A 53,664-nucleotide genomic window follows, 5' to 3' on the forward strand; every position below is an offset into this window, starting at 1 on the left:
TCTGGCGAAGGACACCATCGCCTACTGCCGCATCGGCGAGCGCTCCGCACTGACGTGGTTCGTGCTGCACGAGCTCCTGGGCCAGGAGAACGTCACTCGCGCCAGCCGGAGGGTGCGGGGGCGGCCTGACGCCGTCCGATCCGCATCGAGCGGAGCTTCGGCAGGTCGGTGCGGCGCCGGAGGTCGGCGGTGGCCAGGGCGATGCGCACGCCGGTCCAGTCCTCGCCGGTCCGCTGCGCGACCGAGGCGCGCAGCACCAGACGCCCGCTGCCGTCGCCCTGACGGTGGGTGAGCCGGTACGTCGGCACCCAGACGGCGCCCGGCACCCCGTACTCCAGCTCGATCTCCACTTCTCCACCCGCCTCCGCGTCACCGGTGGCGGATCCGTCCAGGGTCAGGACGGCGCAGACCGTGGTCTCCACGTGCGCCGGCGGTGCGTCGCTGGAAGCGCGGGCGAGCCGGTCGGCGGCGACCGCGAAGCCGTGCTCGGCGTCGCGCAGTGCCTCCTCCAGCTCGACGAGGCGGGCGTGCAGCCCCGTCAGCCGCTCCTCGACGAAGTCGCCGAGCTCCAGCCACGCGTCGACCGGGGTGCGGCGGTACTCGTACGGATCTCCGGGCATGCGGGCGGGTGGCACCGGCTGGAGGGCCCTGACCTCCTCGATGAGGCCCAGTTGCCGGTCCCGGCGTCCGCGCGCCGCCGCGTGCTCGTCGCCCAGCCGCTCGACCTCGCGCCGCAACGCGTCGGACGTGTCCGCGCCCAGCGGCTCGGCCTCGATCTCCACCCGGGCCCCGGTGACGCGCACCCCCGGGTCCCCCAGCACGCGGGCCCGCAGCGAGCCCGGGTCGATCGAGCGGGGCAGTCCCGTCACCCGCACCCGGCCGTCGGGCGGCACGCTGCCCCGGGCCAGGCGCCGGCACAGAGCCCCCTGCGCGTACACCACGACCGAGTCGAGGGTCGTCCCCCACCTCGGTGCCGTTCCTGCGGTCGCTGCCGTCATGTGCTCCGCCCCCCGCCGCTCCGTGCTGTGCGCAGCCTACGCCCGGGCGTGCGCGGCATCACGTGGAGGCTCCGGCCCGCGCGGGGCGCTCGCTCCGCTCGACGCGCGCCGGACGGCGCTCCGGAACGCGTTCGAGGACGCCGCCCGCGAAGACGTCGTAGAGCGGGAGCGTCTCCAGGTGGACGTAGCCGATGTGGCAGTCGCAGACCGCCAGGGGGCAGGCCCGGGGCGTCAGGGCGGCGCGGTAGGAACCGTCGTAGAGGTTGCCGAGCGCGGTGCGCACGAAGTGGCAGCGGCGGACCGTGCCCTCGCCGTCCACCGAGATGACCGACTCGCCGGTGCGGCACGGCAGTCCGGCCGAGCGGTGGGGGTGGCGGCTGTACGGGAACAGCGGGTCCAGGGCGGTCCAGTCGTCCGCCTCGGCGTCGGTGTACGTGTGGCCCTCGGCGGCGTTGGCCCAGAGGTAGACGTGCTCGGGCAGGTCCGCCCGCAGCCGGCGCGCGTGGGGCAGGTTCTCGGGCAGGCCGACGATGCCGACGCTGTGGCGGATGCCCCGGTCGGCCAGGTCCCCGACCTTCGACAGGAACCGCGCGTACGGCGTCTGCCCGGGGTGGTAGGTGCACCACAGCGCCACGGAGGCCGGATCGGCCTCCGCGAGCCAGTCCGTCCGGCAGCTGAGGTTGGTCTGGATGGCGACGCGTTCGACGTGCGGCTGGTGCGAGAGGTCCACGAGGGCGCGGCGGTACCAGGAGCGGACCAGGCCCTCGCCCCAGGGAGTGAAGAGGATCGAGAGCCGGTCGCCCTGCTGCGCCGCCGCCCATCCGGTGAAGCGGTCGAGGGCCGCGCGGTCGGCGCGCAGCTGCGCGGGGGTGTCGCGTCGCTTCGCGAAGGGGCAGTACGGGCAGGCGTAGTCGCAGGAGGCGAGCGGCCCGCGGTACAGGATCGTCAGGTCCACGGCGGCTACTTCGGATCGTAGGCGGCCATCGCGGCGCGCACGGCGGGTGAGAAGAGCACCGGGCCCAGGGCGTCGGAGTGGGCGAGCCCCTCCGCGGTCAGGCGCAGGTTCCCGGTCTCCGTCCCGGCCGTGTCGAGCCAGCCGCGGGCGGCGAACGCGGCGAGTTCGAGGGGGAAGTCCTCGGACGGGTCGGTGCCGAAGCGGTCGCGGTAGCCGGCGAGCGGCATGCCCCGGGCCTGGAGGAGGGACTGGAGGAGGTGGCGGCGCCGCGCCTCGCCGCCGTCGACGTACCGGCCGTGGACGGCGTGGCCGAAGTCCTCGGTGGCCGTGTACGCGTCGATGATGCCCCGGATCTCGCTCATGTCGACGGCGTAGTCGAAGGAGTGGTGGAGGGCTGAGGTGTAGGAGCGGGCACCGCAGCCGAGGCCGATCATGCCGTCCGTCTGGCAGGCGTGGTCGTCGGGCCCCTGCGGGGCGCTGCCGGCCTTGCGGAACATGCGCATCGACACCTGCTCGTAGCCACGGGCGAGCAGGTGGTCACGGCCCTGGCGGTAGAGGTCCAGGCGCTGGCGGTCCCACTCGGTGTCGGTGTGCGCGGTGCGCCGGGCGAGGCCGGTGAGCGGGCGGACGTACAACGGGTAGAGGTACACCTCCTCCGGCTCCCAGGCGAGGGCGGCGTCCAGGGAGGTGCGCCAGGTGGCGGGGGTCTGGCCGTCGATCCCGTAGATGAGGTCGATGTTGAGGACCGGGATGCGGGCCTCGCGGATCCGGCCGAGCGCGGCCTCGACCTCGGCGCGGCGCTGCGGGCGCACGGCGGCCCGTGCCTCCGCGTCGACGAAGCTCTGCACGCCGATGCTGAGGCGGGTGGCGCCGCGCTCGGCGAGGACGGCGAGCCGGTCGGCGGTCGCGGTGGCGGGCGAGGTCTCGACGGAGAGGGGGACGGCTCGCAGGTCCGCGCCCATGCGCCGCTCGGCGATGTCGCAGAGCCGGGTCAGCTCGTCGGCGGTGAGGAAGGTCGGTGTGCCCCCGCCGAAGGCGGCGTTGGCGAACCGGACCGGCCCCTCCTCGCCCCCTTCGCCCTGGTGGTCGAGGGCCTCGCGCACGGCGGCGGCCTGACGGTCTAGTGCGTCGAGGTAGCGCCCGGTGAGGCCGTCGGGAGCGCCGATGCGGGTGAAGAGGTTGCAGAAGCCGCAGCGGACCTCGCAGAACGGTATGTGGAGGTAGAGCGAGAGGGCGCTCTTGTCCTCACCGCGCCAGAGGTCGCGCAGGGCGGGCCGGTCGGGCAGCGGACGGTACGCGGTCTTGTGGGGGTACGCGTAGACGTAGCTCTGATAGGGGCGGGCCTGCGGGCCGGAGACCGCGTCGAGGGTGGTGATGGCTGTGCCTGTGGGCGCGGCGGTGGCGGCGGCTGTGGCGGTCATGCGGAGGGCTCCAGGAAGAAGTGGGCGTACGGCACCGTCCACACGGCCTCGTGGGCGAGGCGGTGGCCGGTGTAGCCGTCGTCGCCGTAGGTCGTGCCGTGGTCGGAGCAGACGATGGCGAAGCAGCGGCGGCGCGAGCTCATCGCGGCGAAGAGCCGGCCGATGTGGCGGTCGATGTACTCCAGGGCGGCGGCGTGGGTCGAGCGGGTGTCTCCCGCCGTCCGGGTGGCGCCGGGCAGGTGGAACCAGTTGGGCTGGTGCAGCGCGGACGCGTTGAGGAAGAGGAACAGCCGCTGCTCCTCCGGGAGGGAGCCGACGATCCGCTCGGCCGCCTCCACCTGCGCCTCGAAGGAAGTGGGGGACGCCACCCCGAACTCCGGTTCCCAGTGGCTCTCCTGGAACATTCCGGGCAGTACGTCGCCCAGCGCTCCCTGCTTGTTGAAGAAGCCGACGCCGCCCACGCAGACGGTGCGGTACCCGGCCGCGGCCAGACCGGAGACCAGGTCGGGGGTGTCGAAGACATAGGTGCGTCCGGCGGTGGTCTCGCTGCCGGCGAAGCGCGCGGCGAACAGCCGCGGGTGCGGTCCCGGCGCGGCCGGGGTGGGCAGGAATCCCGCGAACATCGCCTGGTGGGACGCGTAGGTGAAGCTGCCCGGCGCGTGCCGCCGCTCCCAGGCGCCGCCGGGCAGGTGGCGGGCCAGGTGCGGGATCCTTCCGGCGGCGGCCAATTCGACGGCGACGTCGTGGCGCAGGGTGTCCAGGGTGAGCAGGAGCAGGTCGTCACGGCCGACGACCTCGTTCATGTCCGGTGCGGTCGGGTCCGGGAGCGGGCCGGTCTCAGGCTGGTGCACGGTGGTGGTTCCTCGGGTGGCGGTGCGGGTGTGCGCGGCGCCGTGCGTACGGCGGCGCGGCGGCGACTTGGGCGGCGTACGTGTCGAGACCCTCGGCCCCGCTGCCCGGCAGGCCGGTCAGGCCGGGCAGGAGGTCGCCGAAGGCGTTGACCTCGGCGACGGCGAACCGCCGCCAGCCGACGGCGGGCAGCAGGTCGACGCCGACGCACAGGGTGCCGGGGAAGCAGGCCGCGGCCCGTTCGCAGACGTCCAGGGCGTCGGCCCAGCGGGGGCCCGCGGCCTCGACCACGGCCGACAGGTCGCCGCGGCTCCCGCCCAGGTGGAGGTTGGTCATGGGCGAGAGGCTGGTGCGGACCACGGCGTGGGTGGCCCGGCCGGCCATGACGACCACGCGCAGGTCGGCCGCGCGGCCTCCCAGCGAGGCCTTGGGCCACCACCTCTCGACGTGGAGGCCGTCCGGGGCGAGTGCGTCGACCAGCGCCGCGATCTCCCGCTCGCCGGTGAGGCGGCGTACCCGCAGGGAGTTGTGCAGCCGCCCGTCCTCGGCGGCCTCGACCGAGGTGGCGGCCCGGACGCGGCCCCGGCCCGCGGTCTCGACGGCGACGACGCCGGAAGCCGAGGAACCGTGGGCCGGCTTCACGAACACGCGGGGCATGCCGTGCGCGTCCATCAGGGCGCGCACGTCGTCCCAGCCGCGCACCGGCGCGCCGCCGCCGGAGGTCGGGGACCGCGGTACCGGCACCCCGGCGGCGTCCAGGGCGCGGTGGCAGCTCCGCTTGTCGAAGAGGACGGCCAGCTCGTCGGGATCGTCGAGGCGGATGCCGCCGGTGAGGCTCCGCACGGCGGCGGTGAACCGCGCGTACCAACGGGCGCCGCCCTCCACGCGCGTGGACTCCTCCAGGCCGCGCAGGGCCCGGTCCACCTCCGTGTTCTCCCCCGGCGAGTCGAGGCGTACGAGCTCGTCCGGGCCGAAGGCGGCACCGCCCTCGCGCAGGACGCGGGCCCAGGGCACGATGCGGGCCGCGGGCAGCCCGGCGTCGCGGACGGCCGCGGCGAACAGGGCGACGCGACGGTTCTCCGGGTTGCCGACGACCGCCCAGCGCGGGGGCGTGTGCTCGGTCATGGCCGGCGCGCTACTCGCCGACGGCGACGTAGCGCCAGACGCGGTTGTCCCACTCGTCCTCGTCGGCGTGACCCCGGTCGAGGTCCAACCGCACCCCGGCGCTCTCCAGGGTGTCCCGGAAGCGCTGCTTCAGCGGTTCGCTGAGGTAGTTGTGGTGGAGGTCGAGGGCGGCGAGATGGGTGAGGGGCTGGCCGCCGAGCAGCGCGGCGCCGCCCTGGTCGGTGAGGACGCCCATGGACAGGTCGAGGGTCTCCAGCCGGGCGACGACGGGCGCGGCGGCCAGCGCGGTGGCGATGTCGTCCTGGATGTCGCTGTTGCGCAGGCCGAGGTGACGCAGGCTCGGCAGGCGGTCCCCGCCCAGGATGGGTTCCACGTCGCTCAGCTCGCAGTCCCCGCCGTAGTTCGCCGTGCCGAGCCAGAGGTCCAGGTGGTGCAGGGCGGGCAGGTCGCTGGCGGCGACGTTGCGGACGACCAGGGCCGGTATGCCGCCGGCCTGGATGGTGAGGGAGCGCAGCCGCTGGTGGGTGAAGGGCGGGAGGACGAGGCAGCTGCCGCCGCGGACGCCGAACCATTCCAGTTCGGGAAAGCCGTCGAGGAGCGGGCCGACGTCACCTTGGTTGATCCAGGAGATCTCGCACTCCTCGGATTCCATGTCCCCCAGGAACAGGGACCGCAGGGCGGGCAGCCGGGGGCCGGCGGCGAGGAGCGCGGCGATGATCTCCTCCGGGCCGGTCTCGTAGGCATCTTCCCACGCACCGACTACGATCGCGCGGACGCGGGTCGTGTCCACGGCCGCGGTGAAGCGGGCGAACGCCTCGGACCAGATTTCCTTGGCGTCGTAGGCGTCGGAGGAGATCCGCCAGGCGACGGCGTCCGCCTCGGGCAGCCCGTCCATGCCCTTCTCGTCGTCGGGGCCGGGGAAGTCGAAGACGGGCAGCCCGTACGACTCCCGCAGATGGCTCGCGTAACTCATGATCCCTGCCGCTCCTCGCGTCCGATTCGTCTGCAAGTTGTAGCAAGCGGCACTGACAACGGCCGAGGCAGGGGCGGGTGGAGTCCGTTGTCAGACCCTCGCCCTAACTTCGAAGGACGACGCGGCGCACGGGGCGGCGCGTGGGAAGGGGACAGGTATGTACCGGCAGGGGGACGTTCTCATCGTGCCGCTCGCAGAATCGGCGGTTCCGCCGTATGCCGCGGACGCGCCTTCGGAACCGCGGGACGGGCGCGGCCGGTTCGTCCTGGCCCTCGGCGAGGTGACCGGACACGCGCACGCCGTGCTGGGGCCGGGCCGACTGGTCCGGGAACCGGGGCCGTTCGCCCCGCTGCTGCTGCACCTGCCCGACGGGGGACGTGTGGTGCACGAGGAACACGCCGCGATCGCGCTGCCGAAGGGCTGGTTCCGGGTGGTGCGGCAGCGGGAGTACGTACCGGGGTCGGTCCGGATCGTGGCGGACTGAGGGACTGAGGGACTGAGGGACTGAGGGACTGGGGGACTGAGGGCTGACGGGCGGGGGTGGCCTGATGGAGGGGACGGGCCTGGTGGAGGGGACGGGGAAGTGGACGGGACGGAGGGGACGGACATGACGCGCAGGACGCTTGTGCCAGAAGTGACGGAAGTGCTGAAAGCAGCGAAAGAGACGGAGGTGGCGGAAGTGATGGACCTGGCGGAGGCGATGGACGTGACGGAGGGGGCGGGCCGCGTGTCCGGGGTCGACGGATGGCGGGCGGTCGCGGCGGCGACCGGACCGGCGGACCGGGCGGCTGCGGAGGCGGGTGTACGCCTCGGCTACCGGACGGCGGGACTTCCCGAACCCGAGCGGATCGTGTGGGCGGATTCGCCGCGGGCCGCGATGCGTCTGCTGGCCGATCCGCAGGGTCCTTGGGGGGCGGACGCGCGGGGGCGCAGCGTCCGGGAGGAGGTGCGCAGCGCCCCGTGGGCGGCCGAGCGCGCCCGCCTCAACGCGCTGCTGGGACCCCAGGGCTGGGGCCGGCGATGGGCCCTGACCGGCGCCCGGCTGTGGGAGAACACCGAGCGGCTGGCCGGTCGCATCCGCACCGGGCTCGTCGAGGAACTGGCCGCGGATCCGGCGGGGGAGGCGGAGGCGCGGCTGCTGCTCCTCGAGGCGGTGCTGGGCCAGCACGACGCGGCCTGGCTGTGCGCGTTCGACACCGGCGAGGACACGCCGCTGGAGGGCCTCGCCGCGGCCGCCGGGGCGGCGGGCTGGTGGTGGCCGTACGAGCGGCTGGCCGTGATCTGCGAACGCCCGGTGGAACTGCACCGGGACGAGGCGGGCCGCCTGGACCGCGGTGACGGCCCCGCCCTCGCGTTTCCTGACGGCTTCGCGCTGCACGCGTGGCGCGGGATGCCCGTGCCGGCGGATTTCCTGGACGGGCTCGAGGCGTTGACACCCGAGCGCATCCGTGACGAGGAGAACGCGGAGCTGCGCCGCGTGATGCTGGAGCACTACGGCTACGACCGCTACCTCGCCGAGTCGGACGCCGAGCCGGTGCACCGCGACGACACGGGCATCCTGTGGCGGATGCCGCTGCCGGGAGACGAGGACGTCGTGATGGTGGAGGTGGTCAACTCCACGCCCGAGCCGGACGGTACGAGCCGCACGTACTGGCTGCGCGTACCGCCGGACACGCGGACCGCGAGACAGGGCGTGGCCTGGACCTTCGGCCTCGACGCGCAGGCGTACGCGCCGGTCCGGGAAACCTGACGCCCGCGGGAACGGGTGGCCGGGGGCGGCCGGGGTGGCCGGGACGGGACCGGCGGCCGGGGCCCCGACAGGGTGTGCCTCCTCAGGACGTTGACGGGGATCCCGAAGGACCGTCGTCCGCGACAGCGGCGGGCTGCTCGCGGACAACCGCTCCGCGGCGCTGCCCTCAGGGGCGGATCGCCTGACGCCAGATCGTGGCGTCGAAGGTGAGGTAGGAACTGGGAGCCTTGGGGTCGGGCAGTGCCCGGATCTCGATGAGTCCGACGTTCGACTTGTTGACGACGCAGAGCTGGGTTCCGGGGGTCAGCTCGGCGACCTCCAGCCGCCTGACGTACCGGGTGTCGGAGGTGCACACGTCCAGCGAGCCCTGCTGGCTCGGATCCAGGCGCACCACTGTGCCTCCGGTCGAGTTGATCTCGCCGTCCCCGAGGGCGAAGAAGTTGAAGTCTCCCTCCCCTTCACGGGGTGTGACGGGATCCAGGGAGAAGGACAGGTAGTACCGGATGGTCATGTGGATGTCCGTCTTGCGAAGGGGCTCGACGGTGGCCGCGGGAGATTTGCCGGCCGCCGACCCACTGCTCGAGGGCGGAGGCGTCGCGGTGACGGTGACGGTCTCCCGGACGGTCCTGGCGGTGGGCGAATTCACGAGCGTGGGCAGGCCGAAGAACCCCAGCAGCAGTCCGACGACCCCGGTCACCGCGGAGATCAACGCCGCCCATTCGGCGATGCGGCGACCTGACGGTCCGGATCGTCGAGCCTCTTCGGGCCTACCGGGATCGGAAGACGGTGTCGGGGGCCGGCCCGGCGGCGCAGGGACCACGGGAGGCACTCCAGATCCCGACGGGGTCGGGGACGCTCCGCTCATCAACTGCTCCCTCTGCCTGGTGACGAAGTGCGCTCATGACGTCAACTCACCTCACTCGTCGGCAAGTTATAGCCATACAACCCTATCTTCGCCTCGGAAGGTACGCACACCCCGGGCACGTCAGGCACCGCTCTCACGGCCTGGAAGAAGGCGGGCTTCCTCAGGGGCGGGGGCATGGGCGGGGGCGGGGGCTGGGTGCCGCCGGCCGTCGGGCGGGCGGACGCACCGGGCCGGGACCGGTGGCAGAACCACCGGTCCCGGCCCTCCAGGTGCCGGCTCGTTACATCGGGTCGGGGAAGATGTCGCCCATGCTCCAGGCGACGCTGAAGCAGGGGGGAAGGGCGTGGGACTCCGGCTCGGTGTCCAGGGCCTGGAGCGCGAGGATCTGGTTCATGGATGTTCTCCGCTTTCTTGTCGGGGTCGGGTCGGTCGTTCACTGCATACCTGGGCACGGAGTCGGTCACCGCCGTGCCCGGGCGTTCATGGGCCGCGCGCCCGGCGCCGTCAGCGGGCTGCCGGGATCCGGGGAAGCGCGGAGGGGGGCTCCGCCAGGAGCGGGCCGGCCAGCAGGCGGTGCAGGGCCAGCAGGACACCGGCCCCTCCGCTGGACAGGTCGGCGGTGAACCGCTGCGAGCCCGCTCCGAGGAAGCGGACACCGCGCCGGTACGGGACGGCGTACTTCAGCAGGCCGGTCGCGGCGCGCACGGCGTCCCCGCGGGCGGCGTCGGTGCCGTTGAGCTCGGCGTGCTCGGTCAGGAACCAGCTCAGTCCGGCCAGCCCCCGGTACAGGCCCGCCTCCTTCGTGGCGCAGGAGACCCGGATGCCGGCGACCAGCCTCGGCAGCGCCGTTGCGCAGCGCTCGTCCGGCACGGTGGCCACGAAGCGGGTGAGCGCCGCCGCGACACCGGCCGCGCCCGTGGCCAGGTACGGCATGGCACGGGTGAGCCGCGCGTCGTCGGAGACGGACAGGGCGCCGTCGTCCAGCGGGAAGGTCCGGTCCAGCTCCTGGTGGAGCAGCAGGCGGCCCGCCTCCAGCCAGCGGTCCTCGCCGGTGTCGCGGGCCAGGCGGTGGAAGAAGAGGGCGACCCCCGAGCGGCCGTGCAGCAGGCCGCGGGCGTCGTGTTCGCCGAGGGTGGCCCCCAGGTCGGGGGTGCGCAGCAGGCCCTGCCCTGCCGCGGCGGCCCGTTCCAGGTGGCTGCTCTCCCCGGTCAGCCGGTACAGGGCCAGCCAGCCGAGGCCCACCCCCGCCCGCCCGCCGGCCAGCGTGCCGCAGGAGGCGGTGAGCGGGTGGCCGTCGGCGTCCCGGAGCAGGTCGACGGCCTCGTCCAGGCGACCCAGGCCGGCCAGCACCGGGGCGATGCCGGCCGAGCCGACGAGCAGTCCGGGGGGCAGCGCGTCACGCAGCGCCAGCGTGTCGCGGCGCAGCCGTCCGAGGATCTCCTCTGGTACCGCGACACCGGCGCGGTGCAGGGCGTGCACCACCCCGGCGGTGCCGTAGGCCAGGCACACGTTGTTGGTCCGGAACGCCTCGGGCGAGGGCGGGAAGGCCCACTCCGGCCGGTCGGCGTCTGCCGTCTCCAGCAGCCCCGAGGCCACCTCCTCGGCAAGCCGGGCGAGACAGCCGCGCGGATCGGTGTCGAGCTCGGCGGGGGAGGGCAGGCGGCCGGCACCGTCCTCGTCCTGAGCCCGGCGCTCGGTGAGGTGGAAGGCTGTCGCCCGCTGCCACAGGTCCTCCGGCGGAGCCACCCCGGCCATGTCGCGGCGCAGCAGTGCGAGGTTGGCGGGCGCGTGTTCGGCGGTCTCGTTGAAAGGCGCCAGGAAGGCGAGCGCGACTGCCGCCATGCCGTACCGGTCCTGCAGCAGGGGATCGGTGCCGGCCCGGCGCAGGCCGGGGGGCGGCATGAACCCCGGGGTGCCCATCTTCGAGGGTGCCGCGGACAGGGCCGAGGCCGCCTCGAAGTCCACCAGCCGGACCCCGCCCGACGGTGTGACCAGGACATTGCCCAGGCTGAGGTCGCCGAACCGGTAGCCGGCGGCGTGCAGCCGTTCGAGCGAGGCGTCCAGCGCGGCCAGCAGGCGCCGGCACTCCTCGTAGTACGCGGCGACGGACTCGGCCGTGCGGTCGGCGCGGGCCAGCGGGGAGGACCGGCTCAGCCAGCCCGTCAACGGCTGTCCCACGACGTACTCGGTGACGAGGAAGTCGTGCTCCCACTCCGTGAAGTGGTCGAGCGGCTCCGGGCCCACCCCGGGGGCGGCCGCGTGCAGCTCGCGCAGCACGTGGTACTCGTGCCGCAGCCGCTGCTGCGCGTCGGTCCCGTCGAAGACCAGGCCGTTGTGGGCGCGGGCCTCCTTGACGAAGACGCTGCGGCCGGTCCTCCGGTCCCGGGCCCGGTAGGCGCCCCCGGCGTTGCTCAGGCGCACCGCGTGGGTCACCTCGTAGTCGCGGATCAGGATCGGGCCCGCGTGCGGCTGCTCCTCCTGCTCGACGAAAGGGTCCGTGATCCCCGCGGGCAGGTGGAAGGCGGGGAGCCGTTGGTCCACGACCTCGCGGCCGCAACCGTTGTCGACCAGCCCCTCCCGGGTGCCGTCGGCCCGCAGCCGGCTGCGGCCACCGAAGGAGCCGTAGCGGTAGTGGACCGTCCGCGAGTCGCGAAAGCGCCGGTCGGTGAGGACGTACGGCCCCTCCTCCCCGTCGAGCGCGTCGCGCAGGCGTTCCAGAAGTTGTCGGGCGGTCGCGGCGTCGGGCGGGTAGACGGCGCAGAACTTCCCCGACTGGGCCCGCGCGCCGTGCTTGTGATGGAGGAACAGGAAGAAGAGCCGCGCGCTCAGGTGCTTGAACGGCACGCCTTCGGAGAAGCAGATGCCGGCGACCGTGTCGAGCACGTGCTGCGCCCGGTCCAGCCGCGCCGACACGTGGATCTTCCAGCCCTGCTCGGCGAGCCCGGTCCGCGGGCTGCCCCAGACCGTCCAGATGCCCTGGGCGGTGCCGCGCGAGCCCGGCGGTACCTCGCCGGGAGCGAAGCGCGGCCCCGGGTCGGCCACGCTCGGCAGCGGCAGGTAGTACTCCCGGTCCGCCAGTGCTTCGCCGAAGCCTTCGAGCACGGGATCTCCTCACAGGGTGGTGGGGGCGGCCACAACGGTCGCGCCGCACGCCGGACCGGCAGGTCCGGAAACGGTTCGGCGGCGGCATGCGACCGGTATCGGCCGAGACCGCTCTCCTGACGGGACCTCGGGACCCTGGGGGCCCTCGGGGCGCCCCAGGATGCAGCCGGGCCGCTCGAGACGAGGTCGGAGAGGGGTCGAAACGTGAGGAATCCCGTGGAAAGGCGCCCCCTACCCAGGTCGGGCGGGGCGCGGAGTGGTGATTCGGGGGCGATGAGGGGGACACATGCCTGGTCCGACCGGCTGGAGCCCGACCGGCTGGACCTCTTCTCCCGTCAGACCGCCGTCGTTCTGAACCGCGTGCGGGGCGGGCCGTGCCGGCGTACGGCGCCCGGCCACATGGCGAGCTCCACGCGCAGGACCGGCGCCGCCGCCGCGGCGGTCCGGCCGGTCGGCGCGCTGTACCCGGTGGTCACGGCCGCGTGCTGGCCCCACCGAGTCTCGCGTACGGACGGACCGCGCGGCCGCGCGGCCTTCCGCTCCCGCAGCCGCGCAGCCCCCGCTCCGGCTCCCGCAGTCGAAAGTCCGCCGGCCTTCCTCAGACCACGGAGAGCAGGTCCACGACGAAGACGAGCGTGGAACCCGCCGGGATCAGCGGCGAGGGGGACTGGTTGCCGTAGCCGAGGCGCGGGGGGACGATGATCTCGCGCCGGCCGCCGACCTTCATCCCCCTGAGCCCCCGGTCCCAGCCCTTGATGACCCTGCCACCACCCACGGCGAACTTGAACGGCTGGCCACGGTCCCAGGAGGCGTCGAACTCCCTTCCGGTCTCGAAGGTGACCCCGACGTAGTGCACCCGGACCACCCGGCCCGGCTTCGCCTCGGCCCCGTCCCCGACGACGAGGTCCCGGACCGTCAGCTCCTGCGGAGCTTCACCTTCCGGAAGTTCGATCTCGGGCTTCGTCAGTTCACTCATCGCAGCCTCATTGCTCTCCGCGGAATCCTCGTACCGATCAGCCAGGCACATGATCACTCCACACGCCGATCTACTGAAGTACATCAAAGCCCACGGAGCACGGCGGCACGGCGCAGCGTGACTGGCCGTGCTCCATCTTCGGCAGGGTCACGCCAGAGGACCAGAGGACCAGAGGACCGGAGGAAGGGAGGTCGAAGGGACGTCCTAGAAGAAGCCCAGCTTCTTCGGCGAGTAGCTGACCAGCAGGTTCTTCGTCTGCTGGTGGTACGCGCGCCACGCCGGTGCTGACCTGCTGAAACAGCAGCCCTGGGGGCGTTCGGCAGGGTGTTGGTCCGTGGATGGTCCGGATTTTGGTCGACCCTGATCAACCGGACCGGCCCCTCCTCCAGGTGCGGTGCGTGTGCCGGGCTGGGCAGTGGCGTGGTTGCTGCCACCGCCCAGCCCGGAACTCAGGACGCTCCACGGGCGGGCGGAGTAGAAGGGGAGGTCGGAGTACGTCTTCGACGTCGTCTGCGGCCCCCAAGTACAGCGACGGGCACGGCCACTAGCGCCGTCGGCGCGGCGGGATCCGTAGGCGGGCAGCCGACTGGATCTGCGGGCTGCTGCTGGACGCAGTGCTCAGGCAGGGCCGGCATGCGGCCTCCCGGTCGCCGTCCCGACCGGCTGCCGGACAAATCTGACCGGCAGCCGACGGAGGGGCCGGGCCCGCCATCCTGCGGGCCGGCCCCTCCTGCACGCCCACCAGGCGTGATGAACCCGTCACTCCACGCGCCTTCCGGAAACCTGCACATCGTGTCCGCGATCGCGACAGCCCGCCCCCTTCGCCACGCGGTATGGCCTATATGTCCCATCCGGTTGGTGGCAGTTTGCCTCGTTTGGTTCCGCGTAAACAGCGGAAGGCTCGTATCTGTTACTCGATCTTGTGTAGAAGCCGTCACTATTCGGTGAAACAAGCTGCACCTCAGTCTTCAGAGGTGACCACCTGCCCGTGATGGGGCGTCAATGGGATTGGGTGGGCGGCCCGTTCGCGTGCTTTCATCTGCGCACTGCGGCAGTCAAGAATGGCGGCCGAGTTTCGGGCTGCCAGCCGCCGCAGGAATCAATTACTCCCCCCAATGAAAGGTGCGCGTCATGCGTAACGACCTCGAGACCCGTGAGATTGCCGACACCGAGCTGGACGCCGTCTCCGGCGGCATCATCAGCGTGTCCGGTGGCCTGGCCGGCGCCGTAACCAGCGATGTCAGCGACGTCGTGGGCGTCGCGGGCTCCCTCCACACCGTGCAGGCCGCGCAGGGCATCGTTTCCCACGTCCCCGGCCTCGTCACGGGGATCACCGGCGTTTCGGTGAACACCGGTCGCGCCGGTCTCTGATCGGGATTTCCCCATGAACCCCGGAGTGTCCCCCACGGCTCCGGGGTTCCTGGATGCCCGCGTGCCCGACCGATACGAATGCAGTTGAAGGAATAGTCCGTGCAGTTTCGCCAAAAGGCTCTTTCCAAGCTGCAATCGCCCGAAGAGCTCGACTTGCCCGTTCGCTTCGCGCGCCCGCAGGGGCGGCTCGTCCTGGCCGTCACGGTCATCGTCATGGCCGCCGCGAGCTTCTGGGCCTTCACCAGCACCGTGTCCTCCAAGCTGAGCGCACCCGGCATCCTCACCCAGGCCGAGGGCAGTTACGTGCTGCAGACCCCGGTCGCGGGACAGGTGACCGGAGTCCTCGCCGAGGAAGGCCAACTGCTGGCCGCCGGTACGCCCCTGCTCAACGTCCGCACTGAGCAGGGGGACCGCCCCGTGCGCGTGGTGACCGGCGGCCGGTTGACGACACTGGTGGCCAAGGTGGGTTCGGTCGTCGCGACCGGTGCAGACGTGGCGACCGTGGAACGCGTGAAGAATCCGGAGGACCCCCTCGTGGCAGTGCTGTACGTGCCGGGCGGCAGCGGCTCGGCGATCCCTGTGGGCGCCCCGGTCGACCTGAGCGTCCAGTCGGTCCCGCAGCAGCAGTTCGGCATGCTGCGCGGCCGCGTCAAGGCGGTCGGCCGTGCGCCCCAGACGCAGGCGCAGATCGGCGGCTTCCTCGGCGACAGCGGGCTCGCCGAACAGTTCTCCCGCCACGGCAACCCGGTCGCCGTGCTCGTACAGCTCGAGCGCTCCGCCTCCACAAAGTCCGGCTACCGGTGGTCCTCCGCGGACGGGCCCCCGCACGCCGTCGACTCGAGGACGCCGGTCACTGGCGCCGTCCACCTCGCCGCGCGGCGCCCGGTCGACTGGCTGGTGCCGTGACCGCGCCGCAGACCGGGGCACCGCCGCGGGCGCCTCAGCTCCCTACCGCCGGACGCCGGCGCCACCGCCCCGAGCCCAAGGGCGGCACCCGCCGCAGGCCCGCGCCCACCCCCACGGCCCCCAGGGGCAAGACGCCCCGCCCCGTACGCACCCCCACCGTGCTGCAGATGGAGGCAGTGGAGTGCGGCGCCGCCGCTCTGGCCATGGTGCTCGGCCACAACGGCCGCTTCGTCCCCCTCGAAGAACTGCGCATCGCCTGCGGCGTCTCCCGCGACGGTTCCCGCGCCAGCAACCTCCTCAAGGCCGCTCGCGGTTACGGGCTGAAGGCCAAGGGCATGCAGATGGACCTGGCCGCGCTCGCCGAAGTGAGTGCGCCGGCCGTCCTCTTCTGGGAGTTCAACCACTACGTCGTCTACGACGGCATGAGCCGCCGGCTCGGCCGCAGGGGCGTGTACGTCAACGACCCCGGTAAGGGCCGCCGGTTCGTCCCCATGGACGATTTCGACACCAGCTTCACCGGTGTCGTGCTCACCTTCGAGCCCGGCGACGGCTTCCGCCGCGGAGGCCGCAAGCCGGGCGTCCTGGGCGCCATGCCGACCCGCTTGCGGGGCACTTCGGGCACCATGGCCGCCGCTGTGATCTCCAGCCTCCTGCTGGTGGCGGTCGGCGCGTCGGTGCCGGCCCTGAGCCGCACGTACATCGACATGTTCCTCATCGGGGAGCAGACGTCCCTGCTGGGTGTGCTGCTCGCCTCGATGGCCGTCGCCCTCGTACTCACCGCGACACTCACCGCGCTGCAGCAGGCCAATCTGCTGCGCGGCCGCATCATCTCGTCCACCTTGGGCAGTGCCCGCTTCTTCCGGCACCTGCTCAGACTTCCGGTCACCTTCTACTCCCAGCGAAACCCGGCCGACCTGGTCCAGCGCCTGCAGTCCAACGATGCGGTCGCCGAGACCCTCGCCCGGGACCTGACCGCCGCGGGCGTGGACGCCGTGGTGGTCGTGCTCTACGCGGTGCTGCTGTGGGCGTACGATCCGCAGCTCACCCTCGTCGGCGTGGCTGTAGCGCTGCTCAACGTGGTGGCCATGCGGATCGTGATCCATCTGAGGGCCACCGGTACCCAGAAGCTGCGCGCCGAGAGCGCCCGGCTGACCAATACGTCCTACAGCGGTCTCCAGCTCATCGAGACGATGAAGGCCACGGGCGGCGAGAACGGCTTCTTCCGCCGCTGGGCCGGACAGCACGCGGTCACCCTCGACGTGCAGCAGCGGCTCGGCGTGCCCAGCGCGTGGCTCGCGATCGTCGCGCCCACGCTGGCGGCGTTCAACAGCGCGCTGATCCTGTTGATCGGCGGCCTGCGGGCGGTGGAGGGGCACCTCACCGTGGGCCTGCTCGTCGCCTTCCAGGCCCTGGTGACCAGCTTCACCGCACCGATCTCCCGGCTGGGCGGCGTAGCCGGACGGATCCAGGACTTCGCGGCCGACGTAGCCCGCCTCAAGGACGTCGAGAACTTTCCCGTAGCCCCGGTCTTCTCGCGGCGCGAGCCCGACGCCGACACCCGACGCCTCAAGGGCCATGTGGAGCTGGACCACGTCACCTTCGGCTACAGCCCACTGGACGCCCCGCTGCTCAAGGGCTTCTCGCTCTCGGTCGGCCCCGGGCAGCAGGTCGCGCTCGTCGGCGGCTCCGGCAGCGGCAAGTCCACCGTCTCCCGGCTGATCTCCGGCCTCCATACGCCCTGGGAGGGGGCCATCCGCATCGACGGAATGCGGCTGGAGGACATACCGCGCGGTGCTCTGGCCGCCTCCGTCTCCTTCGTCGACCAGGACGTCTTCCTCTTCGAGGGCACCGTCCGCGACAACGTCACGCTGTGGGACCCCTCCATCCCGGACGAGGCCGTCATCGCCGCCCTCGAGGACGCCGCCGTGCACGACGTGGTCGCGCGGCGTCCCGGCGGCATCCATAGCCGCGTCGAGCAGGATGGCCGCAACTTCTCCGGCGGCCAGCGCCAGCGACTGGAGATCGCGCGGGCGCTGGTACGCCGCCCCAGCGTCATGGTGCTCGACGAAGTGACCAGCGCACTGGACGCGGTGACCGAGCAGGTCATCATCGACAACCTGCGCCGCCGCGGCTGTGCCTGTGTGGTCATCGCCCACCGCCTGAGCACGGTGCGTGACAGCGACGAGATCGTCGTGCTCGACCGCGGCACGGTCGTGGAACGCGGGCGGCACGAGTATCTGGTCGGCGCGCAGGGCCCGTACGCCGCATTGGTCAAGGAGCACTGAGGTGACGCACGCGCACCACGCCACAGCCACAGACGCCGGCGGCACCGCCACCGCCGGCCAGCCGGGCGGGGCCCCGGACCCGGTCGTCGCGGCCCTGGGCGGACTGGGCTCGCCGATCGACTGCACGGGCCTGCGCAGCCTGTCCCTGGAGGGCCCGCTCGTCCTGTGGCTCGTCGTACACGGCGAGTTGGACCTGTTCGCCGTCGACGTCGCGCAGGCCGGGCACTGGCACTTCCTGGGCCGGCTGGAGCCGGGCACGCTGCTGCTGGGCCCGGCCGAGGGCCCTGACCACACCCTGGTTGGCCGGCCCCTGCAGGCGTGTTGGCTGCGCCGCATCGAACTACGGGAGCTGTACCGCCCGGAGTACGGCGGCCAGTTCCACGGGGACCAGTTCCACGGCGGACCGTGGTATGCCGATCAAGGGCAGTACGGCGCCGACGCAGGACAACTGAGCCCTCTCGAGGACGCCTTCGCGCGCGGCGTCGGCCGTGGCCTGCGCGTGCTCTACCAGGCACCGCTGGACGGTAGCGCCACCACCGAGCACGGCGGGGCCGACGATGACATCCTGTGGATGCAGATCACCCCCGGCAGCGTGCAGTACGGTGCCGTGTACGAGACGGAGGCGGTGGGCACCCTCCTCGTCGACGCCGCGATGTGGCAAGGCATGGTCGACCAGCAGCACCGGCTGCTCTATGCCCTGGACCGCTGGATCGAACAGCTCGAGCGCGCGCACGAGGACCGTACGGCGGCCGGAATCGAGGCGGCCCAGGCAGCCCGTACCCAGGCGGACCGGACACTGCTGGCGTCCATCGTCCGCTCCGGCCGGAATTCTCACCGTAGCGCGAGCGTCGACGCGACCTTCGCCGTGTGCCGCCTGGTCGCCGACGCGGCCCGCATCACCCTGTCCGAACCGGGCGAGGCCGGCAGCAGATTCGACCAGACGGATCCCGTCGAACGCATCGCGCTCGCCTCGCGGATCCGCACCCGCGTGGTCAGGCTCAGCGGGCGCTGGTGGCGGGAGAGCAGCGGTCCGCTGGTGGGCCGGCGCGAAAGGGACGGCACGCCGGTGGCCCTGCTGTGGCGGCGGGGCGGCTACGAGGCGGTCGACCCCGCCACCGGCACGCGCGAGCGCATCGGGAAGAGCAACGAGACCGCCTTCGAACCGCGCGCCGTCATGCTGTACCGCCCCCTGCCCGACGGGCGGGTGGGCCTGCTGGCGCTGCTCCGATTCAGTGTGGCTGGCACTATCCCGGAGCTGCGCAGCCTCATCCTGGGCGGGCTGGTCGCGGTGGTCCTGGGCGCACTGGTGCCGATCGCCACTGGCCAGGTCCTCGGCCGGTACGTCCCGCAGGCCGAGAACGGCCTCATCGTGCAGACCGGGCTGGCACTGATCGCGACCGGCATCGTCTCGGCCGCCTTCATGCTGCTGCAGAACACCTCCCTCCTGCGCATGGAAGGCCGCATCGAGGCCACCTTGCAGCCGGCGGTGTGGGACAGGCTGCTGCGGCTGCCGACGAAGTTCTTCGCCGGCCGCTCCACCGGCGAACTGGCCGGCGCGGCGATGGGCATCAGCGCCATCCGCCGCGTGCTGTCCGGCATCGGTCCGGTCTGCGTACAGGCGGGCGCGGTAGGAGCGATGAACCTCGTACTGCTGCTCGTCTACAGCATGCCGCTGGCGATGGCGGCGCTCGCCATGCTGGTCGTCATCGCGGGGGTTTTCCTGGGCCTGGGGCTGTGGCAGCTGCGCTACCAGCGTCGGCTGATCAAGCTCGGCCACCAGCTCAACAACCAGGCCTTCCAGACCCTGCGAGGCCTGCCCAAGCTCCGCGTCGCCGCCGCCGAGAGCTTCGCGTACGCCGCCTGGGCGCGGGAGTTCGCCCGTACCCGCGATCTGCAGCAGCGCATCGGCCGGATCCAGAACGTCATCACGGTCCTGGGCGCCGTCTACCTGCCGCTGTGCACACTGGTGATGTTCATGCTGCTGGCCGGACCGGCCCGCGGCGCCATGTCCGCCAGCGAGTTCCTCACCTTCAGCACCGCGCTGACGATGCTGCTGTCGTCGGTCACGCAGTTGACCGGTGCGCTCATCTCGGCCGCTGCGGTGCTGCCGATGTTCGAGCAGATCAGGCCGGTCCTGCGGGAGAGCCCCGAGGTGGGCCGCTCCAGTACCCGACCGGGCGAGCTGACCGGCGCCATTGAGGCCAAGAACCTGTCCTACCGCTATGCCGACGACGGCCCGCTCGTACTCGACAGCGTCAACTTCCGGGCGAAGCAGGGAGAGTTCGTCGCGATCGTGGGGGCCAGCGGCTGCGGCAAGTCGACACTGCTGCGGCTGCTCATCGGCTTCGACAAGCCCGCTGAAGGCAGCGTGCTGTACGACGGCCAGGACCTGGCCGCTCTCGATCAGGCGGCCGTACGCCGCCAGTGCGGCGTCGTCCTGCAGAACGCACAGCCCTTCACCGGCTCGATCCTCGACTGCATCTGCGGCGCCGGGACGTTCTCGCTCGAGGAGGCGTGGGAAGCCGCCGCTATGGCGGGCCTGGCGGAGGACATCAAGGCCATGCCGATGGGTATGCACACCATGCTGTCCGACGACGGCGGCACCGTCTCGGGCGGCCAGCGCCAACGGCTGATGATCGCCCAAGCCCTCGTCCGCAAGCCGCGCATCCTGTTCTTCGATGAAGCCACCAGTGCGCTGGACAACGAAGCCCAGCGCGTGGTCATCGAATCCACCCGCTCCCTGCACGCCACCCGCATCGTGATCGCCCACCGCCTCTCCACGATCATGGACGCCGACCGTGTGATCGCCATGTCGGACGGCCGAATCGTCCAGCAGGGCCCTCCCGCCGAACTGCTCGCCGACGCGACCGGCCTCTTCTACGACCTGGTCCGCCGCCAGCTGCGATGACCGGGCCGCGTCCACCAGCAACGGCCAGTCGTCCGGCAGCCCCAGCGGGGTGACCGACGTAGAGGATCTGCCCGGCGGGTACGTCTCCCCGCCAGGCGCCGACCGCTCCGTGGACGGCCGTACTCGGATGCTGCGACCGTTGGCTGACGCCCAGTGGGCACGCATCGAGCCGCTGCTGCCGGACCGGACACTTCGGTTCGGTCCTGCAGGTGGGTCGGACAGCGGCCGCGAGTGTCATGGCCACCGGCGTGAGGCCCGGACGGGCGGGTGCACGTCCGGCCTGGACCGCACCCGGTCCTCAGTCCGAGACGGCCTTGGCCCAGTCGCGGTTGACGGTCCCTCTCGCCTTCCTCGTCTGTGCCTCCGTGGGAAACGTCGGCGTGCCCTCGACCGTGGGCAGTTTCTCCGCGGCGGCCTTATGGAGGGTGCCGTCCTTCTCCATGGCGTCCATGAGGACGGGGCGTGCATAGGCGCCGAGCCGGATGTTCTGGCCTTCCGGGCTGAAGGCGTACTCCTGCCACAGACGTGCCGCCGCGGGGTGCGGGGCTTCTTTGTTCACCCCGTCCGCGTAGTACTCGGCGAAGCTGCCGTCGAAGGGGATGGCAGTCCGCCAGTCAATGTCCGCGCCCTTCCGGCGGAATTCGTCGGCGTATCCGAGGTTGAGGAAGTCCCAGTCGATGCTGATCGGGGTCTGGCCCTTCGCGATCGTAGTCGGTGAGGATTCCACCGGAATGAAGTTGCCGTTCTTGCTGAGCTCGGCGAAGAAGTCGATACCGGGCTGGATGTCGTCGAAGGAACCACCGTTCGCCAGGGCCGCCGCATAGACTCCGGCGAAGGCAGAGCCGGCTTTGGTGGGATCGCCGTTGAGCGCGACCTGGCCCTTGTACTCGGGCTTGCGCAGATCAGCGAAGGTCGAGGGGCAGGTTTTGACGCGCTTGGCGTCACAGCCGATCGAGATGTAGCCGCCGTAGTTGTTGTACCAGCGGGCCTGCCGGTCCTTCTGTTCCTTGGAAATCCGGTCGTACGCGGCGACCTTGTACGGAGCGAGCAGGTCCTGCCGGGCCGCGGACTGCGCGAACGAGCCCCCCACGTCGATCACGTCGGGGGCGCGGCCCTCGCCCCTGTGCTCCTTGAGGGCGTTGATCTCGTCCTGGCTGGTACCCTCCGGATTCTCCATCATGACCTTGATTCCGTACTTCTTCTCGAAGCCGTCGATCAGTGCGCCGTAGTTGGCCCAGTCGCTCGGGAGCGCGATCGCGTTGAGCGAGCCTTCCTTCTTCGCTGCTGTGGTCAGTGCTGCCATGCCGCCGGCGTCCGCGGCGGAGGCGGCCACCGCGGGTGCTCTGGGCGCGGCGGTGGGCTTGTCTCCGCAGGCGCCGAGAGGGGCCGCAGAGAGGGCCAGGCAGGCGGCGACGGAGGCTGTCCGGAGGCGGGGTGCGGGCACAAAGGCTCCATAACGGTGATCGCGTACTGATCGAGGCCAGCGTACGGTCGGCGGCCTCGGCGCCGCAGTCCCAGACGGTGGTGTCCGCTGTCTTCCCTGCGGCTGTCGTACCGGTGCGTCCTCAGAACCGCTCGTCGTCCCAACCGGCCAGGAGCGCCTCCCCGAGATCCATCGCGGGCGGTGCGGCCCCGTTGTGGAGAGCCTGCTCGCTCCAGATGATCTTGCCGCGGGCGGTGTAGCGCGTGCCCCAGCGCTCGGCGAACTGCGCGACGAGGAACAGGCCGCGGCCGCCTTCGTCCGTGGTCTCGGCCCGGCGCAGGTGAGGGGAGGTGCTGGACCCGTCGGAGACCTCGCAGATCAGGCTGCGGTCGTACAGCAGCCTCACCCGGATGGGCTCGGTTCCGTAGCGGATGGCGTTGGTCATCAGCTCGCTGAGGATGAGTTCCGTGGTGAAGGCGATGTCCTCCAAGCCCCAGTCCGCCAGTCGGCGGCCGCAGGCGTTGCGCACCGGGGACACCCCCGCAGGGTCGGGACGCACATCCCACTGGGCGATCCGCGCGGGATCCAGTCGGCGGGTGCGTGCCACCAGCAGCGCGACGTCGTCGATGGGCCTGTCGGGCAGCATCGCGTCGAGCACCACGGTGCAGGTTTCCTCCGGGGTGCGGGCAGGCCCCGCCAGGGCGGCGCGCAGCGCTGTCAGGCCCGCGTCCGGATCGCGGTCGCGGCTCTCGATCAGCCCGTCGGTGAAGAGTGCCAGCCGAGAGCCTTCGGGCAGGTCGACCGTCACGGTCTCCATGGGCAGCCCCGCGCCCAGGCCCAGCGGCGGGGAGACCGGCACCTCGGGGAAGGACACGGTTCCGTCGGGGCGGATCAGAGCGGGGCCCGGATGCCCGGCTGTGGCGGCCGTCACCTGCCCCGAGACGGGATCGTAAATGGCGCACAGGCAGGTGGCTCCGGTGATCCCCTGCCACTCCTGCTCGTCCGTGTCGATGTGGGCGACCAGCTCGTCCAGGTGGCTCAGGAGCTCGTCCGGGGGCAGGTCGAGGGTGGAGAAGTTGTACACGGCGGTGCGCAGGCGGCCCATGGTGGCGGCGGCGTGGAGACCGTGGCCGACGACGTCGCCGACCACCAGGGCCACTCGGGCGCCGGGAAGCGGGATGACATCGAACCAGTCACCGCCCACCCCGGCCTGGGCGGCCAGATAGCGGTGCGCGACCTCGACGGCGGACTGCACCGGTACCGCCCGGGGCAGCAGGCTGCGCTGCAGGGTGACGGCCATGTGGTGCTCGCGGGTGTAACGGCGGGCATTGTCGACGGACAGTGCCGCCCGGGCGGTCAGCTCCTCGGCGAAGGACACGTCCTCCTCGTCGAACGGCGGGGAGTCCTGCCCCCGCCAGTAGCCGGCCATCCCCAGCACTACGCCCCGGGCCCGCAGGGGCACGACGATCAGGGAGTGGATGCCGCGGTCCAGGATCTGCAGGGCGTTGGCCGGATCCTGGGCCCGCCAGCCGCGGGTGGCGCGCAGGTCCGCCTCCAGGACCGCATGGCCGCTGGCCAGCCCGGCGGCCATGGGACTGGTGGGAACGAACCGGATCAGCTTGCCGACGGGGTAGAGCGGGTGATCGCCCTGAAGGCCGACGACGGCGGCGCGGCGCATCTCGGTGCTCGCTTCGGGTGGCTCCTCGCCGCGCAGTACCGGGCCCAGCAGGTCGACGGTGACCACGTCGGCGAACCGCGGGACCGCCGCCTCCGCCAGTTCCTCCGCGGTGCGCTCCACGTTCAGCGTCGTTCCGACCCGTACCCCCGCGTCATAGAGCAATTTCAGCCGCTCGCGGGCCACCTCGGCCCTGCCGGAGAGTGCCCGCAGCTCGGTGGCGTCCCGCAGCGTGACGACGGTCCCGGCCTTCCCGTAGGGGGCCGTGGGCCGGATGTTCACCGCCAGCAGTCGGTCGCCTGTCATGTGCAGCTCGTCGGTCGCGGAACGGCCCGATGCGATCGGATCGGCGATCCCCTCCTCCAGACCCAGGTCCGTGACGGGGAGCCCTTCCGCGTCCACCGGCAGATCCAGCAGCCGCCGTGCCTCGTCATTGGCCAGCAGCAGCCGTCCACCGCCGCCTACGATCAGTACGCCCTCTCGCACCGCGTGCAGCACCGCGTCGTGGTGCTCGTACATCCTCGTCATCTCGGCCGGTCCCAGGCCGTGGGTCCGGCGCAGCAGCCGACGGCTCACCAGAGCCGTCCCGCCTGCGGACAGGGCGAGCACCGCGGCCGCGCTGCCGAGGACGACCGGCAGCTGCCGGTTCACCATGCTCTGGACGTTCTGGACTGTGACCGGGGAGGAGACGATGGCGATGACGGAGCCGTCGGAGTCCTTGACGGGGACCACCGAGACCACGGACCGCCCCAAGGAGCCTTCGAACGTCTCGGTGAAGGACTTGCCGGCCGCCGCCCCGGCGAAGGGGCCGACGACATGCTTCCCGATCTGTTCCGGGTCGCTGTGGGCGAGGGTGACCCCGTCGAGCGTGTACACGTTGATGCCGTCGACCCCTGCAATCTTCCGGGCCGCCTCGGCGCTCGGCTGTAGCACTGCGCTCGGATGGGGGCTACGCAGGGCCGCGACGATGCCCGGAGATTGCGCGAACGTTCCGGCGGCGGCGAGCGTACGGTGCCGGGCGTCCAGCATGCCGGCGCTCTGGGCCTGTACCACGAGCGCCACCACCGCGGCGGCGACGAGGAGCGCCACGACGGCCAGCTGCAGGAGGAACACCTCGCCGGCCACGCTGCGCACGCTCAGCAGGGAGGACAGACGCTGGGGCCGCCGCGCCCTTCCGTTGGGAGGCTGGGCGTGCTCCTGATGCTCCTCGTGGCGTCCTGAGCGGGGACGCCGAGGGAGAGAGGAAGAGCTCGTGGTCGAGCCGAGCAGCCAACGCCGGAAATCTCGAAGGAGGTCGCTCATACTCCATTTTCTAACCTCTACGGGTAGTCGGCAGCAGGGAGCGACGGCCGCCGAGCAGCAGCGATCCGGGCGCCCCTCCGCAGAGCGAGGGTGTGGCGCGGCGCGTGGGGGCGCGGGCGGGATCCAGGCCGCCGCCACGCCGATCTGGGATCCCACGCCCCCACGCCGCGCAAGGTCCTTTTCACCCTCGCGGAGTGCGTGCCCTTCGCGATCGCGCTGATGGTGCTCCTCATCGAGCTCACGCCCGCGCACGTCCTGTACACCGGCCCGCTGCTGGTCGCCACACCCGCGCTGGCGGCGGTGACGACAGGGCCGGAAGGTCACCCTCGCGGCGGCCGGGGCGGCCCTCGGGGTCAGCATGGCCACCGCTACCCAGAACCAGGCCTGGGCCGGACAGCAGGGCCAAGGGAAGTAGGAAAGTACTGAGGTCCGAGCGGGGGAATCGTCCGCAGGACGCCCTTCTGTTCGGGACCTGCCGCGGACGGCATCGCTGACCGGCCTACTCGACCACCACGACCGCACCGGCTGATGCCGTGTGCCGCACCGCCCGCCTTCGAGCACGTCTGGCGGCCACTGGCGCGCCCCAGCCCCCTGGGCCTTGCGACGGCGATCGGATCCCAGCTGTCCGACGCCGACGGTTCCGTCCTCGTTCGCGGCGCACCTTCCGCCGCGGAAAGCCCAAGGTCTCCGCATAATGGATGGATAGAACGGCGGATGGAAGGGGACATCTCGTGCCATCGGCTCGGCCGGGGGGCGAGAAGGCTCACGGCCCGTTCTGGTCCGAGCCGGGAACGCTGCTTGAGCATGTGCCCGTGGCCGTCTTCGGCATCGATGACGGCGACCTCGTCTGTTATTGGGGGCCTGGCGCGCGGGACCTCTTCGGGTACGACTCCACGGCCGTCCTGTCGAAGCCCGGCGCCGTTCTCTTCGCCAACGGGCACCAGAGCCCTTCCGATTCGTGCGCCCGGCTGACGGAGCGAGGCCGGACCCAGGGCTATTGGAGGGGCCGGCTGACGGCACGGCATCGTGACGGCACGGTCTTCGACTGCGGCTTCCGGGTCTTCTCCGTGACCGGAGCCGGAGGGCCTTCGGTGGTGATGATCCTGGCGAGCCGTAGCGACGAGCTCGATCGGGTCAAGACCAACCTCGCCTTCCTCGACGCCCTCTTCGAAACCTGCCCCATCGGCCTGGTCATGCTCGACCCGGACCTCCGGTACGTCCACCTCAACCAGGCGCTCGCCGACATGGACGGCCTTCCGATCGAGGCGCACCTCGGGCGGCGCATGGACGAAGTCATGATCATGTCCGACGGCGGCGAGTACCAGCGTATGCTCCGCGACGTCGCCCTCGGTGGCACGCCGGTCGTGGGGACGCTGGTGGGTATGCGCCCGCGGGGGCATCCGGACCGTGACCAAGTGCGGTCGGTGAGTTTCTTCCCCCTGAGTCAGGCGGTTGGCTCGCGCCCCGGAGTGGGTGGGCTGATGGTGGATGTGACGGACCGGGAGCAGGCCATCCTGGAAGCCACCGCCAGCCGTCGACGGCTGGCTCTGCTGGACGGGGCCTCCACGCGTATCGGGACCACCTTGGACGTGAACCTCACGGCCCAGGAGCTGGTCGACGCGTCGATGCCGGATTTCTGCGACGGCGCCGTGGTCGAAGTCGTGGAGTGGATGGACGAGGCAGAGGATTTTGACCCGGCGCGACCGCTGATCACCCGCCGGATCGCCTCCGGGACGATCCTCCCCCCTCCGGCCACCGAACTCGTGAGCGGGGTGGAGACGGTGCGGTATCCGCCCGGCTCCGTCATCCACGACATGCTGCGAACCGGCCGTGCGATCTCCGCCGTGGTGAACGAGGAGTTCATGGCCCGGACCGTCCTCATCGAGTCACGCGCTCGGCTCTTGGCCGAGAGCGGGGTGGCCTGCGTCCTCGTCGCCCCGCTCATTGCCAGGGGCACCGTTCAGGGAATCGCCATGTTCGGCCGGTCCGCGGGCCGGCCGGCCTTCACCAAGGACGATGTCATCCTTGCCGGTGAGCTCGCTTCACGTGCTGCGATCTGTTTGGACAACGCCCGCCTGTACAGCCGCGTCCAGGACATCGCCCTCACACTGCAGCGGGCGTTGCTGCCCAGTGCGCTGGCGACCAGCCCGTATGTGGACGTGGCCCACCGGTACGTGCCCGGCAGCCGGATCACCGAGGTGGGCGGCGACTGGTACGACGTGATCAATCTGCCGGACGGCCGGGTCGTGCTCGTGGTGGGCGACGTGATGGGCCACGGGGTGTCGGCCGCTGCGGCCATGGGCCGCCTCCGCATCACCACCAAGGCCCTGGCCAGGCACGACAGCGAGCCCGACGACCTCCTCACCGAGCTCGACGCGTGCGCCCAGGAGGCGGGCATCGAGCTGGCGACGTGCCTGTACATCGTCTACGACCCGAAGAGCGGACGCGCCCGCATCGCCAGCGCCGGCCACCCCCCGCCCCTGGTACTCCGGCCGAATGGCACAGTGGAGACCATCGACGACGTCCTGGGAGTCCCTCTCGGAGTCGGCGGCTGTCCTTTCCGGACGATCGAGATCGAACTCCCCGGGAACGCGATTCTTGCCCTGTATACCGACGGCCTCATCGAGACACGTGGCAGGGGCCTTGAGGTCGGCCTGCAAGCTTTGCGCGCCGAACTGGGCAGAGCCGCAGGCCCGTTGGAAGAAACCGCGGACCGCATCCTCGCGAGCCTGCTGCCCGCCCCTCCGGCCGACGACACGGTTCTCGTCCTCGCCCGCGTCCGTCGCGCCTCTTGAGGAGGCGTCTCGTGTGCGGGCCTGGAAGCGGGTCCGGCATCCGGTGGCCTTGGGCGGCCGGCCCCCTCGAGAGTGAGACGGCCGACCACCTCGGCTACGAGAAGGGCGACCGGGCCGGGATCGGGCAGGCAACTCCCGCAACGGCACCCGCCGCAAGCGGATCCTGACGGACGTGGGGGCGGTGGAGCTGGACATCTCCCGCGACCGCGCCCGCACCTTCAGCCCGCAGATCGTGCCCAAGCATCAGCGGCGGGCGGAGGGCTTCGACGAAGAACCGCGGGGTCCAGGAGGTGCTGATCGCCTGCTGCGACGGCTTGAAGGGCCTGCCCGACTCCATCGCTGCGATCTGGCCGCCGTCGGACGTCCAGCTCTGCGTGGTCCACATGGTCCGCAGTGTCCCCGGTGGCGGGTGGCGCCAGACCGCGACCGGGGCTGGGCAGCGGCGGCCCCAGTCGGCCTCGAACTCGGCGAACCGGCCCTCTGCCGTGTCGGCGGTCGCGGCGGTGTAGACCTGCCGGAGTTCCTTGGCGATCTGCGGCCAGTGCCACCGGCCGGACCCACAACTGGAAGGAAGCGAGGTCCTGGACGCTGTCAGCAGCGACGGGTCTGGTACGGCACGGGGGCGGGTACCGGTTCGGACGGGGTCGGGCAGCGGGTCAGGGCGAAGAGGAAGGTCAGCACGATTCCGCCTGCCACGACGAGGAGCGTGGTGCTGATCCCGTTGGCGGTGGCGATTCGAAGCTGTTCACCGGAGAGGCCGTCGAGGCCGGCAGTCGCTGCCAGAACGAGGACGGCGAGGCCGACGGCTGCGCCCGCGCCTGAGCCGGTGGAGGCAATGCCGGAGGCGATGCCTTGTTGTCGGTGGGGGATTCCGGTGGCGGCGGCGATGAACATGGTGGTGAAGACCACCCCGTCGCCGATGCTGAGCGCCCCGAGGCCGGGGAGGAGTTCGATGTATGTGCCGTCGGGCGAGATCGCGAGCCCGAGTGCGAGCGCACCCAGCGCGCCGACGGCGAGGGCTGCGGCCAGCGTGCGCCTGAGACCGAAGCTCGTAACGAGCTGGCCTGCGGTTGTCGAACCGGCGACCACCACTGCCGTGGGGATGAGGAAGCCGGCGCCGGTCCGCCCCCGCCAGCTCCAGCCGGGGAGCGCACTCCGGACTGACCCGGGCCCGGGCGCAGCGCCGCCAGGACCTCGCGATGACCGCCCGCACCGGCGTCTCGAGCCGCCCCTCCCGGGTGAACGCGGCGTGGGCCCGCCGCAGTTCCCGCGTCCGCTCGGCGGGATCGGCGCCGCCCGGCACAGCCACCGAAGGATCGTGCATGCCGCCGTCCCGTGCCGCCGCCGTGCCCCGGTGCCCGGGGCGCCCCCATCGTCGTCCCGCCGCGCGGCCCCGGCAAGCGGTACGTCGGCCAGTACGCGGACCGGCGCCGCCGAAACCCGGTCCGGCCGCGGGCGCGTGCCACCTGCCGCAGCGATCCGCCAACTGCCCTGATCCGAAGGGCACATCCGGCCGCAGGAGCTGCCGGGCCCCACGCACCGCTCTCAGGTGTCCGGGCGTCAGAGGTGCGGCCTCAGACGTCGTCCGGATCGAGCGAGACCAGCGCCGACGCGGGATCCGCGGACGACGGGCCCGCCGGGAGCCACTGGCCGGCCGTGCGGCGGTACGGCCACCAGCGCCCCTCCCGGCCCAGGCGCAGCTGGCGGTCGCCGCCCGCCTCCGTCCAGCGGGCCCGGCTCCGGCGCAGCACCGGAGCGGCGTCCGCGTCGGCCCCGGCCCCGGCGCCCGCGTCAGGCTCGCCCCCGGCGTCCGTGTCGGCCTCGGCCCCGCCGGTCTCCGACCCGTCCGTCGCCGGTTCGGCAGGCCAGGCCGACGCGAGCGCGGCGCGGGCCCTGGCGAGGGACGCCCGGTCCGGAGTCCAGTCCTGCTCCAGTACCGCGAGGGCCCCGGCTCCGCCGAAGCCCCAGGCGAGAACGGCCCGGTGCAGGTCGGCCCGGTTCCTGTCGGTAGCCGCCGCCAGACGGGACCGGACCCGAAGGTCGTGAGCCTCCGCCGTGAGACGTACGACGTCTTCGTCCCAGGTCGGCGGGGGCTGCGGGGACTGTTCCGCGTGGGCCGGAGCGAGAGCCTCCGCGAGCAGCCGGTACGCCTGCGTCGCCGCCGCCTGCGCGAGGAACTCCACCGCGTCGACGTCCACGCCCGGCGGCTCCGCCTCCGTGTCCAGCGCCGGGGGCCGGCCCGGGGCCTGCGGCGGTCGAGGCAGGGCGGGCAGTGGAGGCAGGGCGGCGAGGGCCTCGGCCGCGAAGGCCGCGGCCGCCGGAACGCCCTCGTCGGCCGGGTCCGCCGGGGGTTCCGCCTCCGACGTGCTGCGCTGCTCCAGCTCGTCGACGAGATCGGCCTCCGCGCGTCCGCGCAGCAGCAACAGCACGAACGGGTCCTGGTCCAGCAGCCGCGCCACCTGGTAGCAGAGCGCCGCCGTGTGCGCGCAGTGGTCCCACTCGTCGCAGTCGCAGCGCGGGTCGAGGTCGCCGATCCCGGGCAGCAGCTCCACCCCGGCCGCCGCCGCGTCCTGAGTCAGCTCCGGTGGCACCTCCCGGTCCAGCAGTGCCGCGATGTGCCCCGACTCGGCGGCCGCCAGCCCGAGCAGCCGGTCCCACTGGGCGTCCGTGAACTCCTGCACCAGCACGTCGGTCCGGTGAGCCGTCCCGTCCCGATCGCGTACCACCGCGGTCAGCCTGCCCGGGCGCACCGACACCGTCCCCACGGCGCCCGAACGCGCGTACTGGCGGCCCTGCTTGACCTGCTGCCTGTCGAGCGCGCTGTCCTCCAGGGCACGGAGCCAGGCGTGGCCCCACCAGGTCTGGGCGAAGCCGCGTCCGGCGGGCGGTGGCAGTGCGGGGAAGGTCTTCTCATGGGAGTCGTCCGGACCGTACCGGTCGTGCGCGGTCATCGAAGTCGCTCCTCGGTGGCGGTGGCGGTGGCGGTGGCGGTGGCCGTGGCGGTCGTTGTAGCCGGTGCCGGTGCCGGTGCCGGTGCCGGTGCCGGTGTCGCCGTGGTGGCCGTGACCGGGCGCAGCGCCACCAGTTCGGCCAGTTCGGCGTCGGTCAGTTCCGTCAGCGCGCCCTCGCCGCCCGCGAGTACGGCGTCCGCGAGCGCCCGTTTCCGTTCCAGCATGTCCGCGATCCTGTCTTCGATCGTGCCTTCGGCGATGATGCGGTGGACCTGGACGGGCTGGGTCTGGCCGATGCGGTAGGCGCGGTCGGTGGCCTGTTCCTCGACGGCCGGGTTCCACCAGCGGTCGTAGTGGATGACGTGGCCGGCCCGGGTCAGGTTCAGCCCGGTCCCCGCCGCCTTCAACGACAGCAGGAAGACGGGGGTCTCGCCGGCCTGGAAGCGGTCCACGAGCTCCTCGCGGCGTGCCACCGGCGTACCGCCGTGCAGCAGTTGGGAGCCGATGCCGCGTGCCGCGAGGTGCTTCTCGAGGATCCGGGCCATCGCCACGTACTGCGTGAAGACCAGCACCGAGCCGCCCTCGGCGGTGATCGTGTCGAGCAGTTCGTCGAGGAGTTCCAATTTGCCCGAGACCGGGCCGGTGTGCTCCCTGGCGCCACGCTCCTTCACGTACTGGGCGGGGTGGTTGCAGATCTGCTTGAGCGAGGTCAGCAGCTTCATCACGAGGCCGCGCCGCTCCATCCCGTCCGCCCCAGAGATCGCGGCGAGCGTCTCGCGCACGACCGCCTCGTACAGAGCGGCCTGCTCAGGGGTGAGGGAGACGGTGTGGTCGGTCTCGGTCTTCGGCGGGAGCTCGGGCGCGATCCCGGGATCGGACTTCTTGCGGCGGAGCAGGAACGGCCGTACGAGCGCCCCGAGCCGCGCCGCGGCCTGCGGATCGCGGCCGCTCTCGACGGGCTCGGCGTAGCGCGTGCGGAAGGTGCCGAGGCGGCCGAGGAGGCCGGGCGTGGTCCAGTCGAGGAGCGCCCACAGCTCGGACAGGTTGTTCTCGACGGGTGTGCCGGTGAGGGCCACACGAGCGGTCGACGGAATGGTGCGCAGCGCCCTGGCGGTCGAGGAGTGCGGGTTCTTGACGTGCTGGGCCTCGTCGGCGACGACCATGTCCCAGGGGACGGCGGCGAGTCGGGGCGCGTCCAGGCGCATCGTGCCGTACGTGGTGAGGACGAATCCTCCGTCCTCGGCGGCGAGGTGGTCCAGGCTGCGGCCGGTCCCGTGGAAGCGGCGTACGGGTGTGCCGGGCGCGAACTTCTCGATCTCGCGCTGCCAGTTGCCCAGGAGCGAGGCCGGGCAGACGACGAGCGTGGGGGCGCTCTCGAGCCGCTGCTCCCGCCGCTGTTCCTGCCGGTGGAGGTGCAGGGCGATCAGGGTGACGGTCTTGCCCAGGCCCATGTCGTCGGCGAGGCAGGCGCCGAGACCGAGCCCGGTCATCCGGGCGAGCCAGCGCAGGCCGCGGAGCTGGTAGTCGCGCAGGGTGGCCCGGAGGGCGGCCGGTGCCTGGAGGCCCGCGGAACCCGCCGGATCGTCCGGAGTCCCCGGAGTCCCCGGATGCTCCGGATCGGCGGCGAGGAGCGCGCGGAGACTCTCCAGTGGTCCGGTGGCCTCTACGTCGTACCGCGCGCCGTCGAGCTCCGCCGAGCCGGTCAGTACGGCGGCCAGCGCGTCGGAGGCCGTCACGTGGAGGTCGCGGCGGGCGTGGGCGCGGGCCCGGCGCGCCTCGGCCGGGTCGATGAGGACCCACTGGTCGCGCAGCCGGACCAGGGGCCGCTTCGCCTCGGCCAGCCGGTCCAGTTCGCCGGGGGTCAGGTCGCCCTGGCCGCCGAGGGCGTAGCGCCAGGCGAGGGGGTGCGAGGAGGCGGGGGAGAGCAGACCGGGCAGGGCGGAGCCGACGGCTCCGCCCGTCGCTTCGGCGGGACGGCCCACGACGGCGCGGACGGTGAGCGTACGGGCGAGCCCGCGCGGCCAGTGCACCTGGACCCCGTCGGCGGCCAGGGCCCGGGAGGCCTCGCCGAGCAGCTCCGCCACCTCTTCGTCGGCGAGGTCCACGGAATCGGGGACGGCCGAGCCGAGCAGCGGCGTGAGCGGCGGCCAGAGGCGGGCGGCCCGGCGCAGGGCCCGGAGGGCGTCCAGACGGGCCCTGGGCGGGAAGGCGGCCGCGGCCGGGCCGGACCCGGCCCAGACGTCGGCGGCGTCCGCGACGAGGGCGGTGTCGGCCGGACCGTGCATCTGCAGGACGGCCCGGAATCCGGAGGCCTCGGTCCCGGGCCGGTCCAGCTCGATCCGGAGCGAGACCCGCACACCGGCGTCGTGCCCGGCGGCGACCTCGGCGGCCCAGTCCCGCAACTCGGGGTGGGGCAGGGGTGCGAGGGCGGCGTAGGCGGACCCTCCGGCGGCCGTGGACGCGGCGGGGGACCGGGGCAGGGAGTCGGCGACGGCGTCGAGGAAGGCGCGCAGCAGCGGCTCCGGCGCGGGAAGCCGCAGCATGCCGTCGCCGAGCGGGACGCAGTGCGCGGTGGGCGGCATGGCGGCCGCCAGCTCCCGGACCTCTTCCAGATCGGCGGCGTCCAGGGGCCCGAGTCGCCAGGCGTCGTACCCGGCGGGGCTCAGTCCGGGGAGCAGCAGGCCGCGCGCGACGAGGCGGAGGGCCAGCAGGGCGGCCGCCCCCCAGAAGGGCGCGGCGCCGGCCGAGGCGGCGGCCCGGACCCGGGTGAGGAGCGGGAGGGCTTGGGCGACGGGCAGGACGAGCGCGGTCGCCGTGGCGAGCCGCAGGCCGGGGGTGACATAGGCGAGTTCCTCGACGGTGGCGCCGGCGAGGAGCTCACCGGTGCCGCTCAGGGCGCCCGGGCGGCGAGGACCGGACCCCGGCGCGAGCGGCTCCGGCACGGGTGGCTCGAGCGTGAGGGGCTCCAGCGGGGGCGATCCCGGTGGGGGCGACCCCAAGGGGGGAGATCCCGGTGCCGGCAAGCCGGCGCCGGGCTGCCAGAAGGCGATCCGGCCGTCGCGGGCCGGTTCGCCGGGCAGGAAGGTGGTGGTGCAGTGGATGAGGCCGGAGATCTCGGAGAGCACGGATTCCTCAAACTTGACTACTGGTGCGGTGAGTGGCCGAGGGTAACCCATGCGGACCGCCCGTCGGCCGCGGTGGGGCCGTGACCCGGGTCACTTCGAAGGTGGCCCGTGGGGTGGGCGACCGGACACGCGGTCCGGGAACGCGGAAGCCGGGGCGTGCGTTGAGGGGGTAGTGGCCGACGGAGAAAGAGGTGTCCGCAGATGTCCACAAGCGGAAAGGTCGCGGTTGCCGGGGTCGTGGCAGCCATCGTGCTCTTCTGGGCGGTCGGTTTCTGGGCGGGACTCCTGGTCCTGATCGGTGTGCCGACGGCCGCCTACCTGCTGCTGGACTCCTCGCAGCGTCGTAGGCTGCGGGGCGTGTCGAGGAAGCGGATCGGCCGCTGACGGCGGCAGAGGGAGCGTTCATGAGCCTGCCGGGGACGGCGCGGGTCGCGGCGGTCAGCAGCAACGGTGTCTACTCGTTCACCAAGCCGACGCGGGAGAGCATCACGCTCCTCGAAGGGCTCGGAGTCGACGGCGACGTCCACGCGGGCGTCACGGTCAAGCACCGTTCCCGCATGGCCCAGGACCCGACACAGCCGAACCTGCGGCAGGTGCACTTGATCCACCGGGAGCTGTTCGACGAGGTGGGTGCCGCCGGGTACGCGGTGGAGCCGGGTCAGCTCGGGGAGAACGTCACGACGCAGGGCGTGGACCTCCTGGGTCTGCCGACCGGGACCCTGCTGCGGCTCGGCCCGGACGCGGTGGTCGAGGTGACCGGCCTGCGCAATCCGTGCCGGCAGATCGACGCCTTCCAGCACGGACTGCTCAAGCAGGTGGTGCGACGGGACGAGGCGGGCCATCTGCTCCGCAAGGCCGGAATCATGGGCGTGGTCCGCCGGGGCGGCACCATCCGCCCGGGCGACACCATCGAGATCACGCTCCCGCCGCTCCCGTACATCCCGCTCGAACGCGTCTGACGGGGCGCGCGCGCCGCGGGTGGCCGAGCGAGGACGCCGGCGTCCTTGACGCCGTCGCGCACGCCAAGGCCCACCGGACCCTGGCCCGTGACTACATCCCGGACCGTGACGACCAGGGCCGGCCCGTCAGTATCCCTTCGCCACGCAGAACTGGCAGAAGGTGATCCGGGGCCGCCGCAGGCCGGGTGCTTCCTGCGCCGGCACGTCGAGGCGATGGTGTTCTGCTACCCCGCCGACGGGCCGCGGACCGGCGACGCCGCGGTGCGCGGCTCGCAGGAGTACGCCGACTGGTCCGAGCAGCTGCTGCCGCGGGACGCGGTGGAGGAGAACCTCGACGTCGACTTCGCGTTCCAGGAATGCGTGCCGCAGGCCCCCGGCTGAGCCGGGCTCAGACATCCCGTCGCCGCACGACCGTCACAGCGACGGCGGCGGAGACGAGGGCCCAGGCCGCGAGTGCGATCCAGGAGCCGGTGATCGTGGCCGGATGTTCGCCCAGGCTGGTGTTGCCGTCGGGGTTCAGCGACAGCCGGGCCTGCGCGGCCAGCGGCAGGTGGTTGCCGATCTCCTTCAAGAGCCGGTACCTCTCGCCACCGAAGAGCATGGGCAGGATGAAGAGCATCCCCACGACGGCGACGATCGAGGCCGTGGCGTGTCTCAGGACGGCGCCGAGCGCCATGCCGATGAGCGCGCAGACCGGGATGACCAGCGCGTAGGCCGTGACGGCCCGCAGACAGCCGGCGTCGTGGAGGGAGAGTCCGACGTGGCGGGAGGCGAGCATCGCGTTGGTGGTGAAGAACGACGTCACGGAGACGATCACACCAAGGACGAGCGTGATCGCCGTGACGACGGCCACCTTGGCCGTGATGACCGCGCGCCGGTCGGGGGTGGCGGCGAGCGTGGTGCGGATCATTCCGGTGGCGTACTCGCCGAAGACCGTGATGGCGCCGAAACTGGCCGCGGCCAGTGCCATGACGTCGGCGGCGATGCTGCCCAGGCCGTGGAACAGCGGATCGTACGCGTAGGGCGGGAGGCCGGGTAGCGGGGGATGCGGCTGGTCGATGTACGTCAGGTCGGAGTGGACGGCGTTCACGTTGATCGCGATGGCGACGACGGCGCTGAGGGCGAGCACCCAATAGGTCGACCGTAGGGACCGCATCTTGATCCACTCAGCGGAAAGCAGGTCGACGAACCTGGCCACCGGTTCGGCGGCGTTCTCGGACGGCCGGGTGCCGGAGGACATCATGGTGCTCATCGGGCTTCTCCTGCGAGGTATTCGACGCTGTCGGCGGTGAGGGACATGAACGCCGACTCCAGGGACGAGGTGTGGGTGGCGAGCTCGTGCAGCACGATGCGGTGCCGGTGGGCGAGGTCGCCGATCCGGGCTGCCGTCAGGCCGGTGACCCGGCCCGCCTGGTCGCTCTCGCGGCGCACCGAGGCGCCCTCGGCGATCAGTACGGCCTCCAGGGCCGCCAGGTCGGGCGTGTGCACGGTCACGCCCAGGGAGGCGTTGCGGGCTGAGAAGTCCTCCAGGCTCTCGTCGGCGATCAGCCGGCCCTGGCCGATGACGATGAGCCGGTCGGCGGTGTGCTCCATCTCGGCCATCATGTGACTTGAGACGAACACGGTGCGGCCCTCGGACGCCAGACGGCGGAACAGACCGCGCACCCACAGCACGCCCTCGGGGTCCAGACCGTTCAGGGGCTCGTCGAACAGCAGCACCGGCGGATCGCCGAGCAGGGCGCCCGCGATGCCGAGACGCTGCTTCATTCCGAGGGAGAACCCTCCGATCCGGCGCCGCGCCGCCTTGGCCAGCCCGACCTCCTGGAGGACCTCGTCCACGCGGGCCAGCGGGATGCGGTTGCTGCGGGCCAGGGCGGACAGGTGCGCCTGTGCGCTGCGTCCGCCGTGGACATCCTGGGCGTCCAACAGCGCACCGACGTGACGCAGTCCGCGCGGGCGGTGCGAGAAGGGAACCCCGTCCACGGTGACGGACCCACTGGTGGGGGCGTTCAGGCCCAGGATCATCCGCAGTGTGGTGGACTTGCCTGCGCCGTTCGGTCCGAGGAAGCCGGTGACCTTGCCCGGTTCCACAGTGAAGGTCAGGTCGTCGACGGCGAGAGTCTCGCCGTACCGCTTGGTCAGCCGGGTGGATTCGATCATGGGTCCACGCTGCCGGGGAGGACAAGGATCCGGCATCGGCCGGTGGTTCACACGTGTGAGCCCTGCTGGTGGCCCGGGGGATTACGCCCGTGGGCCAATGCCCCGGCGGGAGCGCGTCGATAGGATCGACTGATGATCGCCACTTCCCCTCCACCCCTGCTCAAACGCGTGCCGCCGGGTGTGTGGGTGGCGGCCTTCTGGTCCGCCCTCATCCTGGTACGCACGCTCCAGCGGCCCGACGAACTGCCGCGTCTGCTCCGGTACAACGGCAACATCGAGGACGCACCGCTCCTGGTCACCGCCGTCGTCACGACCCTGGGCGCAGCGCTCCTGTTCCGCGCGCCACTGGCGGCCGTGGCCATCGCGCTCGCGGGCACCGTGTTCTCGCTGGGGATGCCGGTGCGGGCGACGCCGGTCGTGCTCTTCCTGCTGGCCGATGCGGCCGTGGGCTACACCGCGGCGACCCGCTCACGGCGGGTCTCGGTCCTCGCCGCAGCGCTCCCGGTCGGCGTGCTGGCCGTGTACACGGTCTGGCGTCTGGGACGCGGGTACTTCTTCAACTTCTCGGTGCCGGCCGCCCTCGCGTCGACCGTCGTCATCGCCTGGCTGATCGGCAACACGATCCATCAGGACCGGGCACACGCGGACACGGTGCGCGCCCAGGCCACGCAGCAGGCGGTCACGGCCGAGCGGCTGCGGATCGCCCGGGAGCTGCACGACATGGTCGCCCACAACATCGGCATCATCGCCATCCAGGCCGGCGTGGGCAGCCTGGTCATGGACACCCAGCCCGCCGAGACGCGCAACGCGCTGGATGCCATCGAGGCCACCAGCAGAGAGACCCTCGCCGGTCTGCGGCGGATGCTCGGCGCACTGCGCCGCGGTGACCCGGAGTCCGCGCCGCTGGATCCGCTCCCTGGTCTGGCCGCCATAGGTCAGCTGGTCGGGAAGACCGCGGCCGCCGGGGTACGGGTCGACGTCCGGTGGCGGGGGGAACGTCGCGACCTGCCCTCCGACGTCGACCTGGCGGCCTTCCGCATCGTCCAGGAGGCGGTCACCAACGTCGTGCGGCATTCCGGCACCCGGGACTGCAGCGTCACGGTCGACTACCGCCCTGACGAACTGGCCGTCGACATCGTCGACCTCGGCTCGGGCGGCACCGTCGCAGAATCTGGATACGGCATCGCCGGAATGCGCGAACGGGTCAGTCTGCTGCACGGCGAGTTCAGCGCCGGCCCGCGTCCGGAAGGCGGCTTCCGCGTGGCAGCTCGGCTTCCGGTGCCCGTGGGGGCAGGCCGATGATCCGTGTCGTTCTGGTCGACGACCAGCCCCTGATCCGTTCCGGCCTGCGCGTCCTCATCGCCGACACCCCCGACCTGGAGGTGGTAGGGGAGGCGGGGAACGGTGCCGAGGCGGTGGAACTGGTCCAACGGCTGCGGCCGGACGTCGCCATCATGGACATCCGCATGCCCGGCATGGACGGCATCGAGGCCACCCGCCGGGTCAACGCCGATCCGGAGTCGACGACCCGCGTCCTCGTCCTCACCACTTTCGACGACGACGAATACGTCTATGGAGCGCTCCGCGCCGGAGCGAGCGGCTTCCTCGTCAAGGACATGCCGCTGAAGACCATCCTCGACGGGATCAGGGTCGTCGCCGCCGGAGATGCCCTCATAGCTCCGAGCGTCACCCGCCGTCTCATCGAGGAGTTCGCGGCACGGCCCGAACCCGCCGCCCCTACCCGCCGGGCGGTGGTCGACGGCATCACCGACCGGGAACGCGAGGTCCTGACCCTCGTCGGCCGCGGCCTGTCCAACGCCGAGATCGCCGAAGAGCTCACCATCAGCGTGGCCACCGCCAAAGCCCACCTCGCACGGCTCTTCACCAAGCTCGACGCACGCGACCGGGTCCACCTCGTCATCCTCGCCTACGAGACCGGCCTGGTCGCGCCCCCAGGGTGAGGTTCACCGGCGGAGCACGCCCCTTGAAGCTCCTCGGGGTGAGCCCCGGCGCGCTCCACAACCACGTCCCGGACCTGCGGGAGCTGAGGGCCGGCCGCATTCCGGCCCAGCTCGAAGCGGGCAGCCGGTCATCCCGGCGAGCACGACGTCGTGAGGGCCGTCGCGCCGTCGCGCCCCTCGGTCTCAGGCCGGCCGCACCGCGACGCGGTCCAGTCCCTCCAGCAGGTCCGAGAGTTCGGGGAGGTCGCCGTCCCCCTCGTGGGGCACCGCCAGCACCTCGCCCGGTTCCTCGTTCAGCAGGACGAAGGCCGCCCCGCCCGTCCGGGCCACCAGCGACCACCCGGGCCCGTCGACCCGCAGCGTCCGCGCGTCGTCGCCCGCGAAGGAGGACCGTACCCGACCGGGCGGCGGCGGGCTCTGCGTGTACCCCAGGGCCTCCTTCAGCGCCCGTGCCAGCCCCGGGTGCGCGGCCGCCGCGACCCCGCCGTCCGCCGCCACGCGCTCGCTCCAGGCGGTCCACTCCCGGGCGATCTGGTCGGCTCCCATCCGCCGCTGCACCGACCCCCAGGCCTCGGCGGACGGCGGCGCCAGCGGCACCCGTCCGGTGCCGTCCGCGCCCTGTTCCGGATCGTGCGGCTCCGGTATCCCCGCCGCCGCCACCGAGAGCTCCAGCGGCCAGCCCGCGAGGGAGACCACGATGGACCGTTCGTCGGGGGACAGGTCGTACTCCATCCCGCAGTCCCACGAGGCGATGGCCATGGCCACGAGCGAGACGTCGTCGACCACGACCGTCCAGCGCGCACCCTCCTCGTCCTGCCCGAGCACCAGCCCGTATCCGGGTGCCGCGGAGGGCACGCCCAGGAGGGAGCACGCTTCTGGGAAGTCGTCCCCCAGGATGCTCGGGAACTGCGCGGGGGTCAGCAGCACGGCGGTCAGCACGTACAGCGACCCGCCGTCCTCCTCGTCGGACACGTGGCCTCCCGGTAGCTCTCTTGTGGGCGCACCCTAACCAGCCGGTAACCGCCACGTCGAGAGCCCACGGGAGGCGATTTCCAAGCCCGCTACCTGTACGCAGAGTTGGCCGCCCGCCACAGAGGGGGACCCCGGAGCGGCACGACGGCCGGCTTGGTGCCCTCAGCTGACGCCACGGCCGCACCTACGGCCGGCGCCCGCCGACCCGCCCCGCCATGAGCTCCGCGCCGGTGCGAACCGCTACGCGACCTGGGGCGCCGCCTGGGCGCCACGGGCATCCCGGACATCCCGGACTCCTGCGAGGAGTTCGAGGCCACCCTGAACGCCCAGGGGGAGAGCCGTTCCGGCTGGGACGCCACCTCGCGCCCGGCAGAACCCGAGGCGAGGGCCGGCCCGGGGCTACGGCGCCGGTGAGCTCGGCGCGTTCCCCGTGCCCGGCTCCGGCGGCCGCCCCGTGCCGCGTCCCCGGCGCCCGGCCGGAGCGCAGGCTCGGCCTCCGGCCCGATCCGGCTCGCTCCGCGGACCCCGGGCGAGGAGGCGACGTACGGAACCGGTTTTCAGCCGGTGCGGACCGCGAGCGCGAGGAAGCGGGTCTCCTCGTCGGCGTACGAGGTCATCCGCCAGCCCGAACCGGCCAGCAGCGGGCCGAGGTTGTGCTCGGCCCGCAGATCGTCCGGCGTCAGCTCGCGGCCGTGGCGCGCCGCGAGCGCCGCTCGCCCGATCGGGTGGAACAGCGCGAGCCGGCCGCCGGGGCGGACCGCGCGGGCGAGTTCGCGCAGATTCGTCGTGGGATCCGGCAGGTGGGCGATGAGTCCGGCGGCGAACACGGCGTCCAGCACCCCGTCGCGCAGCGGCAGCCGCGCCACGTCCGCGAGCAGCAGCGCACCCTCGGCGTCGCGGCCGGCGTCCCGCGCGGCGGCCAGCATCTGCGGGGTCACGTCGGCGCCGATCACCGTTCCCGCAGGGCCGACGGCCGCGCGCAGCACGGTCAGCGCCCGCCCGGTGCCGCAGCCGGCGTCGAGGACCCGGTCCCCGGGCCGCAGCGCGAACTCGGCCACGGCGGTCCGGAAGGCCGGTCCGTCCCCGGGGAACTTGCGGTCCCAGTCGGCCGCGCGGACCCCGAAGAACTCCTGGACCTCGCGCGGGTCCTGCGGGCGGTCGGGTGTGCGACCCGGTGCACGGCCCGGCGTGCGGTCTTCGCTCATGTGCCCATGATCCCCCACTCCGGCGAAGGCATGTGCCTGCGGAACGTGTACAAGGTGGCACGCGGTGTGATCGAAGATGCGCGCACGTCTGTCATATTCCAGCAGTTCCAGTGCCTTTCGAAATGCGCCCCGTGTTCGTGCCCTCACCCGGACTAGCGTCCCGTGGCCATGGGACACCTGGACCACGCCGCCTATGGCTGGCTTACCCCCGCGCTGTCGTACGCGATGGCTTCGATCGGCGCCGCCCTCGGGCTGCGGTGCACCGTCCGCGCGCTCGCCGCGACCACCGGAGCCTCCCGCCGCAACTGGCTCCTCACGGCCGCCTCCGCCATCGGTACCGGCATCTGGACGATGCACTTCGTCGCGGTGCTCGGCTTCCACGTCACCGGAACCGAGATCCGCTACGACGTGCCGCTGACCCTCCTCGGACTCCTCGTCGCCGTCGTCGTGGTCGGCGCCGGCGTGTTCGCCGTCGGCTACGGCAAGGACCGCGGCCGGTCCCTCGTCCTCGGCGGCCTCACCACCGGCCTCGGCGTCGCGAGCATGCACTACCTCGGCATGGCGGCCCTGCGCCTGCACGGCTCGGTCTCCTACGCGCCGCTGATGGTCGGGCTCTCGATCGCCATCGCGGTGGTCGCCGCCACGGCCGCCCTGTGGGCGGCCCTCAACATCAAGTCCCCGGTAGCCGTCGCGGTCGCCTCGCTCATCATGGGAGCCGCCGTCACGAGCATGCACTACACCGGAATGCTCGCCGTCGCCGTCGACGTCAACCCCTCGGACGAGGCCTTGCCGGGGGCGACCGCCCTGCAGTTCATCTTCCCCCTCGCCGTCGGTCTCGGTTCCTACCTCTTCATCACCGCCGCCTTCGTCGCGCTCTCGCCGACCGCCGATGAGCGGGCGGCGTCCGCCGCGGCGTCCGCCGGCCGGCGCCTGGGCGGACGGGACGCGCCCGCTCCCGTCCGCTGATCCGGCAGCCGCTCCGCCGCCCTCCGCTCCGCCGCCCTCCGCCCCTCGGGCCCTCCGCCCACGGTCCTCGCGTGGCCCGGCGCCCTCACCCCCGTACCTGCGCCCGCCACAGCCCGCAGACCTTGCCGTCACAGCCGCCACTGTCACCGCCGCCGTCACGTATGCCACGTACGCCACGTACGCACCGCCCGGAACGAGGAGCCCATGCGCAGACCCCGCAGATCACCGGAAGCAGCGGCGCCGCGGTCGCCCGCGCCTGCGGGCGGCCCCGGCAAGGGAACGGGCCGCAGGGCCCACGCCGGGCCGCCGGCCGAGGAGTCGGCGGAACACGAGGGCGCGGGCGCCGCCCCGGGCGGGCCCGGAAGGGGTGACGGGGGCGGCGGCAGGAGCGGGGGCGGCGGCGGCGGCCGGGGGCGGCGTCCGCGGCTGCGACCCGCCACGGTCCGCGCCAAGATCGTTTCTCTGCTCATGGTGCCGGTGGTCTCCCTGCTCGCCCTCTGGGGCTTCGCCACCGTCGACGCGGCCCAGGACATCGCCCGCCTCAGCCGGGCCCAGCGGGTCGACCGCGAGCTCAGGACCCCGGTCGCGGCGGCCGTCGCCGAGCTGCAGGCCGAACGGCGCACGGCCGTGCGCCTGCTGGCCGATCCCGCCGCCGCGGGTCAGGCCACGGCCGCCCAGGCATCCGGCCGGGCCGACGCGCTGGACCAGCAGGCACGCCGCACCGACAGCGCCGTCCGGGCCCTGCGTCTCGGAGACCGCAACACCGTGGCCGACTCCGGCGACTACCGCACGGACATCGTCGTCCGGCTCCGCACCTTCGTCGCCGCCGCCGAGGCGCTCGGCGGGGCGCGCGAGGACGTCACCGAGCACCGCGCGACTGCGGACGCCGCCTACGAGACGTACACCCGCGTGATCGACTCCGCTCTGGAGGTGGGCGGCGCCCTCTCCGGAGGCGGCCGGGACGCGGAACTCGGCCCCGACGCCCGGGTCCTGCTGGAGTTCGCGCGGGCGGCGGAACAGCTTTCGCGGGAAGACGCGCTGCTGGCCGCGCCGGGTCCGCGCAGCGCCGAAACGCTTCGCCGCCTGGCCGGGGCCGTCGAGACCCGCCGGGTCCTGACCACGGCCGCCGCCCGGGACCTCCCCGAGGCGCAGCAGAACGCCTGGCAGTCGGTGGCCAAGAGCGCCGCCTATGCCGAACTCACCGGGGCCGAGGACCAGGCGCTGGCCGCCCCGGCGGGCTCGGCGGGCTCGGCGGGCGGCGCGGGCGCCGGCGCCGCCAAGGACCCCCGCCCCGCCGGGGCGCCCGTCGGCTGGGACGCCGCGTACACCTCCGTCTCCGGCTCCATGCGGGAGATCGGCGACGCCGCCCACTCGGCCTCCGCCGGCCGCTCCGACCCGTTCGGCGAGGGAGCGCTCAGCCCCGCCGGCATCGCCGTGGTGCTGGGCCTGGCCGCCGTGGCCGCCTCGCTCGTCATCTCGGTCCGCATCGGGCGGGCCCTGGTGGTCGAACTGGTCTCGCTGCGCAACACCGCCTTGGAGATCGCGCACCGCAAACTCCCGCACGCCATGGAACGGTTGCGGGCCGGCCAGGACATCGACGTGTCCGCTGAGACCCCGCACGGCCCCGCCGCCGAGGACGAGATCGCCCAGGTCGGAGAGGCACTGGACACCGTGCACCGGGCCGCGCTGAGCGCCGCCGTCGAACGCGCCGAACTCGCCAGCGGCGTGAGCGGGGTCTTCGTCAACCTCGCCCGGCGCAGCCAGGTCCTGGTGCACAAGCAGCTCACCCTGCTCGACTCGATGGAGCGGCGCGCCGACGACCCGAGCGAGCTCGGCGACCTCTTCCGCCTCGACCACCTCACCACCCGGATGCGGCGGCACGCGGAGAGCCTGATCATCCTGTCGGGTGCGGCTCCGGGACGTGCCTGGCGGACAGCGATCCCGCTGACGAACGTCGTACGCGCCGCCGTCTCCGAGATCGAGGACTACCCGCGCGTGGAGGTGCGCCAGCTCGCCGAGGCGGCCGTCATCGGCGGCGCCGTCGCCGACCTCACCCACCTGCTCGCGGAACTCATCGAGAACGCCACCCAGTTCTCCCCGCCCCACACCAAGGTCCGCGTCAGCGGGGAACCCGTCGGCGCCGGGTACGTCCTGGAGGTCGAGGACCGGGGGCTCGGCATGGGCCGCGAGTCCCTCCACGAGGCCAACCGCCGCATCGAGCAGTCCGAGGCGCTCGACCTCTTCGACAGCGACCGGCTCGGGCTCTTCGTGGTCAGCCGCCTCTCGGCCCGCCACGGTGTGAAGGTACACCTCCGCATGTCACCGTACGGTGGCACCACGGCGGTCGTGCTCCTCCCGAACTCCCTGCTCCAGGGCGCCATCACGGCCGCCACCCCGCAACCGGCGGACCGCGGGGAGCGGCGTTCCAGGGCCCCGGTGCCAGAACCGGCGCACGAGTCGGCTGCCGATCCGTCCTCCGAGCGCTCGCCGGCCATGAGCGTCGTACGGGACGACGTGCGCGGGATCCCGGCCCCGGGCCGGAGCGGCCCGAACCGAATCTTCGACCGCACCTCCGACCGCATCTCCGGCCCCAGCTCCGTCCGGACCCCGGACCGGAGCCTCGACGGGAGGCCGGACAGCACTCCCCACGGCACCGCGGACAGCGCCTCCCACCGCGCCCCGGACCGAGGCCCCGGCCGGGTCCCGGACGGGGCCTGCGAGCGGGACCCGGGCCGTGATTCCGACGGGAGCCCCGTACGGGGGGAGCCCCGTCCTTCCCCGGTGGCCTCGCTGCGGCCGCGCGGCTCCGAGGGCGCGTCTCCCCGTACGCCGTCCGCCCCGGCAGTGGCCGCGGCTCGAGGCACGGCCGGTCACGGGGCGACGGGTCAGGGCGCGGCCGGTCCGGGGGCCGGCTCCGGGGGCAGCCCGGCGGCCTCGGTGACCGAACTCCCGCGCCGGGTCCGGCAGGCCAGCCTCGTCCCGCAGCTGCGCGAGGCCCCCGAGCCCAGGGAGCCGGCCGGCGGACACGGCCCCCAGGACCCGCCGGGGCGCAGCCCCGAGCAGGCGCGCGAGCGGATGGCGGCGTACCGGGACGGCTGGATGCGCGGCAGCCGGGAGGGCGCGCGGCCGGGTACCCGGCCGGGAATCCACGAGAACTCCCTTCACGCAGGCAGCGAAGGCGCCGGCGAAGGCGAAGGCGAAGGAGCACGGTGATGATCGAACATCAGAGAATCGACCTCGACGGGATCCGCGGGTCCGGCGAACTTGACTGGCTGCTGGACGACCTCGTGGTCCGGGTCCGCGAGGTCCGGCACGTGGTGGTCCTGTCCAACGACGGCCTGGCCGTGGGCGCCTCGAGCGCGCTCAGCCGGGAGGACGCCGAACACCTGGCGGCCGTGGCCTCGGGATTCCACAGCCTGGCCAAGGGCGCGGGCCGGCACTTCCGCGCGGGAGGCGTGCGCCAGACGATGGTGGAGATGGACGAGGGCTTCCTCTTCGTCGCGGCCGCCGGAGACGGCTCCTGCCTGGCCGTCCTCAGCGGGGCGGGCGCCGACATGGGGCTGATCGCGTACGAGATGGCCCGGCTGGTCAAGCGGGTCGGAGAGCACCTGTACACACCGCCCCGGTTCTCGGCGCGCCCGCCGGCCGCGGGTTGAAGGCGGCGGCACCGAGCATGAACGACCAGTGGTACGACGCCGACGCGGGCCCGCTCGTCCGTCCGTACGCCATGACCGGCGGGCGTACGAAGCCCGGACCCCACGGCGTCCGGTTCGACCTGATCGCGCTGGTGGTCGTCGAGCCGGCGGGGACGGACGAGGCGGCCGAATCGCTGCTGGGTCCCGAACACCGGGCACTGCTCGGCCTGTGCCGGGACGAGACCCAGTCGGTGGCGGAGCTCGCGGCGGAAGCGGACCTGCCCGTGGGCGTGGTACGGGTGCTGCTCGGGGACCTGTTGGAGGCCGGGCACGTCAAGGTCAGCCGGCCGGTGCCGCCCGCACAGCTGCCGGACGAGCGGATTCTGCGTGAAGTCATCGAGGGATTGCGAGCGCTGTGATGGGACTGCAGGACAACGGGACCGCGGGTTCCGGAAGGCCCGGCGGGCCGGCTCCGGCCCCGGGTGGCGACGCCGGCGCGAGCGGAGAAGAGAACGGTGAACTGGCTCCGCTCGCACTGAAGATACTCGTGGCGGGCGGCTTCGGCGTGGGCAAGACCACCCTGGTCGGCTCGGTCAGCGAGATCCGGCCGCTGCGGACGGAGGAGCAGCTCAGCGAGGCGGGCGAGCTGGTCGACGACACGGGCGGGGTCGACCAGAAGACGACGACGACCGTGGCCATGGACTTCGGGCGGATCACCATCCGGTCGGGGCTGTCCCTGTACCTGTTCGGGACGCCGGGGCAGGACCGGTTCTGGTTCCTGTGGGACGAGTTGTCGCAAGGGGCGCTGGGCGCGGTGGTGCTGGCCGACACGCGCAGGCTGGAGGACTGCTTTCCGGCGGTGGACTACTTCGAGCACCGGCGGATTCCGTTCGTGGTCGCCGTCAACTGCTTCGCGAACGCCCGCCGTCATGCCTCGAACGAGGTGGCGCGGGCACTGGACCTCGACCAGGGGACGCCGGTGGTGCTGTGTGACGCGCGGGACAGGGATTCGGGCAAGGAAGTACTGATCCGGCTGGTGGAGTACGCGGGGCGGGTGCACACCGCCCGGCTGCTGGACTCGGTGGAACCGCAGGCCGATTCGGTGTGAACCGGCCTGCGGTCGACCGTCGTCGGCCGGGGTCACGCCCCGGTCCTCGGACGGGGAGCGGTCAGTCGGCCACTCCGGCCGCGGAGATGACCTTGTCGATGGAGACGCGGACGAGGAGCTCTCCGGGAACGGCGTTGCGCCGGCCGAAGGCCTCGCCGTGTTCGGCTCCCATGTAGCGGGCACCGATCCTGGACGCCCAGGGGAGCATGTCGTCCAGGTCCTCGCTGATGTCGGCGCGGCCCTGGAGGATCACGTAGGAGAACGGGGGCCGGTCGTCGTCGACGCAGAGCGCGACCCGGCCGTCGCGGGCCAGATTGCGCCCCTTGACGGTGTCCTTGCCGGTGTTGAACACGAAGGAGTCGCCGTCGAGAACGAACCAGATGGGAGCGATGTGGGGGCTTCCGTCCTCACGGACGGTGGACAGCTTTCCGGTGCGGGTGGAGTGGGAGACGAATGCCCGCCATTCCTCTTGAGTCATCTTCTTCACCATGGGTCCATCCTCCTTGCCGGAAAGCCCCTGGTGGGGAAGGCTGGCGGCACGAGTACGCGGGGCGGGGCGCGGCTGTGACGGCCGCGTCGACGGGGAGGGTCCGAATATGGCACTGGACAAGCAGCTCGACTGGCTGCTGGATGATTTGACGCGGCGGGTCCACCAGGTCCGGCACGCCGTGGTGCTGTCCAACGACGGGCTGGTGACGGGCGCGAGCGCCGGTCTGGCGCGGGAGGACGCGGAGCACCTGGCGGCCGTGGCGGCGGGATTGCAGAGCCTGGCCAAGGGGTCGGGACGGCACTTCCGGGCGGGCGAGGTGCGCCAGACGATGGTCGAGTACGACGAAGGGGTCCTCTTCGTCATGGCGGCGGGCGCAGGCAGCTGCCTGTGCGTCCTGAGCGCGGCCGAGGCCGACATCGGTCACGTCGCGTACGAGATGACCTTGCTCGTGAACCGGGTGGGCGAGCACCTGGGCGTCGCGGAGCGCCGGATCACGGGCGGCTGAGGGGTTCTGACCTGCGGTGATCGGAGTTGTCCACAGCCCCCGCGCGGTGTTGTCGCGCTGAGTTACGGTCTTCACACACAGTAATTACTTCTGGTGGGGAGAGCGTGATGACACAGACGACGCAGGAGACGCGGACGTCGGCGCAGATGCCGCAGGTGGCGCGGGTGCCTCGGGTGCTGCGGGCACGGACGGTGGCGTTACCGAGGGACGCCCCGGCGCCCCACCAGCCCGTCGGTCGCGGGGAAGCGGTCGAGGGGCTGGTGAGCGGCGGGCAGGCCGCGGGGGAACTGGAACTGAGCCGGAGCGAGTTCGCGCGCGCGGTCCAGTTGGGCATCGTGCGCGCCGGTCCGCCGACGCCGGGCGGATCGGCCCGCTTCACCCGGACCGAGCTCGACCGGGTCCGGTCGGCCGAGGGGTTCCCGCACGCGCTGCGCGAGCAGGTGGAGACCCTGGCGGGAGCACAGGGCGCGGCGGGCGTCCTCGGGGTCGGCCCGAGCCGGTTCACGCGCCTCGCGCGCTGCGGGCACATCACCCCGGTGGGATACCGGATCAACCGCTACCGGACGGTGGTGTGGCTCTATCTGGCCGTGGAGCTACGGGACTTCGCGACGGCCATGCCCGAGCTGCTGCGCGGCAGCGCCCCGGAGGCGGACCGGGAACTGATGGCGGCCAAGGCCGATCTGAGGCCGCGCGCCTGGCGCGAGCGGCATGTCGGTCTGCTGCTGAGACGAACCGCCGATCCGTGGGAGAAGGCGGCCGTGCTGGCCTCCGTACTCCCGGAGGCGGACGTACGGGAGGCCGTGCCCGATCCGGAGGAGCGGATCCTCCTCGCGGCGCTGACCCCGCCCGTGCCCTACGGGCATCCCCAGGTCCCGGCGGCCGCCGCGGTGGCCGAGCGGCTGCTGCGGGCGGAACCGCCGGACGAGGTCGCCCGGTACCGCAGCAGCCTCGCATGCGCGGTGACCGGGGCCAGGGGTCAGTCGAATGCGACGGGGGAGAGGGGGCCGACGTAGACCCAGGCCCCGGCCTCGCGCGAGAACGTGCTGTGCTCGTGGAGCGAGCCGGTGTGCCGGCCCTCGCGGTAGTACGCCCGGAACTCCACCGAGCCCTCCGTCTCGAACATCCCGCCGCGCTCGGTGGCCAGGATCTCGAGCCGCTCCCAGCGCTGTCCGGGGTCGAGGTCGAGCACGCCCGGCCGCGTCGAAGGGTGCCAGGAGCGCAGGAGATAGGCGGTGTCGCCGACGGCGAAGGCGCTGAAGCGGGAACGCATCAGCAGTTCGGCGGTGGGAGCCTGCCGCTCACCGGAGTGGAAGCGGCCGCAGCACTCCGGGTAAGTGGCGGGCAGGCCGCACGGACAGGGCAGGGCCGGGGTGGGCATGGGTGCACTCATTCTTCGGGACGGGGGTCGGGCTACTGGGGCGAGACGGCCGGAGTGAAGGCCTTGGCGCCGTACGGGCGGAAGAGGCCTTCCTGGACCACCGAGACCAGCAGCTTGCCCTCCAGGTCGTAGATCCGGCCGCGGGCCAGGCCCCGGCCGCCGTGCGCGATGGGCGACTCCTGGTCGTACAGGAACCACTCGTCGGCCCGGAACGGCCGGTGGAACCACATGGCGTGGTCGAGCGAGGCCATGTCGAAACCGCGCATGCCCCACAGGGGTTCCACGGGGATGCGCACGGCGTCGAGGAGGGTCATGTCACTGGCGTAGGTGAGGGCGCAGGTGTGCACCAGCGGGTCGTCGCCCAGCGGGCCGACGGCGCGCATCCACACCGCGCTGCGCGGATCGGCGTCCTTGAGCTCGTCGGGCGTCCAGCGGAGCCGGTCCACGTAACGGATGTCGAAGGGCTGGCGGCGGGCCATCCGCTCCAGCGCCTCCGGCAGCGCGCCGAGGTGCTCGCGGATCTCGTCCACGACCTTCGGCAGCGTGTCCGGGTGCGGGAAGTCGAGGCGGGGAGGCAGCTGGTGTTCGATGCTGCCCTCCTCCGGGTGGTGGAAGGAGGCGGTCAGATTGAAGATGGTCTTGCCCTGCTGGACCGCGGTGACCCGGCGCGTGGTGAACGAGCGCCCGTCGCGCACCCGCTCCACCTGGTACACGATCGGCACCCCGGGGATACCGGGCCGCAGGAAGTACGCGTGGAGCGAGTGGACGGGGCGGTCGCTCTCGGTGGTGCGGCCGGCCGCCACCAGCGCCTGGCCGGCGACCTGGCCGCCGAAGACGCGCTGGAGGGACTCCTGGGGGCTGGCGCCCCGGAAGATGTTGACCTCGATCTGCTCCAGATCGAGCAGATCGACCAGTCTCTCGGCGGGGTTCGTCATCAGAAGGTCTCCACTGTCGGGCCCGGCGGCCGTGCCGGCGCCGGTGGGTTGCGGGTGGGGGTCAGAGCTGGCCCAGCTCGCCGACCGAGGTGACGCGGATGACGGCCCGGCCCTCCTCGTCGGAGGCCGCGAGGTCGACCTCGGCGCTGATGCCCCAGCCATGGTCGCCGTTGGGGTCGGCGAAGGTCTGGCGGACGCGCCACAGGCCGTGGGCCGGGTCCTCCTCGATCTGGAGCAGCTTGGGGCCGCGCGCGTCGGGGCCGGTGCCCAGGTCGTCGTACTCGTCCCAGTAACCGTCCAGGGCGTCGCCCCAGGCGTCCGCGTCCCAGCCCGCATCGCCGTCCAGCTCGCCCAGCACGTTGACGTGGTCGAGGGCGGCGAGCTCCACCCGGCGGAACATGGCGTTGCGGACCAGGACGCGGAAGGCGCGGGAGTTCGCCGTGACCGGCTTGACCTGGTCGGCCTTCTCCTGGGCCTGCTCCGCCGTCTCCACCTCCGGGTTCGCCAGCTGCTCCCACTCGTCGAGCAGGCTGGAGTCGACCTGGCGGACCAGCTCGCCGAGCCAGGCGATCAGGTCCTGGAGGTCCTCGGACTTGAGGTCGTCGGGGATGGTGTGGTCCAGCGCCTTGAACGCGCTCGCCAGATAGCGGAGCACGATGCCCTCGGTGCGGGCGAGTTCGTAGTACGAGGTGAACTCGGTGAAGGTCATCGCGCGTTCGTACATGTCGCGGATGATCGACTTCGGGGACACGGGGTGGTCGCGGACCCACGGGTGGCTCTTGCTGTACACGTCGTAGGCGTGCAGGAGGAGCTCTTCGAGGGGCTTGGGATAGGTGACCTCCTGGAGCCGCTCCATCCGCTCCTCGTACTCGATCCCGTCGGCCTTCATCGCGCCCACGGCCATGCCGCGTTCCTTGTTCTGCTGCGCGGCGAGGATCTGACGCGGGTCGTCCAGCGTGGACTCGACGACCGAGACCATGTCCAGCGCGTAGGAAGGGGACTCCGGGTCGAGCAGGTCGAAGGAGGCCAGCGCGAAGGTGGACAGCGGCTGGTTCAGCGCGAAGTCCTGCTGGAGGTCGACGGTCAGGCGGATCGAGCGGCCCTCGGCGTCGGGGGTGTCGAGCTTCTCGACGACCCCGCCGTCCAGCAGCGAGCGGTAGATGGCGATGGCCCGGCGGATGTGCCGCAGCTGGGCCTTGCGCGGCTCGTGGTTGTCCTCCAGCAGGTGGCGCATCGCCTGGAAGGCGTCGCCGGGCCGGGCGATGACCGACAGGAGCATGATGTTGGTGACCTTGAAGCGCGAGGTCAGCGGCTCCGGGTCGGCGGCCATGAGCTTCTCGAACGTGATGTCCGACCACGCCACGAAGCCCTCGGGAGCCTTCTTCCGGACCACCTTGCGGCGCTTCTTCGGGTCGTCGCCCGCCTTCGCCAGAGCCTTCTCGTTCTCGATGACGTGCTCGGGCGCCTGGGCCACCACATAGCCCGCCGTGTCGAAGCCGGCCCGGCCGGCGCGGCCGGCGATCTGGTGGAACTCACGGGCGCGCAGCGTGCGGACGCGCGTGCCGTCGTACTTGGTCAGCGCGGTGAACAGCACCGTGCGGATCGGCACGTTGACGCCGACACCGAGGGTGTCGGTGCCGCAGATGACCTTCAGCAGACCGGCCTGGGCCAGCTTCTCCACCAGGCGCCGGTACTTGGGCAGCATGCCCGCGTGGTGCACGCCGATGCCGTGGCGGACGTAACGGGAGAGGTTCTGGCCGAACTTGGTGGTGAAGCGGAAATTGCCGATCAGCTCGGCGATCTTGTCCTTCTCCTCGCGCGTGCACATGTTGATGCTCATCAGCGACTGCGCTCGCTCGACCGCCTGGGCCTGCGTGAAGTGCACGATGTACACCGGCGACTGCCGGGTCTCCAGCAGTTCCGTGATGGTGTCGGTGATCGGCGTCGTCACGTACTCGTACGACAGCGGGACGGGCCGCGTCGTGGAGCGGACCACCGAGGTGGGCCGGCCGGTACGCCGGGTCAGGTCCGCCTCGAACCGCTTCATGTCGCCGAGCGTCGCGGACATCAGGATGAACTGCGCCTGCGGCAGTTCCAGCAGCGGGATCTGCCACGCCCAGCCGCGGTCCGCCTCCGCGTAGAAGTGGAACTCGTCCATCACGACCTGGCCGATGTCGGCGTACTTGCCGTCGCGCAGCGCGATCGAGGCCAGCACCTCGGCGGTGCAGCAGATCACCGGGGCGTCCGCGTTCACCGAGGCGTCGCCGGTCAGCATGCCGACGTTCTCGGTGCCGAAGAGCTTGCACAGGTCGAAGAACTTCTCCGAGACCAGCGCCTTGATCGGGGCGGTGTAGAAGGTGACCTTGTCCTGGGCCAGCGCCGTGAAGTGCGCGCCGGCCGCGACCATGCTCTTGCCGGAGCCGGTCGGGGTGGAAAGGATCACGTTCGCGCCGGAGACGACCTCGATCAGCGCCTCCTCCTGCGCCGGGTACAGGGTGATGCCCTGGCCCTCCGCCCACGAGGAGAAGGCCTCGAAGAGTGCATCGGGGTCGGCGTTCGGCGGGAGCTGATCAATGAGGGTCACACCCCCCATCTTGCCTGGCTTCCCACCGGATGCGGGAACCGGCGGACGGAAGGAAGATCATCGACGGTACGCTGTGCCGTCGACGAGGCCCGAACGACACCGTCAACGGGGCCCGACCAGCACACGACCGGGGCGGGGAACGACCATGATGGGTCCGGCGCACTCACTGTCAGGGGCAGCGGCCTGGCTGGGGGTGGGCGCGGCGGCGGCTGCCGTGGGGCATCCGATGCCCTGGCCCGTGCTGGTCGTCGGGGCGCTCATCTGCTCCGGAGCCGCCCTCGCTCCCGACCTCGACCACAAGTCGGCGACGATCTCCCGCGCCTTCGGACCGCTCTCCCGGGTCCTGTGCGAGGTCGTGGACAAGATCTCCTACGCCGTCTACAAGGCGACCAGGGCCCCGCGCGACGCCCGCCGCACCGGCGGCCACCGCACCCTGACCCACACCTGGGTCTGGGCCGTCCTGATCGGCGCGGGCTCCTCCGCGCTCGCCGTGACCGCCGACCGGTGGGGCGTGCTCGCCCTCCTCTTCGTCCACCTGGTCCTCGCCGTCGAAGGGCTGCTGTGGCGGGCGGCCCGGATGTCCAGCGACGTCCTGGTCTGGCTGCTGGGCGCGACCAGCGCCTGGATACTGGCCGGCGTGCTCGACCAGCCCGGCAACGGCTCCGGCTGGCTCTTCACCGGCCCGGGCCAGGAGTACCTGTGGCTCGGCCTGCCGATCGTGCTCGGCGCCCTGGTCCACGACATCGGCGACGCCCTGACCGTCTCCGGCTGCCCGGTCCTGTGGCCCATCCCGATCGCGGGAAAGCGCTGGTACCCCATCGGCCCGCCCAAGATGATGCGCTTCCGGGCCGGCAGCTGGGTGGAGCTCAAGGTCCTCATGCCGGTGTTCATGCTGCTCGGCGGCGTCGGCGGAGCCGCGGCCCTCGGATTCATCTGAGACGTGCCCGGCCCACGGACGAGGCCCCCGGGGGGGCCCCGGTGGGTAAAAACAGGGCCGGGGCGGGGGGCGGGGGGGCCCCCGGCCCGGCCCCGGACCCGCGCGGCGCCGCAA

At 72.5% G+C, this 53,664-nt stretch carries 42 protein-coding genes and 3 pseudogenes; 22 read left to right on the plus strand and 23 right to left on the minus strand.

Annotated features, from left to right (window positions below):
* Window positions 1–94, plus strand: a pseudogene (locus tag ABZY44_RS22985) (sulfurtransferase); the annotation flags it as partial.
* A gap of 1 nt (window position 95) precedes the next feature.
* Here ABZY44_RS22985 and ABZY44_RS22990 read toward each other — a convergent pair.
* The 6 genes and pseudogenes from ABZY44_RS22990 to ABZY44_RS23015 all read right to left on the minus strand — a co-directional run.
* Window positions 96–998 (minus strand): annotated as a pseudogene (locus ABZY44_RS22990) (DUF4139 domain-containing protein); the annotation flags it as partial.
* A 58-nt stretch (window positions 999–1,056) separates the two neighbouring features.
* Entirely contained in the window at window positions 1,057–1,953 is an 897-nt protein-coding gene (locus tag ABZY44_RS22995) for an STM4011 family radical SAM protein (RefSeq protein ID WP_356656707.1), read from the minus strand.
* Between the two features lie 5 nt (window positions 1,954–1,958).
* Entirely contained in the window at window positions 1,959–3,374 is a 1,416-nt protein-coding gene (locus ABZY44_RS23000; protein ID WP_356656709.1) for an STM4012 family radical SAM protein, read from the minus strand.
* Window positions 3,371–4,177, minus strand: coding sequence for an STM4013/SEN3800 family hydrolase (locus ABZY44_RS23005; RefSeq protein WP_356656781.1), 807 nt, complete (start codon window positions 4,175–4,177; stop codon window positions 3,371–3,373). The genes ABZY44_RS23000 and ABZY44_RS23005 overlap by 4 nt, the downstream gene beginning before the upstream one ends.
* Before the next feature lie 34 nt (window positions 4,178–4,211).
* Window positions 4,212–5,348, minus strand: a complete 1,137-nt coding sequence (locus ABZY44_RS23010; protein ID WP_356656711.1) for an STM4014 family protein — start codon at window positions 5,346–5,348, stop codon at window positions 4,212–4,214.
* A gap of 10 nt (window positions 5,349–5,358) precedes the next feature.
* The gene (locus ABZY44_RS23015; RefSeq protein WP_356656713.1) at window positions 5,359–6,321 is read right to left on the minus strand and encodes an STM4015 family protein; all 963 of its coding nucleotides are present in this window, start codon (window positions 6,319–6,321) and stop codon (window positions 5,359–5,361) included.
* Between the two features lie 157 nt (window positions 6,322–6,478).
* Here ABZY44_RS23015 and ABZY44_RS23020 point away from each other — a divergent pair, with 157 nt between their 5' ends.
* Together ABZY44_RS23020 and ABZY44_RS23025 are read left to right on the plus strand one after the other, a co-directional pair.
* Window positions 6,479–6,805, plus strand: coding sequence for a hypothetical protein (locus ABZY44_RS23020; protein WP_356656715.1), 327 nt, complete (start codon window positions 6,479–6,481; stop codon window positions 6,803–6,805).
* Window positions 6,806–7,048: 243 nt separating this feature from the next.
* Window positions 7,049–8,071 carry a DUF6745 domain-containing protein gene (locus ABZY44_RS23025; RefSeq protein WP_356656783.1) on the plus strand — a complete coding sequence of 341 codons (1,023 nt, stop codon included), beginning with the start codon at window positions 7,049–7,051 and terminating at the stop codon, window positions 8,069–8,071.
* Window positions 8,072–8,237: 166 nt separating this feature from the next.
* Here ABZY44_RS23025 and ABZY44_RS23030 read toward each other — a convergent pair whose 3' ends face one another.
* The 4 genes from ABZY44_RS23030 to ABZY44_RS23045 form a co-directional block, all read right to left on the minus strand.
* Window positions 8,238–8,768: a hypothetical protein gene (locus tag ABZY44_RS23030; protein ID WP_356656717.1), complete on the minus strand. Its 531-nt coding sequence runs from the start codon at window positions 8,766–8,768 to the stop codon at window positions 8,238–8,240.
* Window positions 8,769–9,440: 672 nt separating this feature from the next.
* The gene (gene lanKC, locus ABZY44_RS23035) at window positions 9,441–12,038 is read right to left on the minus strand and encodes a class III lanthionine synthetase LanKC (protein ID WP_356656719.1); all 2,598 of its coding nucleotides are present in this window, start codon (window positions 12,036–12,038) and stop codon (window positions 9,441–9,443) included.
* A 335-nt stretch (window positions 12,039–12,373) separates the two neighbouring features.
* Entirely contained in the window at window positions 12,374–12,514 is a 141-nt protein-coding gene (locus tag ABZY44_RS23040; RefSeq protein ID WP_356656721.1) for a hypothetical protein, read from the minus strand.
* A 122-nt stretch (window positions 12,515–12,636) separates the two neighbouring features.
* Entirely contained in the window at window positions 12,637–13,014 is a 378-nt protein-coding gene (locus tag ABZY44_RS23045; RefSeq protein ID WP_356656723.1) for an FKBP-type peptidyl-prolyl cis-trans isomerase, read from the minus strand.
* Between the two features lie 1,131 nt (window positions 13,015–14,145).
* Here ABZY44_RS23045 and ABZY44_RS23050 point away from each other — a divergent pair.
* From ABZY44_RS23050 to ABZY44_RS23065, 4 genes are all read left to right on the plus strand, one after another.
* A complete protein-coding gene (locus tag ABZY44_RS23050; protein ID WP_356656725.1) occupies window positions 14,146–14,385 on the plus strand; it encodes a hypothetical protein in 240 nt (79 codons plus the stop codon).
* Window positions 14,386–14,484: 99 nt separating this feature from the next.
* On the plus strand, window positions 14,485–15,291 hold the full coding sequence (locus ABZY44_RS23055) for an HlyD family efflux transporter periplasmic adaptor subunit (RefSeq protein WP_356656727.1): 807 nt from the start codon (window positions 14,485–14,487) through the stop codon (window positions 15,289–15,291).
* Complete coding sequence (locus ABZY44_RS23060) at window positions 15,288–17,576, plus strand: NHLP family bacteriocin export ABC transporter peptidase/permease/ATPase subunit (protein WP_356656729.1); 2,289 nt, start codon at window positions 15,288–15,290, stop codon at window positions 17,574–17,576. The genes ABZY44_RS23055 and ABZY44_RS23060 overlap by 4 nt, the downstream gene beginning before the upstream one ends.
* 94 nt (window positions 17,577–17,670) lie before the next feature.
* A complete protein-coding gene (locus ABZY44_RS23065) occupies window positions 17,671–20,484 on the plus strand; it encodes an NHLP bacteriocin export ABC transporter permease/ATPase subunit (RefSeq protein ID WP_356656785.1) in 2,814 nt (937 codons plus the stop codon).
* A 298-nt stretch (window positions 20,485–20,782) separates the two neighbouring features.
* On the opposite strand, the gene ABZY44_RS23070 is transcribed toward ABZY44_RS23065, so the two are convergent.
* Window positions 20,783–21,928 (minus strand): extracellular solute-binding protein, encoded by a 1,146-nt coding sequence (locus ABZY44_RS23070; RefSeq protein ID WP_356656731.1) that lies wholly within the window; start codon window positions 21,926–21,928, stop codon window positions 20,783–20,785.
* A 121-nt stretch (window positions 21,929–22,049) separates the two neighbouring features.
* The gene (locus ABZY44_RS23075) at window positions 22,050–24,716 is read right to left on the minus strand and encodes a SpoIIE family protein phosphatase (RefSeq protein ID WP_356656733.1); all 2,667 of its coding nucleotides are present in this window, start codon (window positions 24,714–24,716) and stop codon (window positions 22,050–22,052) included.
* An 866-nt stretch (window positions 24,717–25,582) separates the two neighbouring features.
* Here ABZY44_RS23075 and ABZY44_RS23080 point away from each other — a divergent pair.
* Window positions 25,583–27,679 carry a SpoIIE family protein phosphatase gene (locus tag ABZY44_RS23080; protein WP_356656735.1) on the plus strand — a complete coding sequence of 699 codons (2,097 nt, stop codon included), beginning with the start codon at window positions 25,583–25,585 and terminating at the stop codon, window positions 27,677–27,679.
* A 65-nt stretch (window positions 27,680–27,744) separates the two neighbouring features.
* Window positions 27,745–28,074 (plus strand): annotated as a pseudogene (locus ABZY44_RS23085) (transposase); the annotation flags it as partial.
* A 196-nt stretch (window positions 28,075–28,270) separates the two neighbouring features.
* On the opposite strand, the gene ABZY44_RS23090 reads toward ABZY44_RS23085, so the two are convergent.
* The 3 genes from ABZY44_RS23090 to ABZY44_RS23100 form a co-directional block, all read right to left on the minus strand.
* Window positions 28,271–28,771, minus strand: a complete 501-nt coding sequence (locus tag ABZY44_RS23090) for a hypothetical protein (RefSeq protein ID WP_356656737.1) — start codon at window positions 28,769–28,771, stop codon at window positions 28,271–28,273.
* A 482-nt stretch (window positions 28,772–29,253) separates the two neighbouring features.
* On the minus strand, window positions 29,254–30,630 hold the full coding sequence (locus ABZY44_RS23095; protein WP_356656739.1) for an SWF or SNF family helicase: 1,377 nt from the start codon (window positions 30,628–30,630) through the stop codon (window positions 29,254–29,256).
* Window positions 30,627–33,755: a DEAD/DEAH box helicase gene (locus ABZY44_RS23100; RefSeq protein ID WP_356656741.1), complete on the minus strand. Its 3,129-nt coding sequence runs from the start codon at window positions 33,753–33,755 to the stop codon at window positions 30,627–30,629. Before ABZY44_RS23100 ends, ABZY44_RS23095 begins: the two co-directional genes overlap by 4 nt.
* Before the next feature lie 201 nt (window positions 33,756–33,956).
* Here ABZY44_RS23100 and ABZY44_RS23105 point away from each other — a divergent pair, with 201 nt between their 5' ends.
* From ABZY44_RS23105 to ABZY44_RS23115, 3 genes are all read left to right on the plus strand, one after another.
* The gene (locus ABZY44_RS23105; protein ID WP_356656743.1) at window positions 33,957–34,139 is read left to right on the plus strand and encodes a hypothetical protein; all 183 of its coding nucleotides are present in this window, start codon (window positions 33,957–33,959) and stop codon (window positions 34,137–34,139) included.
* A 20-nt stretch (window positions 34,140–34,159) separates the two neighbouring features.
* Entirely contained in the window at window positions 34,160–34,714 is a 555-nt protein-coding gene (locus ABZY44_RS23110) for an MOSC domain-containing protein (RefSeq protein WP_356656745.1), read from the plus strand.
* 105 nt (window positions 34,715–34,819) lie between these two features.
* Entirely contained in the window at window positions 34,820–35,095 is a 276-nt protein-coding gene (locus ABZY44_RS23115; RefSeq protein WP_356656747.1) for a hypothetical protein, read from the plus strand.
* A 7-nt stretch (window positions 35,096–35,102) separates the two neighbouring features.
* Here ABZY44_RS23115 and ABZY44_RS23120 read toward each other — a convergent pair whose 3' ends face one another.
* Both ABZY44_RS23120 and ABZY44_RS23125 read right to left on the minus strand, forming a co-directional pair.
* Window positions 35,103–35,966, minus strand: coding sequence for an ABC transporter permease subunit (locus tag ABZY44_RS23120; protein WP_356656749.1), 864 nt, complete (start codon window positions 35,964–35,966; stop codon window positions 35,103–35,105).
* Complete coding sequence (locus ABZY44_RS23125; protein WP_356656750.1) at window positions 35,963–36,874, minus strand: ATP-binding cassette domain-containing protein; 912 nt, start codon at window positions 36,872–36,874, stop codon at window positions 35,963–35,965. Before ABZY44_RS23125 ends, ABZY44_RS23120 begins: the two co-directional genes overlap by 4 nt.
* 132 nt (window positions 36,875–37,006) lie before the next feature.
* Here ABZY44_RS23125 and ABZY44_RS23130 point away from each other — a divergent pair, with 132 nt between their 5' ends.
* Both ABZY44_RS23130 and ABZY44_RS23135 read left to right on the plus strand, forming a co-directional pair.
* Entirely contained in the window at window positions 37,007–38,176 is a 1,170-nt protein-coding gene (locus ABZY44_RS23130; RefSeq protein WP_356656752.1) for a histidine kinase, read from the plus strand.
* Window positions 38,173–38,835 (plus strand): response regulator transcription factor, encoded by a 663-nt coding sequence (locus ABZY44_RS23135; RefSeq protein WP_356656754.1) that lies wholly within the window; start codon window positions 38,173–38,175, stop codon window positions 38,833–38,835. The genes ABZY44_RS23130 and ABZY44_RS23135 overlap by 4 nt, the downstream gene beginning before the upstream one ends.
* A gap of 183 nt (window positions 38,836–39,018) precedes the next feature.
* On the opposite strand, the gene ABZY44_RS23140 is transcribed toward ABZY44_RS23135, so the two are convergent.
* The gene (locus ABZY44_RS23140; protein ID WP_356656756.1) at window positions 39,019–39,807 is read right to left on the minus strand and encodes a hypothetical protein; all 789 of its coding nucleotides are present in this window, start codon (window positions 39,805–39,807) and stop codon (window positions 39,019–39,021) included.
* Between the two features lie 557 nt (window positions 39,808–40,364).
* Window positions 40,365–41,012, minus strand: coding sequence for a methyltransferase domain-containing protein (locus tag ABZY44_RS23145; RefSeq protein WP_356656757.1), 648 nt, complete (start codon window positions 41,010–41,012; stop codon window positions 40,365–40,367).
* Window positions 41,013–41,180: 168 nt separating this feature from the next.
* On the opposite strand from ABZY44_RS23145, the gene ABZY44_RS23150 reads away from it, so the two are divergent.
* From ABZY44_RS23150 to ABZY44_RS23170, 5 genes are all read left to right on the plus strand, one after another.
* Window positions 41,181–41,978 carry an MHYT domain-containing protein gene (locus tag ABZY44_RS23150; protein WP_356656759.1) on the plus strand — a complete coding sequence of 266 codons (798 nt, stop codon included), beginning with the start codon at window positions 41,181–41,183 and terminating at the stop codon, window positions 41,976–41,978.
* A gap of 204 nt (window positions 41,979–42,182) precedes the next feature.
* Window positions 42,183–45,191, plus strand: a complete 3,009-nt coding sequence (locus tag ABZY44_RS23155) for a nitrate- and nitrite sensing domain-containing protein (protein ID WP_356656761.1) — start codon at window positions 42,183–42,185, stop codon at window positions 45,189–45,191.
* Window positions 45,191–45,634, plus strand: a complete 444-nt coding sequence (locus ABZY44_RS23160; protein ID WP_356656763.1) for a roadblock/LC7 domain-containing protein — start codon at window positions 45,191–45,193, stop codon at window positions 45,632–45,634. Before ABZY44_RS23155 ends, ABZY44_RS23160 begins: the two co-directional genes overlap by 1 nt.
* Window positions 45,635–45,651: 17 nt before the next feature.
* Window positions 45,652–46,032 (plus strand): DUF742 domain-containing protein, encoded by a 381-nt coding sequence (locus tag ABZY44_RS23165; RefSeq protein ID WP_356656765.1) that lies wholly within the window; start codon window positions 45,652–45,654, stop codon window positions 46,030–46,032.
* Between the two features lie 101 nt (window positions 46,033–46,133).
* The gene (locus tag ABZY44_RS23170; protein ID WP_356656787.1) at window positions 46,134–46,721 is read left to right on the plus strand and encodes an ATP/GTP-binding protein; all 588 of its coding nucleotides are present in this window, start codon (window positions 46,134–46,136) and stop codon (window positions 46,719–46,721) included.
* A 61-nt stretch (window positions 46,722–46,782) separates the two neighbouring features.
* Here the strand turns inward: ABZY44_RS23170 and ABZY44_RS23175 are convergent, their stop codons facing one another.
* Complete coding sequence (locus ABZY44_RS23175) at window positions 46,783–47,211, minus strand: PPOX class F420-dependent oxidoreductase (protein ID WP_356656767.1); 429 nt, start codon at window positions 47,209–47,211, stop codon at window positions 46,783–46,785.
* 106 nt (window positions 47,212–47,317) lie between these two features.
* Between ABZY44_RS23175 and ABZY44_RS23180 the strand changes: the two genes are divergently transcribed.
* Entirely contained in the window at window positions 47,318–47,716 is a 399-nt protein-coding gene (locus tag ABZY44_RS23180) for a roadblock/LC7 domain-containing protein (RefSeq protein ID WP_356656769.1), read from the plus strand.
* 107 nt (window positions 47,717–47,823) lie between these two features.
* Window positions 47,824–48,729 carry a DUF6397 family protein gene (locus ABZY44_RS23185; RefSeq protein WP_356656771.1) on the plus strand — a complete coding sequence of 302 codons (906 nt, stop codon included), beginning with the start codon at window positions 47,824–47,826 and terminating at the stop codon, window positions 48,727–48,729.
* On the opposite strand, the gene ABZY44_RS23190 is transcribed toward ABZY44_RS23185, so the two are convergent.
* The 3 genes from ABZY44_RS23190 to ABZY44_RS23200 form a co-directional block, all read right to left on the minus strand.
* Window positions 48,693–49,094, minus strand: a complete 402-nt coding sequence (locus ABZY44_RS23190; protein ID WP_356656773.1) for a YchJ family metal-binding protein — start codon at window positions 49,092–49,094, stop codon at window positions 48,693–48,695. The two genes, ABZY44_RS23185 and ABZY44_RS23190, sit on opposite strands and share 37 nt — an antisense overlap.
* A gap of 32 nt (window positions 49,095–49,126) precedes the next feature.
* Complete coding sequence (locus ABZY44_RS23195; protein WP_356656775.1) at window positions 49,127–50,029, minus strand: acyl-CoA thioesterase II; 903 nt, start codon at window positions 50,027–50,029, stop codon at window positions 49,127–49,129.
* Window positions 50,030–50,090: 61 nt separating this feature from the next.
* A complete protein-coding gene (locus ABZY44_RS23200; protein ID WP_356656777.1) occupies window positions 50,091–52,613 on the minus strand; it encodes a DUF3516 domain-containing protein in 2,523 nt (840 codons plus the stop codon).
* A 145-nt stretch (window positions 52,614–52,758) separates the two neighbouring features.
* Between ABZY44_RS23200 and ABZY44_RS23205 the strand changes: the two genes are divergently transcribed.
* Window positions 52,759–53,550, plus strand: coding sequence for a metal-dependent hydrolase (locus tag ABZY44_RS23205; protein ID WP_356656779.1), 792 nt, complete (start codon window positions 52,759–52,761; stop codon window positions 53,548–53,550).
* The last annotated feature ends 114 nt before the right edge of the window (window positions 53,551–53,664 follow it).

The sequence above is a fragment of the Streptomyces sp. NPDC006544 genome (genome assembly GCF_040611715.1).
In the GTDB taxonomy this organism is placed as follows: Bacteria; Actinomycetota; Actinomycetes; order Streptomycetales; family Streptomycetaceae; genus Streptomyces.

Bases quoted from the DNA above. Each gene is read 5' to 3' on its own strand.
- ABZY44_RS23000 (WP_356656709.1), bottom strand. From the start codon at position 3,374: ATGACCGCCACAGCCGCCGCCACCGCCGCGCCCACAGGCACAGCCATC.
- ABZY44_RS23005 (WP_356656781.1), bottom strand. From the start codon at position 4,177: ATGAACGAGGTCGTCGGCCGTGACGACCTGCTCCTGCTCACCCTGGAC.
- ABZY44_RS23010 (WP_356656711.1), bottom strand. From the start codon at position 5,348: ATGACCGAGCACACGCCCCCGCGCTGGGCGGTCGTCGGCAACCCGGAG.
- ABZY44_RS23015 (WP_356656713.1), bottom strand. From the start codon at position 6,321: ATGAGTTACGCGAGCCATCTGCGGGAGTCGTACGGGCTGCCCGTCTTC.
- ABZY44_RS23020 (WP_356656715.1), top strand. From the start codon at position 6,479: ATGTACCGGCAGGGGGACGTTCTCATCGTGCCGCTCGCAGAATCGGCG.
- ABZY44_RS23045 (WP_356656723.1), bottom strand. From the start codon at position 13,014: ATGAGTGAACTGACGAAGCCCGAGATCGAACTTCCGGAAGGTGAAGCT.
- ABZY44_RS23050 (WP_356656725.1), top strand. From the start codon at position 14,146: ATGCGTAACGACCTCGAGACCCGTGAGATTGCCGACACCGAGCTGGAC.
- ABZY44_RS23080 (WP_356656735.1), top strand. From the start codon at position 25,583: ATGGATAGAACGGCGGATGGAAGGGGACATCTCGTGCCATCGGCTCGG.
- ABZY44_RS23095 (WP_356656739.1), bottom strand. From the start codon at position 30,630: ATGACCGCGCACGACCGGTACGGTCCGGACGACTCCCATGAGAAGACC.
- ABZY44_RS23105 (WP_356656743.1), top strand. From the start codon at position 33,957: ATGTCCACAAGCGGAAAGGTCGCGGTTGCCGGGGTCGTGGCAGCCATC.
- ABZY44_RS23110 (WP_356656745.1), top strand. From the start codon at position 34,160: ATGAGCCTGCCGGGGACGGCGCGGGTCGCGGCGGTCAGCAGCAACGGT.
- ABZY44_RS23120 (WP_356656749.1), bottom strand. From the start codon at position 35,966: ATGAGCACCATGATGTCCTCCGGCACCCGGCCGTCCGAGAACGCCGCC.
- ABZY44_RS23125 (WP_356656750.1), bottom strand. From the start codon at position 36,874: ATGATCGAATCCACCCGGCTGACCAAGCGGTACGGCGAGACTCTCGCC.
- ABZY44_RS23130 (WP_356656752.1), top strand. From the start codon at position 37,007: ATGATCGCCACTTCCCCTCCACCCCTGCTCAAACGCGTGCCGCCGGGT.
- ABZY44_RS23135 (WP_356656754.1), top strand. From the start codon at position 38,173: ATGATCCGTGTCGTTCTGGTCGACGACCAGCCCCTGATCCGTTCCGGC.
- ABZY44_RS23145 (WP_356656757.1), bottom strand. From the start codon at position 41,012: ATGAGCGAAGACCGCACGCCGGGCCGTGCACCGGGTCGCACACCCGAC.
- ABZY44_RS23150 (WP_356656759.1), top strand. From the start codon at position 41,181: ATGGGACACCTGGACCACGCCGCCTATGGCTGGCTTACCCCCGCGCTG.
- ABZY44_RS23155 (WP_356656761.1), top strand. From the start codon at position 42,183: ATGCGCAGACCCCGCAGATCACCGGAAGCAGCGGCGCCGCGGTCGCCC.
- ABZY44_RS23160 (WP_356656763.1), top strand. From the start codon at position 45,191: ATGATCGAACATCAGAGAATCGACCTCGACGGGATCCGCGGGTCCGGC.
- ABZY44_RS23165 (WP_356656765.1), top strand. From the start codon at position 45,652: ATGAACGACCAGTGGTACGACGCCGACGCGGGCCCGCTCGTCCGTCCG.
- ABZY44_RS23175 (WP_356656767.1), bottom strand. From the start codon at position 47,211: ATGGTGAAGAAGATGACTCAAGAGGAATGGCGGGCATTCGTCTCCCAC.
- ABZY44_RS23180 (WP_356656769.1), top strand. From the start codon at position 47,318: ATGGCACTGGACAAGCAGCTCGACTGGCTGCTGGATGATTTGACGCGG.
- ABZY44_RS23185 (WP_356656771.1), top strand. From the start codon at position 47,824: ATGACACAGACGACGCAGGAGACGCGGACGTCGGCGCAGATGCCGCAG.
- ABZY44_RS23190 (WP_356656773.1), bottom strand. From the start codon at position 49,094: ATGCCCACCCCGGCCCTGCCCTGTCCGTGCGGCCTGCCCGCCACTTAC.
- ABZY44_RS23195 (WP_356656775.1), bottom strand. From the start codon at position 50,029: ATGACGAACCCCGCCGAGAGACTGGTCGATCTGCTCGATCTGGAGCAG.
- ABZY44_RS23205 (WP_356656779.1), top strand. From the start codon at position 52,759: ATGATGGGTCCGGCGCACTCACTGTCAGGGGCAGCGGCCTGGCTGGGG.